This window comes from Pseudomonas sp. R15(2017) (genome assembly GCF_002112685.1).
GTDB lineage: Bacteria > Pseudomonadota > Gammaproteobacteria > Pseudomonadales > Pseudomonadaceae > Aquipseudomonas > Aquipseudomonas glycinae.
Genome location: NZ_NEII01000014.1, coordinates 56,861 through 114,531 on the forward strand (window position 1 = coordinate 56,861; position 57,671 = coordinate 114,531).

Sequence of the window (57,671 nt, forward strand, 5' to 3'; positions counted from 1 at the left end):
TGATCCAGTTGGTCGGCGACGGCCTGACGGATGCGCTGTTCGGTCAGGTCGCTCTTGATCCTTGGATCGTCGGGGCGGTATTGCAGGGCGGGGTCTTTCCAGCTCCAGCTGCGGTAAGCGGCAAAGTCGCGGCTGGCGTCGAAGTCATGGTTGACCTGGTTGGCGGCGCAGGCACTGAGCAGCGCGGCCACAGCCAGTAAAGCGAGACGGCGGAACATGATTTTTCTCCGGTGGAAGACATGAACCTGGAGGAGCTTCTCATTTTCCAGAAGCTAACCGGGAGGATACGCCGACATGGCCTTTTCGACAGCCTCCCGAATCGCGTCGGTGCGATCACTTTGCTTGCCTTGCGTGCCGGTTTCGGCGCTGGCGCTCCAGACCGGCTGACCACTGCCGGCGTCGAACAGATCGACCCGCACCACCACGACCTGCTCCTGATAGGTACGGACGATCGGCACCGTGTTGTACATCCCGTAACCGCGGCCGTAACGGTCATATCCGCCGTAGCCGCCGTAATAACCGTAATCGTCCTGCACCTGACGCAGGCGGGTTTCCAGGCTCAGGTTGGCGCTGACCAGCAGGTCGGCCGGGCGATTGTCATGCAGCGGGCGCAAGCCGCGCTGATCCAGCGCACTGCTGACGGCTTCGGCCACTTGCGCCGAATCCGCCCAGGCCGTGCCCGGCGGCAGCTGACCGTTGAGCCACGCCCAACTGCGATAGCGCCCGTAATCCCGTGGCGGCGCGGGATAAGCGCTGCGGTCGAAAGTGGTCGCTGCCTGCGGAGGGGCCGGCGGCAACGGTCGCGACTGCGCTACGTAGGGGTTGCTGCCCTGGCAAGCGGCCAACCCCAGACAGATCAGCAGTAACCCTGAATGACCTTTCATATCTCGCTCCGATCAGATCGGCCGGCAGATCCAGTGCAAGTAGCGCCCAAGCCCGGCGAAGCCTGGGTGACGACGGTGGGCGAGTTCCATCTCGAGCAAATCAATCAACTCGGCGCGGGCCTGGAATTCCACCGGCATGTAATCGTGGAAAACCCGCACCCCGCTCTGAGTTTCGACCTGCCACAACCCGGCGAGTTGCGTCGCCAGTTCCCGTGGATCGAGTGGCTGCTGCGGGGTCAGGCTCTGCTTTTCACCGGCCATGTCGTTCCTGCGCATTTTCTTGAAATGGCCTTTGAGCAGGTTCCGGTAAATCAGTGCATCGCGGTTGTAGAACGCCAGCGACAGCCAGCCGCCGGGCTTGGTCAACTGATGCAGCACCGGCAGGATCGCGTGGGGTTCGGCCAGCCACTCCAGCACCGCATGGCACAGCACCAGATCGTAAGGCTCGGTGAGCTGGCCGAGTAGTTCCTGCCAGGGTGCCTGAATGAACGTCGCGGTTTGCCCGGCTTCGGCAAAGCGCTGGCGTGCGCCTTCGAGCATCGGTTCGGCCGGCTCGGTGAACGTCACCTGGTGCCCGCGTTCAGCCAGCCACAACGACATGTGGCCCAGGCCGCCACCGATGTCGAGCACCCGCAACGGACGATCCGGCAAGGCTTCGGCGAGGTCGGCCTGCAGCACCGCGAGGCGGATCGCGCCCTTGGCGCCACCGTAGATTTTTTCGGCGAAGCGGGTCGCCAACTGATCGAAATGACGGTCGCTCATCAGCTGAACCGCCGTTCGCTGTCGGCGAGTTTGCTGCGCACCACTTCATTCATGTCCAGGCCCAGCTCGCTGCACAGCAGCAACAGATACAGAACGATGTCGCCGACTTCCTGCCCGGCGTGGGCGAGTTTGTCCGCCGGCAACTGGCGGGACTGGTCTTCGGTCAGCCACTGAAAGATTTCCACCAGTTCGGACATTTCCACGCTGGCGGCCATGGCCAGGTTTTTCGGGCTGTGAAATTGCCGCCAGTCATTGCGGTCGCGAATGGCGTGCAGGCGTTCGGTCAGTTCAACAAGGTTCATCGGGCTCTCCTGAAGGCGTATAGCTTCGGGGGGAAGCTGCGCGAAGGCAAGCGCCAGTCGCCCGTTAAAACCCTCTATGCTTGCAGGGAACTCGACCGCTCCCGCTGCGGCCCAAGGCTCAGCTCTTTCATCAGGAAACAGACATGCAGGTAGAAAGCTTTTTCGAATGGCTGGGCCAGGCGCTCGGCTCGATCATCCGCTTCATCGTCGACGGCCTCAGCGGCCTGTTCAATCTGCTGGGCAACGCCGGAGGCAACTTTGTCGACGGGCTGTCGAGAGCGCTGGGCATGGACACCTCGATCATCAGCATCATCGCGCTGATCGTCGGCCTGATGCTGCTGTGGTCGGCGATCCGCGCGTTCATGAATGCCTCGATCATTGCCGGGATCATCTGGTTGCTGCTGGGATTGTGGCTGCTGAGCTGGATCATTCACTGACGCCGCCCGCTACAATGCAGCTCCTCAAGGAGCCCGCATGTCCAACCTGATCACCGACTGGCGCGACCGCCCGACCCATCGTCGCGTCTGGGCGCTCGCCGCCCCCATGATCCTCTCCAACATTTCCGTGCCGCTGGTGGCGCTGGTCGACAGCACCGTCATCGGTCATCTGCCCCACGCTCATCAACTGGGCGCGGTGGCAGTGGGTGCCAGCCTGTATACCTTTCTGGCCTGGGCCATGGGTTTTCTGCGCATGGGCACCACCGGTTTTGCCGCCCAGGCCGCCGGGCGCAGCGACGGTGCGGCCTTGCGGCAGATTCTGCTTCAGGGCCTGTTGCTGGCGATGGGGCTAGCGCTGCTGCTCGGAGCGCTGGGCGTACCGCTGAGCGGGGTCGCGCTGCACTTCATGCAACCGTCGGCGGAGCTGGATCAGCTGACCCGCGACTTCTTCCACACGCGCCTGTTCGGGCTGCCCGCGGCGCTGGCCAGTTATGCATTGGTCGGCTGGTTCCTCGGCACCCAGAACGCACGGGCGCCGCTGGCTATTCTGCTGAGCACCAACCTGATCAACATCGTGCTCAACCTGTGGTTCGTGATCGGCCTGGACTGGGGCGTGGTCGGTTCGGCGCGGGCCTCGGTGATCGCCGAATGGAGCGGCGCACTGCTCGGCCTGTGGATGACCCGCAAGGCGCTTCGTGCCTATCCCGGCCACATCGCCTGGGCGGCACTGAAGGTCTGGCAGAGCTGGCGTCCGCTGCTGGCGGTCAACCGCGACATTTTCATTCGCAGCCTGGCCCTGCAATCGGTGTTTTTCCTGATCACCGTGCAGGGCGCGCGACTGGGCGATGCCACCGTCGCGGCGAACGCGCTGTTGCTCAACGGCCTGCTGTTGACCGCCCACGCGCTGGACGGACTGGCCCACGCCGTCGAAGCCTTGTGCGGCCACGCCATCGGCGCCCGGGATCGTCTGGCCCTGCGTCGCTCGCTGGTGGTTGCCGGCGGGTGGTCGCTGCTGGCCAGCCTGGGCTTTGCCGCGTTGTTCCTGCTGGCCGGCCACTTGTTCATCGAAATGCAGACCGACATCCAGAGCGTGCGCGACACCGCGTTCATCTACCTGCCCTACCTGGCTGTCCTGCCGTTGATCGCAGTCTGGAGCTACTTGCTCGACGGCCTGTTCATCGGTGCCACCCGTGCCCGGGAAATGCGCAACGGCATGCTGGCGACCGTGATCCTGCTGCTGCCGGTCGCCTGGGCGCTGCAAGGTCTGGGCAATCACGGCCTGTGGATTTCATTCCTGCTGTTCATGGTGCTGCGCAGCCTGACGCTCGGGGGACTGGCGTGGTGGCTGCGGCGCACCGATGGCTGGTTCAATGGTGCCGCTCACTGAAGCGGCGCTTCACGACGGATCGTTCAGCCAGCGCCGACGCAACAGTTCGAGCCGCTGCCGTGGGGTCAAACCTTGCGGCAGCGGTGTCAGCTCGGCACGCGGATGCTGCAAACGCAGCCACAACCAGTCGTCCAGCAGCGCCTGTTCGCTGAACCCCAGCGCCAGGCCTTGCTCCTGAAAGGAAGAGATCAGCCGATAGCCGTTCCCCGTCGACTGACTCCAGCGCCAGACATGCTGATCCAGCAGGCATCGGTGCAGGCGTTCGCGCTGTTGGCGGGTCAGGCTTTGTTCGACCCGCAGAGGTTCCACGGCCAGCCCCGGATTGCGCAGCTGCTGCCAGCCCTGACTGCCGCCGGCCAGATCGGCCCAGGTCCCGCCGAACCAGCGCAACCAGTCTATCGGCCCGAGCCAGCAGCTCAATTGCCGGGCGTCACAGGCATCGAAAAAGTAGCTGGCAGTCTGGCGATTGTAGTAATTGAGCAGCGCACGATGATCCAGTCCCACCGAGACGGTCAGCATCCGTTGCAAGTGCTCGCGCAACCGCTGCTCCGGAGCTGCGCAGCCCAGCAGCAGCCCTTGCCAGGTCTGCGGGTCGGCATGACAGAGCGACGAGAGTGCGGGGAAATCGCGCAGATCGATCAGCCATGGCCCCTGCTCATCGACCGGCTGGAACTCCGTACCGTGAAACAGTTTCATGCTGCGCACACCCGAGAATCCCTGACGCAGCGTGATCAACGCCTGCTGTGCCTGCGCGGTGTCCAGCAACAACCATTGCGCACGCTGTCCGGGTGCCGCGACGCTCATCGCCCTTCGCTCGTTTTGAGCCCGGCGGCCACTCGGCAACAGCACACCGATGCGGCGCAGTGCCGATAACTGCCACCTCCGGGTATCAGGCACAACAGTAACAACGGCTCGGCCGCCTTCAGCCATTGCGAGAGACCTTCGCTGGCCAGGCGGTCAGGCACCGGCAACGGCTCTTCTTGCTCAATGGATTTCGCAGGCGCCAAAGCCTGCAGGACGCCACTGATCACGGGCTGTTCGGGATCGCCTTCGAGAAAGCTCACCACAACCTCCAGACCTTCCAGCATCAGCGCCGACGGTGCATCGGCCAGCGCCGGGGCCAGTGGCAGCCAACAGTGACTCGGGCTCGCCCCTTCGCCCTGATACAGCCAGTCAAACTGGACGGCAATCGGGCGCCCGGGATCCGGTTGTGGCTCCGCAACCGACACGACCCACGCGCGTTGCGGACTGCGCATGCGGTTTCCCGAGCACTGCGCGGGCACCGGGGGCACGTGAAGATGATCGGCGGCAAAGATCCGATTGCTGTAGGGCGGGTCGAGCAACTGATCCGCATGGTGCTCGATCCGGGTCAATAACCAGCGCCTGTTGGCGTCTGCGATAGGGTGACCGGACAACGCCAGCCATTGACCGCTGCGCAGGGTTGCCTGACAGGAGTCCCCCTGTGCCGTGCGAACACGCTGCAATCCTTCGCCTTGCACGTCGACCTGCTCGCTCATCAGCCAACGCCGTATGGTCGACGACGGGGCACTGCTTTCGCTGTTGACTCGCAAGTCGTGCGCTGACGGCAGCCCGGCCGGATTATCGCCGAACACCAGGCAATGCCCCCTGTCGCCATGCTCGAAGCGATAGTGAATCCGCGCCTGCCTGCACAACCGCTGCACCAGTTGCAGATCCGACTCTCCGTACTGGGCGCAGAACGTCTGCGGGGAATGATCGGCCTGCAGTTCGAATCGGCGCCGGGCTCCGCTGATTCCATGCTCGCGCAGGACCTGATCCAGAATCTGCGGTGCCGTGCGGTCGCTGAAGATGCGCTGGCTATATCGCAGGCCGAGGCAGCTCAACCGTGGCCCCAGCCGCACCCGGCACAATCGCGCGCCCTGCCCAGGCTCATGCTGGACAAGACTGTGCAGTTGCCCGTGCACGCCGTTGCCCGAAGGCCCGAAACACAGGCGAGCCGGGCGATACATCAGGCTGGCGAGATCCAGGGAGGGATCATCGAGCAGCAAGTCGATCTCGAAGGCAAAAGGCTCACTGATGGCTTCGCTACCCGTGAATGCCAGGACTTCAAGCGGAGTGGACAGACCCGCTACATCGAGACGAAACAACGGCTCGCAGGCTGGATCGAACATGGGCGATTCTCTACAGGAGGGGCGGCCGGGGATTCTCGCCGAGAGGCATGGCCGAGTAGAGTGCCGAAGTACAAATTCGGAAATGACCTACGCGAAAAGCAGACGACATCACTTTGCTCGCCTGGATGAAGGCCATTTCACGAATTTAAAAAGAAGAATCTCACCAGATCATCTGAAATGCCCGCTGTGCGCGGAACAATTTCAGACAATCTGGTGGAGTCGGAACCTGAACGTCAGGAAGACAGGTAGGAGGAGCGAGTCAGGCCCAGGCGCAAGGCATCGAGGAACTGGGTGCGCTCGCTGGCGCTGATGCGGGCACTGGCGCACTTGTCGCGGTAGTGAGTCATCAGTTCTTCCGGCGACAGGTGCACATAACGCAGCATGTCTTCGATGGTGTCGTGGGTTTCAATACCGGCGTGGTACACGCTGCCATCGGCGTTCTGGTAGATGTTCACCGAGTCGGTGTCACCGAACAGGTTGTGCATGTCGCCCAGGATTTCCTGGTAGGCACCGACCAGGAACACGCCCAGCAGGTAGTCTTCACCTTCGTTCAGCGCGTGCACCGGCAGGCTGGTCTCGATGCTCTGCTCGTCGACGTACTGGTTGATCTTGCCGTCGGAGTCGCAGGTCAGGTCTTGCAGGACGGCGCGACGCAGCGGTTCTTCGTCGAGACGGTGCAGAGGGATGATCGGCAGGACCTGATCGATCGCCCAGGTGTCCGGCAGGCTCTGGAACACCGAGAAGTTGCAGATGTACTTGTCGGCCAGCTTGTCGTTGAGTTCGTCCAGCACCTGACGGTGCGAACGCTGACGTGCTTTCAACGAGTTGTGCAGGCGACGGCATACGGCGAAGTAGCACTGCTCGGCCAGGGCTTTCTCGGCCAGGGTCAGTTTGCCGTCGGCGTACTGGGCAGCTACATCGCTCATGTAGTGAGTGGCACGCCAGTAGGTTTCGGTGACCATTTCGATATCGGTCGGGCCGAGCAGATCGACCAGCCACTGCACGGTTTCCGGCAGGGCTTCCTTGTTCTCGATCAGCGGAATTTCGTCGTTGTGTTTCTCGACGTCGGTGACCTGCACCACCAGCATCGCGTGGTGCGCGGTCAGCGAACGGCCGCTTTCGGAGAAGATGTGCGGATGCGGCAAGGCCTGCGCGTCGCAGAATTCCTTGAGCATGCCGACCACGACACCGGCGTAGTCGTCCATGTCGTAGTTGATCGAGCTGGCGTTGCGCGAGTGGGTACCGTCGTAGTCCACACCCAGACCGCCGCCGACGTCGATGTGATCGACTGGCAGGCCCAGATTGCGCAGCTCGCCGTAGTAACGGATCGCCTCCTTGAAGCCGTGCTGGTAGTCAGCGAGGTTGGCGATCTGCGAACCCATGTGGAAGTGCAGCAGGCGGATGCCCTGATCCAGGCCCGCCGCGCGGAAGCGCTCGACCACCGACAACAGTTGCGCCGCCGACAGACCGAACTTGGATTTCTCGCCACCGGTATCCGCCCACTTCGACGACGCCAGGGACGACAGACGCACGCGCAGGCCGACCTGTGGCTTGACCTTCAGCGAAGCGGCTTCTTCGATCACCAGACCGACTTCGGATTCTTTCTCGATCACGATGAACACGTTGTGGCCGAGCTTCTGGCCCATCAGCGCCAGACGGATGAACTCGCGGTCCTTGTACCCGTTGCAGACGATGGTGCCGCCCTTCGGCGCCAGCGCCAGCACCGCCAGCAGCTCAGGCTTGGAGCCGGCTTCCAGACCGATGGAAACGTTCTGGGTGGCGATGATGTTCTCGATCACCGCTTCCTGCTGGTTGACCTTGATCGGGTACAGCGCGGTGTATTTGCTCTGGTATTCCAGACGCTCGATGTTCGCATCGAAAGCGCCGGTCAGCTGACGGACGCGGTCTTGCAGGATGTCGGGGAAACGTACCAGCAGCGGCAGGGACAAGCCGCTCTTGCGCAACTGGTCGACTTGTTCGAACAGATCGATAGGCGAGCTGCTCGGGCCGTTCGGACGAACTTCGACGCGACCGGCGTCATTGATCGCGAAATACCCGGCCCCCCAATGGCGAATCCCGTAAACACTGCGGCTGTCCGCAACTGTCCATTGGCTGCCATCGTCTTTGCGTGTGCGTCGTACGGACATCGAAGTCCCCTATAAAGAAGTCATAGTGCGTCGCCTGATCGCAGGCCGGCGCAGTCTAAAGAATGAAAATGACGGTTCGTCAGCGGGGCGGTAGACCGCGCTGACAGCGTTGAGTTTAGAAACCGTTCATGAACAGGCTCTGTGAAAACCATGGAAACGACGTCAGAACCAGAAACTCTGGAGCTGAATCAAGCCGTCGGTGGGTTTCACAGAGGCTGCTAGCCGCCGGACTTCTTTGCTTTGAAACCGTGCTTGACCAACTCGGCCAGGAGCAGCTCGACATGGTCGCCCTGAATCTCGATGACCCCGTCTTTCAACGCACCGCCGGTGCCGCAACGCTTCTTCAGCGTTGTCGCCAGCTCCTTGAGCGCGTCTTCGGCCAGGGGCACGCCAGTGATGGTGGTCACCGTCTTGCCGCCACGGCCCTTGCTCTCGCGGCGCACGCGGGCAATGCCGTCGCCGGCCGGGATCACGGTTTGCTTGCAGATACAGGCGTCCACCGGTTTGCTGCATTCCGGGCAATGACGACCTGCGTCGGTGGAAAATACCAGGCCGCCCAGGGCGGCGAAGGATGCGGCTTTTTTGGCCACCGGCAATCCTCTCGGGAGGACAAAGACTGATCGCAGCCTTGGGCAAGGCTATCGACCGCGAAGCCCCACTCAGGCAGGGGCAGCGCTACTGCACCGGTTCTTCAATAAAAGCGGGCCGGTGCAGCTTGAAAAGGTCGCGCAGTGTAACGGCAAAAACGCCGATTGCTAAGTGCCAATCGGCGCCAATTTATGTGTTCTTTGCGACGTTGCTTTGCTGAGCCTTCAGATAACGTTTCAAGGCTGCCAGAGAGTCCGGGCAATAAGGCTTTTGCCGGATTTCCTGCATGACCTGCTCGACCGGAATGAAGCGCGCTTCGAGCACTTCTTCAGGCTGCAGGATCAGCGGCCCGTCCCACACCGCCGAAAACGCCGAACACCACAGACGATTGCCGGTGTCTTCGAAGTAGAAATGGTCGTGGGCCGTCAGCTCTACGCCACTCACGCCCAGCTCTTCTTCCAGTTCACGGGCCGCCGACTCGGCGTAGGTCTCGTGCGCCTGCACCATGCCGCCTGCTGCCACGTCCCAGTAACCGGGATAGATGGCTTTGCTCAACGTGCGCCGATGCACGCAGAGTTCACCGGCGGAGTTGAACAGCATGATGTAGGTGCCACGGCCGATCAGCCCGCGCTCGCGCAGGTCGGAACGTACCAGGGCGCCGAGCAGGTTGTCCTGCTCGTCGACCCAGGCGATCTGTTCGGCATCCGAGGCGGCGCGGTGGGCCGCCTCTCTGGCGCTCTCGTCCATGACTCAGCCCTGATTGAGCAGTTGACGCAAATCGATCACGGCCGCGTTGGCCCGGGAAATGTAGTTGGCCATGACCAGCGAGTGGTTGGCCAACACGCCGAAGCCGCTGCCGTTGAGGATCATCGGGCTCCAGATCGGCTCCTGGGAAGCTTCCAGCTCACGGATGATCTGACGCACGCTGACGGTCGCGTTCTTCTTGGCCAGCACGTCGGCGAAATCGACCTCGATCGCGCGCAGCAGGTGCGACAGCGCCCACGCCTGGCCACGGGCTTCATAGAACACGTTGTCGATCTGCATCCACGGGGTTTCGACCACTTCCTCGTCGACCTGCGGAACTTCACCCACCGCCGGCACTTCGGTTTTCAGCGCGGTGTTGAGCTTGACCCGGCCAACGCTGGCCGACAGGCGTTGCGACAGCGAACCGAGACGGGTGCCGACATCGCCCAGCCAGTTGTTCAGGTTGTCGGCGCGGGCGTAGAACAGCGCGTTTTTCTGGGTCGGGTCGGACAGACGCGCCTGATAACGGCTCAGGGAATTGATGCCTTCCTGATATTCCGACTCGCTGGACGGCAGGACCCAGCTCTTGTTGTCGAAGTTGAAGCGCGGCTCGGCCTTGGCCAGGTCGGCGTCTTCAGCCGATTGCGACTGCGAACGGGCGAAGTCCTTGCGCAGGGCACGGGTCAGGTCGCGTACCTGCACCAGCACGCCGTACTCCCAGCTCGGCATGTTGTCCATCCACAGGCCCGGCGGGAAACGGTCGTTGGAAATGTAACCTCCCGGCTTGTCGAGCAAAGTGCCGGCAACGGTTTTCAGGGTTTCGACGGTGGTGTAGCCGACCACCATCTGCTTGCCTTCCTTCTCGGCGGCAACCTGAGCGTTCTGCGCCACGGGAAACAGCGCCGGTTCCTGACTCCAGTACCAGCCCAGGCCAATGGTCACCAACAGATAAATGGCAACCAGCGTGGCCAGCGCCCGGCTGAACAACAGCCCGCCGACATAGCTGCGGGCGGCCGACTTGGGCTCGGCGGCACGTTCAGGCGCGCTGCCCGCGCGGTTCTTCCAGTCCAGCATGGCGATATCCTTTCAATCTTGGGTTCAACGGTTCGACCACAACCATACAACAACGTGCCTCGCCCCGGCACCCGCGATCAGGGTCGCGAAGAAAAACAGGCGGAGTTCGTCAGTGAGCGAAAGGATAGACGCAGGCTTCAGACGTTGAAAATTCGCATTGAAATCTGCCGGGCATCGTCCGGCATGAACAGATGAGCAATGCCTTCGGCGTCAGTTCGGCGCTGGGTGGGGATCCCGTCAACTGTTGCAATGTAGGGCTGCTGCGGCAACGGTTCGCCGGTCATGCTCTCGACCAGACGATAAATGCGCGGCGTTCTGGTGGGCTGGGGCGGGGGGTTGTTCATCAAGTCGAGCACCGCCTGATCGAAGGCTGACTGGACGGTGGACCACTCGCCGTCATCGGCTTCGGCCCTGAGTAACAGCCACTCGCCACGTTCGATGTGCTCCAGCACTTCACTGTCCAGATCGAGCATCAGACCTGCCCGCAGTTGATCGAGACCTTCGAGGGATTGCCGCTCCAGCAGCACCTTGCAAACCCACTCCAGCGCCTGGTCCACCGGATAGACATGCAGGCGCTCGGTATCGGTCAGGTGCGAATGATGAACCAGCCTCATCCCAGGCTCTCGCTCTGCCACTCATCGGAGCCCATCGTCCGGCTGATCTCGTGCCGCCAGTAGATGCGGCGGTAGCTGAAGTGGACTTTTTCCCGCTGTGTCAGGTGTGACGTGGCGGGATCCTGACAGTCGGGCATAAAAACCTCGGTGCTGACGATCTGCGCGTCTTCCAGTTCAATCGTATAAAAGTGCTCCTGACTACCGTGGGCCGATGTTCGATAGAACTCCAGACAGCACTTGCTCAGCCGCTCACCGGAACACAGGGCGACCTGGATCAGCGGTGACGCTTTGTCGATGGTTTTGGTGATGACCAGCGGCTTGTGCATTCGCCGCCCGGCACCCGCGCCCTTGGGCAGGAGAATGCCGTGGCTGAAGGCCTGAACCATGATCTTGTCCTCACGTCCGTTCTGGTAGCTGTTGCCCACCGACGGTTCGGTGAAGGCACCGGCGCTGATCAGGCCCTGGCGGCTGCCAACAATGGTCATGAAGGCTGGGGTTGGCATGGTATTGCTCCTTTTTTGGGTTGGGGTGGGGGAAAGGGGTGGGGTTCTTCGTAGAGATCTTCAATTTCGTCAAAGGGTATCCAGGGCTCGGCGAGCTCGAGAGTAATGAGGTATCGCTCTTGGTCGGGATGCCGAGAGTCTCGGAACCGTCCAAGGATCAACATCGCCTGATACTTGTCGCCGGCCTGCCAAAATGAACGTCCGGCGACCACACTGTCTCTGAGATAGGCTCGCCACTCTGGTGTGTCCGCCATCGTCGGATCACTTCGCGTCCCGACTGGCCTCCAACCGTTTGCGCACCATTGGGCTTGCAGATCGAGAACGACCTTCAAGGCATCATCGATCAACAGGGGCTCGACCTGAGGAGACATGCGGATATCACCGACCAGGTGACCCTCGAACGTGAACGTGAAGAACCGCGCCGGCGGCGTTTCGAATCCGTACTGCGGATCGACAAATCGCAGGCGCGCATCTGTCCTGGAAGCGCCACCCCAGACGCGCCTGCCAACATGGCCCCATATAACGAGGGGGGCGGTCGAATGCTCACGCATGTATTCATAGGTTCCGCTTATGGACATGGCGATCACGGAGTCGCCCCACAAAGGCCGTGTCAACTGACGTGCGGCGGCCACGGCCAGAACACCACAAAGCATGAGCCATGCCCAGCAACGCCATCTGGGCAGACAGGATCGCAAGCGCATCAAGCATCCTCCATGGCAGCGATCTCACGAATGGATTGCGCCAGTGCGTCCCTGTTGCTGTCATTGAGCATCTGGTGGAAACGGGCGGCAGCCCGCAGGACAAACACCATCCGCTGATCGAGATCGGATAGGTCCGCCAGCGGGTTGCGGCCAAAATCGATGGTGCGGCCGTCATCGACTCGCTGACATTGACTGGTGAGGGTCAACTCGATGGCCTGCGCCACACCGGAAGGGAAGCCGGTCACGTAGGAAAAATGATTGCCACGCAACAACGTCACCAAATGGCGATTTTCGTAGATGCTCGGCTGGAGAATGTTTCGTTGTTCGTGCCAAGCCAGCTGATTCACACTTTCGGCAATATTCCCCGCATCTATCGCCTCGAATCCATTCAAGATTTCTTGAAACGCCTCACCGAAAGGAAGCGCTTTCCCCCCTATGGGCCAAAGCACCGGAAACCTTGCGTGCCCATAGATCGTTCTCCGTGTTTTCAGACACTTCTTCAACTCCGCCAACCCACGCACCGCATAAAACTGATGCAGCGGATAAACATCCAGAAACAGCGTGGTATTGCCCATCGCCATCATGTCGTACACATGCCGGAACTGTTGCTGCACCAATGACAGCTCTTCACCCGAAGTACGCAAATCCAGCGAAGGCAAAGGGTTGCGCGCCCTCGCCTCTTGGTAATCCCCCCAGTCCTCGGCCTGTCGGGGCATTTTGTCCGGAGTGAGCAGCCCGGACTCACGGCGCCCGTCCCGCATCCGCTGCCGCGCCTCATGCTCCTGGCGGATCAGCTCGATACTGTCCGCCGCATGCAGCAATCCACAACCGACCTGCTTGGACGCGAACGCCGCCAGCCCGGCCCACTGGAACCGCGAGTCATGCAGCCACAGTCGGGCATACGCGGCGTTGATCGCCCGGTTGCGCTGCACCGGATCGGCGATCAGCACGCCGTCAGGGGCGACGATGCTCTCCGCCTCCCGTTGATAGGCACGCCAAAGGCACTGGCACGTCAAAACCGGCACCTCGGTCACCCTCACCCGTTCGCCATACAACATCTCTTCATTGCACTCACAGTCGGCAACGGGCGTGATGTTGTGATTCAGGCGCTGGGCATCGCTGGAGTATTTGTTGAAACACTGAGTCATGTCCGGGCAAACATCCGGTAGGGGTTTCCCTGACCCTACCAGTGCAAAACCCTTGCGAAACCGATCTTGGGAAAAATCAGAAAGCCCTGACAGACGATGACCATCCAGTGCGGGGGAAGCGTCCTCAAAAGCCTTGGGAAACATCCTTTAAGGCCCGGTTCACGGGCACTTGAACGACGAGCCAGTCCCGGATGAAACCGACCAGTCAGAAACTGAATAGTGACGCACAGCAGATTATTGACGTACGACACTCATGTAAGGGAAAAGAGGTGCTAGCATAGAGCCACCAGTCGATCTCAGCATGCAGCCTAACTAGTAGTCAGGATATGACCGAGCCAGAAGACCCCAGCCGTGAGCGCCTCAAGCACCACTTTGCCCAGCGGGTAATTCATCAGGCACGTCAGATTCTTGAGATATGGCAGCGCCTGCAGCGCAGTGAGTGGTCCACTGCCGATCTCGCCGAACTGAGCGAGGCTAATCTGCGCCTGCTGCGTTTTGCCGAGCGCTTCGAACAGCCCGAACACACGCAACTGGCCCGCCACATCAGCCAGTCGCTGGAAGCGGTGGACGCCAATCGCGGACGCCTGAGCAGCGGCCTGATCACCGATCTCAACCGTTTGATGCAGCGCTTGTCGCGCACCGGCCTGCGCCATGGCGATCAGCTTGATCAAACCTTTTTGCCGCCGCTGCGCAAACCGATCTACGTGATGCTGCAGGATCACGACCGCGCCGAGCGGCTGGCCAAGCAGCTGGAGTTTTTCGGTCTGAGTGCCCAGGCGCTGGACAGCGTGTCGGCGTTTCGTTCGTCGATGGTCGAGCGCCTGCCGGCCGCGATTGTCATGGACGTGGATTTCAGCGGTGCCGGCGTCGGTCTGAAACTCGCCGCCGAAGCCCAGCAAGGTCTGGAAGAACCGCTGCCGCTGCTGTTCTTCAGCCTGCACGAAACCGACACCCCGACCCGCCTCGCGGCAGTGCGCGCCGGTGGCCAGGAATTTCTCACCGGTACCCTCGAAGCCTCGAGCCTGCTGGAGAAGATCGAAGTCCTGACCTGCGTCGCCCAGTACGAACCCTATAAAGTGCTGATCATCGACGACTCCCGCGCCCAGGCCCTGCACACCGAACGCCTGCTCAACAGCGCCGGGATCGTCACCCGCACCCTGATCGAACCGATTCAAGCGATGGCCGAGCTGGCGGACTTCCAGCCAGACCTGATCATCCTCGACATGTACATGCCGGCCTGCACCGGCACCGAGCTGGCCAAGGTCATCCGCCACAACGACCGCTACGTCAGCGTGCCGATCATTTACCTGTCGGCCGAAGACGATCTGGACAAGCAGCTCGACGCCATGAGCGAAGGTGGCGACGACTTCCTGACCAAGCCGATCAAGCCGCGCCACCTGATCACCACCGTGCGCAACCGCGCCGCCCGTGCGCGCAATCTCAAGGCACGGATGGTCCGCGACAGCCTCACTGGCCTCTACAACCACACGCACATTCTGCAATTGCTCGAAGACTGCTCGTTCCGCGCCCGCCGCGAGAACAAGCCGTTGAGCTTTGCCATGCTCGACATCGACCACTTCAAGCGGGTCAATGACAGCCACGGTCACCCCATGGGCGACCGGGTGATCAAGAGCCTGGCGCTGTTCCTCAAGCAGCGTCTGCGCAAGACCGATTTCATCGGCCGTTACGGCGGCGAAGAATTCGCCATCGTCATGCCGGACACCGATATAGAAGCGGCGCACAAAGTGCTCGACGAAATCCGCCAGCGCTTTGCCGAGATTCACTATCCGGCCCAGCCGCAGGATCTGTGGTGCACCTTCAGCGCCGGCGTGGTGGAGATGCACGACGACTCCGACAGCCTGATGATGGCCAGCCAGGCCGACGAGGCGCTGTACCGCGCCAAAGGCGAGGGACGCAATCGGGTGCAGACCGCTCGCGACTCAAAGCAAAGTGCCACTTTTTCATCGGATTCGACCCAAACGGTCATAACCGTGTAACAGAACCGCAATAAATTCAGGCGCTTACCATTCTGCCGTTGGTAGCCGTCATGCGCCTGAAGTTGCTCACCAATCTCAATACTCTGTTGCTGGTCGCCGTCTGCGTGGCCCTCGGCGCCACGCTGTGGTGGTCGCAAAAAGCCCTGGAGCGCCCGTATCTGTTGATGGAGCGTTACCTGGGACTGTCGCAGCGATTTCAGAATGACGTGGCACGCAACGTCGAGGATTACCTCGCCAGCGGCGACGCCCTGCGCCTGAGCAACGCCAGTCAGGCCATCGATGATTTGCAGAAAGAACTTGGTGAGCTGCCGCCCGCGCTGGCCGACACCTTGCGCCCCAGCCTCGCCGACCTCGATGGGTTCAGCAAGACCGACCTGCTGGCTGCCGGCAAACTGGCCGGCGATCCACAAGCCCTGTTGTTGCAGGCCGAGCGCGAATTGAGCGCCAGCCTCGATCAACTCAGCACCTACGCCGGCGGCAATGCGACTTACCTGACACCCCTGCTGGTTGCCTCTCAACATCTGGGCAAACTATCGCTGGCCCGAGACAAACTGGTCAGCAGCGGACGCAGTGAACTGGCCGCCGATGTCGAGCGCGAAGTCAGCAACATCCGCGCCCAGGCCCAGACAATCGACGCCCTGCCCTTGCTCGGCGTGGTCGCCAGCAGTGAATCCGGCAGCGACGATTTCGCCGCGATGATGGGCATCGAAAGCACAGCAAAAGCCGCCGCCGAAGACGCCGGTGTCGGCCTCAAACGCGAACTCAACAGTCTGCTCGGTCGTTACCCGGCGGAACTGGCGCGCACCCGCGAGCAGATCCAGAAACGCACCGACCTGAGCACCGCGACCCACCAGAAAATCGCCGCCGTGCAGCAAGCCATCGCCGGCCTCGAACCGGTGGTACGCGCCCAGCACGGGCAAATCCAGGGTGAAGTCCGCCTGATGCAAGGCGTGATGATCGGTCTGATTCTGCTGATCGCGCTGCTGATCGACACGCTGCAACGACGCCTCGCCCGCACCCTGACCAACCTCGCGCCGGCGCTGTCGACCTGGGCCGAAGGCGACTTCAGCCGCGACATTCATCTGGGCAAAACCAACCGCGAACTGCACGACATCGAAGCCTCGCTCAATCGCCTGCGCGCCTATCTGGTGGATCTGGTCGGGACCATTCGCGGCAATGCCGAGCAAGTGGCCGGCAGCAGCCGCACCCTCGCCGAACTGAGCAACGACTTGCACAGCGGCGCCGAACATCAGGCCGGTGACACCGCGCTGATCCGTGATTCCCTCGGCGAACTGGAAGCGACCATCCAGCAAGTGGCCGGCGATGCGCGCCAGGCCGCCGACGCCAGTCGCCATGCCGGGCTGGCGGTCGAACACGGGCAACAAGTGATCGGCCAGAGCCTCACCGGCCTGCACGCGCTGGTTGGCGAAGTGCAGGGCAATGCACAGATGATCGAACACCTGGCCGAAGAGTCGGCAACCATCGGCGGCGTGCTGACGGTGATCCGCTCGATTGCCGACCAGACCAACCTGCTGGCGCTCAACGCGGCGATCGAAGCCGCCCGCGCCGGGGAAATGGGCCGCGGGTTTGCCGTGGTGGCCGAGGAAGTGCGCTCGCTGGCGCAGCGCACCGCCGGCGCCACCGCCGAAATCCAGACCCTGATCGCCGGCCTGCAAACCGCCGCCCGGCAATCGGTCGAGGGCATGCGCGCGCAGGTCGAACACGCCGAGGCCACGGCCAGTCAGGCGCAATCGGCGGACGGTGCGCTGGACAAGATTGTCGGCGCGATCCAGACCATCTCCGACACCGCGATCCGCATCGCCGACATCACCGCGCAACAGAGCGGTGCGGTCAGCGAGATCCGCGATCACAGCGAACGGATTCACCAATTGGGCGGGGACAATCTGCTGCGCATCGGCCAAGGCCGCGAGCAGGGCGAGAACCTGCTGTTGCTGGGCGGTCAACTGCACACCGCCGTGCAGGCGTTCCGCGTCTGACACACAGCTCAGGGCCAAGTCCGCTATCATTCCCGCACCTTTGATTCGCGAGATTGTCATGCGCCGTCTGCTCTGCCTGCTGTTTTTCATCTTCGCCCTGCCGGCCGGCGCCGCCGGTCTGTTCGACAGCAAACCCAGCGCCACGCTGGGCTCGGTCAACAACAGCGCCGATTTCCTGCCGGTGCGCGAAGCCTTTCAACTGAGCCTGGTCGAGAGCACACCGCAATCGGTCAAACTGCGCTTCGTCGCCACCGAAGGCTATTACCTCTACCGCCATCGCTTCCAGTTCCGTGCCGAACCTGCCGAGGTAAAACCTGGCGCCGCACAAATGCCCCAAGGCGAGCAGAAACACGACGAGTATTTCGGCGACGTCGAGGTCTACCACGGCATTCTCGATGTGGAGCTGCCACGCAATGATGCCCGTGCCTTCACGCTGGCCGTCACCTATCAGGGCTGTGCCGACAAGGGCTTGTGCTATCCACCGGAAACCGAGCGCCTGAGCATCGAGGGCGATGCAGCGGCAAGTGACGCGTCCACTCCGGTGACCGGTTGGGACTGGCGTGATCTGGCGCTGTTCTTCCTGGCGGGCCTGGGCCTGACCTTCACACCTTGCGTATTGCCGATGCTGCCGATTCTGTCCGGCGTGGTGCTGCGCGGGCAGGTCGGCGGTTTGCGTGGCTTTAACCTTTCCCTGGCTTATGTGCTGCCGATGGCCGCGTGCTTCGCGCTGCTCGGCGCATTGATGGGGCTGTTCGGCGCGCAACTGAATTTGCAGGCGCGGCTGCAATCGGCGTGGGTGCTGGTGCCGTTCGCGATGTTCTTTGCGGTGTTCGCGCTGGCGATGTTCGGCGTATTCGAGCTGAAACTGCCGCACTTCATCAGCAGCCGCCTCGACCGGATCGCCGGGCGCACCGAAGGCGGCTCGCTGTGGGGCGCGGCGGTGTTGGGCGTGGTGTCGAGTCTGCTGGTCTCGCCGTGCGTTTCCGCACCGCTGGCCGGCGCACTGCTTTATATCAGCGCCAGCGGCGATGCGCTGGGCGGTGGCCTGAAGCTGTTCATGCTCGGCCTGGGCATGGGCGCGCCGCTGTTGCTGGTGGCCACTGGCGGCGCGGCGTGGCTGCCGAAAAGCGGGCCGTGGATGATGTACGTGAAGAACGGCATCGGCGTGTTGCTGCTCGGGCTGGCGATCGGTTTGCTCGGCCGGGTACTGCCGGGGCAGATCACGTTGCTGCTGATCGGCTTGCTGGCCGGTGGCGTCGGACTGTTTCTCGGCGCTCTGGAATTCGTCTACAAACCGCCGCGCAAACGCCTCGGCCAGTTGCTCGGCATGTTCCTGCTGTTTTATGCGCTGGCCTGCTGGTACGGCGCGTTCAGCGGGCAGACCGACCCGCTGAATCCAATAGCCCCGGCACGCCTTGCCGACAGTGGCTCGACCGCGCAGAACAGCGGTTCGTGGCAGACCGTCAGCACCCCGGCGGAACTGGATCGGGTGCTGCTCGAAGCGAAAACCGCCGGCACCCCGCTGCTGCTCGACTGGTATGCCGACTGGTGCATCAGCTGCAAAGTCATCGAACACGAAGTACTCAATGACGCCACGGTGGTGGAGCGGCTCAAGGGCTATCGGCTGATCCGCTTCGATATCACCGCCAGCAATGCCGAACAGCGCACCCTGCTCGACCGCTACAGCCTGTTCGGCCCACCGGCGCTGATGTTCTTCGGCAAGGACGGGGGCGAACGTCGCGATGTGCGGGTGATCGGCGAGATCAACGCCAGCGACTTCGCCGAACGTGTTGCCAAAGCGAATGACCGGATTTAATCAGTCAGTCACATATTTTGCGCAAACATCGGTCATCGTGCTGGCTATTGCAGAGAACTGGACAGTCACAAAGTCTTTGCGGCATAGTCGCCGGGTTCTGACGAAGGCTCACCCATAACAAGGAACACGCAGATGGCAACGCTACTGGTGCTGCACGGCCCCAACCTGAACCTGCTCGGCACCCGGGAACCGGGGACCTACGGGTCGACCACCCTGGCGCAGATCAATCAGGATCTGGAACGCCGCGCCCGTGAAGCCGGCCACCATCTGCTGTATCTGCAAAGCAATGCCGAGTACGAATTGATCGATCGCATCCACGCCGCACGCGGCGAGGGCGTGGACTTCATTCTGATCAACCCGGCAGCATTTACACACACAAGTGTCGCATTACGTGACGCGCTGCTGGGAGTGAGCATCCCATTCATCGAAGTGCATTTGTCCAACGTGCACAAACGCGAACCTTTCCGCCATCACTCCTACTTCTCCGATGTAGCGGTAGGAGTGATCTGCGGCCTTGGCGCCAGCGGTTACCGACTGGCCCTGGAGGCTGCACTAGAGCAGCTTGAACACCAAGCTAAACGCCCCTGACCGACCCTTGGGAGTTGATGATTCATGGATATCCGTAAAGTTAAGAAACTGATCGAATTGCTGGAAGAGTCCGGCATCGACGAGCTCGAGATCAAGGAAGGCGAAGAGTCCGTACGCATCAGCCGTCACAGCAAGACCCCGGCGCAGCAGTACTACGCACCGGCTCCGATGCAGGCTCCGGCCGCTGCACCTGCCGCCGCTGCCGCTCCGGTTGCTGCTGCAGCCGCCGCTCCAGCTGCCGCTGCTGCGCCAGCGCTGAACGGCACCGTTGCCCGTTCGCCGATGGTCGGCACCTTCTATCGCAAATCTTCGCCAACCTCGCCGTCCTTCGTTGAAGTCGGCCAGACCGTGAAGAAAGGCGACACCCTGTGCATCGTCGAAGCCATGAAGATGATGAACCACATCGAAGCTGAAACCAGCGGTGTGATCGAGTCCATCCTCGTCGAAGACGGCCAGCCGGTTGAGTACGACCAACCGCTGTTCACCATCGTTTGAACTGCGGAGAGCCTTTGATGACTGCGAAGTTGGAAAAAGTTCTGATCGCTAACCGCGGTGAGATCGCCCTGCGGATTCTGCGTGCCTGCAAAGAGATGGGCATCAAGACCGTCGCCGTTTACTCCAAGGCCGACAAAGAGCTGATGCACCTGGGTCTGGCAGACGAATCCGTCTGCATCGGCCCGGCTTCTGCCGCGCACTCCTACCTGCACATCCCGGCAATCATTGCGGCCGCTGAAGTGACTGGCGCTACCGCCATTCACCCAGGCTACGGTTTCCTCGCGGAAAACGCCGACTTTGCCGAGCAGGTCGAGAACTCCGGCTTCGCCTTCATCGGCCCGAAAGCCGAAACCATTCGCCTGATGGGCGACAAGGTATCGGCCAAGCACGCGATGATCGAAGCGGGCGTGCCAACCGTTCCAGGTTCCGACGGCCCGCTGCCGGAAGACGAGGAAACGGCGCTGCGCATCGGTCGTGAAGTCGGCTATCCGGTGATCATCAAGGCCGCCGGCGGCGGTGGTGGTCGCGGCATGCGTGTGGTGCACAAGGAAGAAGACCTGATCGCCTCGGCAAAGCTGACCCGCTCCGAAGCAGGCGCGGCGTTCGGCAACCCGATGGTCTATCTGGAAAAATTCCTGACCAATCCGCGTCACGTCGAAGTGCAGGTTCTGTCCGACGGCCAGGGCAACGCCATCCATCTGGGCGACCGCGATTGCTCGCTGCAACGCCGTCACCAGAAAGTTCTCGAAGAAGCACCGGCACCGGGCATCGACGAGAACGCGCGCAAGGAAGTCCTGGCCCGCTGCGTCAAGGCGTGCATCGACATCGGCTACCGTGGCGCCGGCACCTTCGAGTTCCTGTACGAGAACGGTCGTTTCTACTTCATCGAAATGAACACCCGTGTTCAGGTGGAGCACCCGGTTTCGGAAATGGTCACCGGTATCGACATCGTCAAGGAGATGCTCAGCATCGCCGCTGGCAACAAGCTGTCGTATACCCAGGATGATGTGGTCATCCGCGGTCACTCGCTGGAATGCCGGATCAACGCCGAAGACCCGAAAACCTTCATGCCGAGCCCGGGTACGGTCAAGCATTTCCACGCCCCAGGCGGCAATGGCGTTCGCGTCGATTCGCACCTGTACAGCGGTTATGCCGTTCCGCCGAACTACGACTCGCTGATCGGCAAGCTGATCACTTACGGCGCAACCCGCGACGAAGCCATGGCGCGCATGCGCAATGCCCTGGACGAAATCGTGGTCGACGGGATCAAGACCAACATCCCGCTGCACCGTGATCTGACCCGCGACGAAGGCTTCTGCAAAGGGGGCGTGAACATTCACTACCTCGAGCACAAGCTGGCTGGCGACAAGCACTAAGCTTCAGCCCGCACCTGACAAGGCCGCCTTCGGGCGGCCTTGTTGTTTCCGAAGGTTTCATCTGCTCACACATTCCCCGCTCCCACAAAACCGTCGCGCTCGCGTAAACTTGCGCGCTTCTCGCAGGCCGCTAGGCTGCAATCAATCTTTTTCACAGGTGCCCGCCATGCCTTGGCTGCAAGTCCGTCTCGCCATCAGCCCAGAACAAGCCGAAACCTACGAAGACGCTTTCCTTGAAGTGGGCGCCGTTTCGGTGACCTTCATGGACGCCGAAGACCAGCCGATCTTCGAGCCGGAACTCAACACCACCCCGCTGTGGGCACACACCCACCTGCTGGCCCTGTTCGAGGGCGGCACCGAAGCCGCCCCGGTACTGGCCCATCTGGAACTGCTGACCGGCAGCCCGCTGCCCGAGCACCACAGCGAAGTCATCGAAGACCAGGACTGGGAACGCAGCTGGATGGACGGTTTCCAGCCGATGCGTTTCGGCCAGCGCCTGTGGATCGTACCGAGCTGGCACGCCGCACCGGAGCCGGACGCGGTCAACCTGCTGCTGGATCCGGGCCTGGCGTTCGGTACCGGCACCCACCCGACCACCGCCCTGTGCCTGGAATGGCTGGACGGCCAGGACCTGAAAGACTGCAACGTGCTGGACTTCGGCTGCGGCTCGGGGATTCTGGCGATTGCCGCCCTGCTGCTCGGCGCGAAAGAAGCCGTGGGTACCGACATCGACGTGCAGGCACTCGAAGCCTCCCGCGACAACGCCGGCCGCAACAATATCGCTGACGAACTGTTCCCGCTGTACCTGCCGGAAGACCTGCCGCAGGTCAAAGCCGACGTGCTGGTGGCCAACATTCTGGCCGGTCCCCTGGTTTCCCTGGCGCCGCAACTGTCCGGCTTGGTCAAGTCCGGCGGGCGTCTGGCACTGTCCGGGATCCTCGCCGAACAAGGTGACGAAGTTGCCGCCGCCTACGCGCAGGACTTCGATCTCGATCCGATCGCCAATCGTGATGGCTGGGTGCGCATCACCGGCCGTCGGCGCTAGAATGACTGCCTGCTCAATCCGGATCGCCGCATGACCGACAGCTTCGTCACCCAGTGCCCGCATTGCCAAACCAGTTTCCGCGTCAGCCACGCTCAGTTGAGCGTGGCCCGCGGGGTGGTTCGTTGCGGCTCCTGCCTGCAAGTGTTCAATGCCGCCAAGCAATTGCTGGAGCAACACGCAGGCAAGGAAGCGGTCACGCCGGTGGCGCCGTCAATCAGCGAGCCACCGCCGATCAGCGAGCCTGCGCCTGTCGAGCCACCGGCCATCGTCGAAACGCCCGAGCCGCGCGCCATCAGCCAGAAGCAATGGAGCGCCGCCGAGCTGGATCTGGACAGTCTGGATCTGGACGAAGAACTGGCCCGCCTCGAGCAACGGGAAATCCAGCCGACCACCGAGTTCGGCCGCCCGCGCGAAGACGCCCTGAGCGCTCGCCGCGACAGCCACGAACCGGAAGACACGAAATGGCCGGACAGCCTGTTCAGCGAGCCGGCGGATGAGCGCGCACCCGAAGTCGAAGATGAACCAGAGGCCATCGAGCCCGAGCCGATTCGACCGGAGCGCACCGAACCGTCGCTCTCGCTGGAGCCGGTGGATCTCGATGACGAACCGCCGATCCCGCAACTGCGCCTGCACGATCCGATCGACCCGAATGCGCGCCGCGAACGCCTGTCGGCAAGTGACGAAGTCGACGACGAACTGCCATTGATCGAACCTGCGCGCAAAAAACGCGAACGTGCCGAAACCAGTGTTCGCGCCGAAGCCTTGCAGGATCTGACCGACGATCCGCTGCAACTGGACTGGCAAAAACGCCGCACCCCATGGGGCCGTCGCCTGCTCTGGCTGTTGCTGATCGTGCTGGCCGCCGCCGGCCTGGGCGGACAGTACATCGCCTATCACTTCGATGAACTGGCTCGCCAGGATCAATACCGACCCTGGTTCCAGCAACTGTGCCCGCAAATTGGCTGCACGGTGCCGTCCAAGGTGGATATCGCCAAGATCAAGAGCAGCAACCTGGTGGTGCGCAGCCACCCGGAATTCAGCGGTGCGCTGGTGGTGGACGCAATCATCTATAACCGCGCGCCGTTCTCGCAGCCGTTTCCGCTGCTGGAGCTTCGCTTCGCCGACCTCAACGGCCACCTGATCGCCAGTCGTCGCTTCAAACCCGGCGAATACCTCAACGGCGACCTCGAAGGCATGGCGGAAATGCCGCCGCAGACGCCGATCCACATCGCCCTCGACATTCTCGATCCAGGACCGAAAGCCGTGAACTACAGCCTGAGTTTCCACTCGCCCGAGTGAAACGCTGCGCCGCTCCCGGATTGACGGCAGTTTTCTGACTGCGCGCCGCGCGACCAAACCGGCGGTAATAACAGAATAACTGTTCAGATTTTGTTCAATTCAGCCTTTATCCAGTCATCGAGAGCGGGTATCATGCCAACCCTTTTTCGAACTCTCATGATCCGGCCCCACTTCAGGGAAGTCCTATGTCGGCGGTACGCATCGGCCCATATACATTGCAGAACGGCTTGATCCTCGCCCCGATGGCGGGCGTCACCGACCAGCCCTTTCGTCAGCTGTGCAAGCGTCTGGGCGCAGGGCTTGTAGTCTCGGAAATGGTCACCAGTGACATGAGCCTGTGGAACACCCGCAAGTCGCGCATGCGCATGATCCACGAAGGCGATCCCGAGCCACGCTCGGTGCAGATTGCCGGTGGCGATGCGCAGATGCTCGCGGATGCGGCCCGGGCCAACGTCGAACTGGGCGCACAGATTATTGATATCAACATGGGTTGCCCGGCGAAGAAGGTCTGTAACAAGGCCGCCGGCTCCGCGCTGTTGAAGGATGAGGCACTGGTCACCGAGATCCTGCACGCCGTCGTGGCGGCGGTTGATGTGCCGGTGACCCTGAAGATCCGCACCGGATGGGATCGCGACAACAAGAACGGCCTGACCGTGGCGAAGATCGCCGAGCAGGCCGGGATCACGGCGCTGGCGGTGCATGGCCGCACCCGCGCCGACCTGTACACCGGTGAAGCCGAGTACGACACCATTGCCGCGATCAAGCGGGCGGTGTCGATTCCGGTCTTTGCCAACGGCGACATCGTATCGCCGGAAAAGGCCCGCTACGTGCTCGACGCGACCGGCGCCGATGGCCTGTTGATCGGCCGGGCCGCCCAAGGGCGGCCATGGATTTTTCGCGAGATCGAACACTTCCTGCGTACCGGCGAAAAACTGCCGGCGCCGGAGCTGATCGAGGTGGAACGCATTCTGCTTGAGCATCTGGCCGCCCTCCACGCCTTCTATGGGGACGTGATGGGCGTGCGAATTGCCCGCAAGCATGTGGGCTGGTATCTCGCAACCTTGCCGGGCGCCAGGGAATTTCGCGCCCACTTCAATCGTTTGGATGGTACGGAAACACAATGCGCCAACGTTCGGGAGTTCTTCGCCGAACGTTACAAGAGCCTGACAGGGGACGAAGAAGGGGTGGCCGCATGACGATGATGACCGAGACTTTAGTGAGTGGAACAACACCCGTGAGCGACAACGTGAATTTGAAACAGCACCTCAATACGCCGAGCGAAGAAGGTCAGACCCTTCGCGGGAGTGTCGAGAAGGCGCTGCACAATTATTTCGCCCACCTTGAGGGCGCGTCCGTCACGGACGTGTACAACCTGGTGCTCTCCGAAGTCGAGGCTCCCCTGCTCGAAAGCGTGATGAACTACGTCAAGGGCAACCAGACCAAGGCCAGCGAGCTGCTCGGACTGAACCGCGGCACGCTGCGCAAGAAACTCAAGCAGTACGATCTGCTGTAAGCATTCAATCAAACCAGAAAGGCGCCCGCGTAAAACCGGTCGCCTTTTTTGCTGACTTCCCTTGCTTTTGATGGAAATTGAGATGACCGACCAGACTACCCGCCTGCCGATCCGCCGCGCCTTGATCAGTGTTTCCGACAAGACCGGGATCCTCGAATTCGCCAGGGAGCTGGAAGCCCTGGGCGTGGAAATCCTTTCCACCGGCGGGACCTTCAAACTGCTGCAGGACAACGGCGTGGCCGCAGTGGAAGTCGCGGATTACACCGGTTTCGCAGAGATGATGGACGGTCGGGTGAAAACCCTGCACCCGAAAATCCACGGCGGGATCCTCGGTCGTCGCGGTATCGACGACGCGATCATGAACGAGCACGGCATCAAGCCGATCGACCTGGTAGCCGTCAACCTGTATCCGTTTGAAGCCACCATCAGCAAGCCAGGCTGCGACCTGCCGACCGCCATCGAGAACATCGACATCGGCGGCCCGACCATGGTCCGTTCGGCGGCGAAAAACCACAAAGACGTGGCCATCGTGGTGAATGCCAGCGATTACGCCAACGTCCTGGAAAACCTCAAGGCCGGTGGCCTGACCTACGCTCAGCGTTTCGACCTGATGCTCAAGGCGTTCGAACACACCGCCGCCTACGACGGCATGATCGCCAACTACATGGGCACCGTGAACCAGGCCGCCGAAACCCTGAGCACCGAAGGTCGCAGCGAATTCCCGCGCACCTTCAACAGCCAGTTCATCAAGGCCCAGGAAATGCGCTACGGCGAGAACCCGCACCAGAGCGCGGCGTTCTACGTTGAAGCCAAGCCTGCCGAAGTCGGCATCGCCACCGCCACCCAGCTGCAAGGCAAGGAACTGTCGTACAACAACGTGGCCGACACCGACGCCGCGCTGGAATGCGTGAAGAGCTTCGTCAAACCGGCCTGCGTGATCGTCAAGCACGCCAACCCGTGCGGCGTGGCCGTCAGCCCGGACGCCGAAGGCGGCATCCGTCAGGCCTACGAACTGGCCTACGCCACTGACACTGAATCCGCGTTCGGCGGCATCATCGCCTTCAACCGTGAACTGGATGCCGAGACCGCCAAGGCGATCGTCGAGCGTCAGTTCGTTGAAGTGATCATCGCCCCAAGCGTCAGCGAAGAAGCCCGCGCCATTGTCGCCGCCAAGGCCAACGTGCGCCTGCTGGCCTGCGGCGAGTGGTCGGCCGATCGCGTTCCGGCCTGGGACTACAAGCGCGTCAATGGCGGTCTGCTGGTACAGAGCCGCGACATCGGCATGATCGGTGCCGACGACCTGAAAGTGGTGACCAAGCGCGCCCCGACCGAACAGGAAGTCCATGACCTGATCTTCGCCTGGAAAGTGGCCAAGTTCGTCAAATCCAACGCCATCGTCTACGCCAAGAACCGCCAGACCATCGGTGTCGGCGCCGGCCAGATGAGCCGCGTGAACTCGGCGCGTATCGCTGCGATCAAGGCTGAGCACGCGGGTCTGCAAGTGGCTGGTTCGGTGATGGCATCCGATGCATTCTTCCCGTTCCGCGACGGCCTGGACAATGCGGCCAAGGTCGGTATCACGGCGGTGATCCAGCCAGGTGGTTCGATGCGTGATGCCGAGGTGATTGCTGCTGCTGATGAAGCCGGCATCGCGATGGTCTTTACAGGTATGCGCCACTTCCGTCACTGATAAACCGATTCCCTGTGGGAGCGGGCTTGCCCGCGATGCAGACACCTCGGTTCTTCAGATAGACCGCAGTGATGCCATCGCCGGCAAGCCAGCTCCCACAGAAAAGCGCCCCAACGGCGCCCAACAGAATTAGCGTCATCCGAGGTTTTTGAAATGAATGTTTTGATCATTGGCAGCGGTGGCCGCGAACACGCCCTGGCCTGGAAAGTGGCTCAGGATCCACGTGTGCAGAAGGTTTTCGTCGCACCGGGCAACGCCGGCACCGCGATTGAAGCCAAGTGTGAAAACGTCGCCATCGACGTGCTGGCCCTCGAGCAGCTCGCTGACTTCGCCGAGAAAAACGTTTCCCTGACCATCGTCGGTCCGGAAGTGCCATTGGTGGCCGGCGTCGTTGACCTGTTCCGCTCCCGTGGCCTGGACTGCTTCGGTCCAACCGCCGGCGCCGCGCAGCTGGAAGGCTCGAAAGCCTTCACCAAGGATTTCCTGGCACGCCACAAGATCCCGACCGCCGACTACCAGAACTTCACCGAGATCGAGCCGGCCCTGGCTTATCTGCGTGAAAAAGGCGCACCGATCGTGATCAAGGCCGACGGCCTGGCCGCCGGTAAAGGCGTGATCGTCGCCATGACCCTGGCCGAAGCCGAAGACGCCGTGCGCGACATGCTCGCCGGCAATGCCTTTGGCGACGCCGGTTCGCGCGTCGTCATCGAAGAATTCCTCGACGGCGAAGAAGCCAGCTTCATCGTCATGGTCGACGGCAAGAACGTCCTGCCGATGGCCACCAGCCAGGACCACAAACGCGTCGGCGACGGCGACAGCGGCCCCAACACCGGCGGCATGGGTGCTTACTCCCCGGCTCCGGTAGTCACCGCCGACGTGCACCAGCGCGTGATGGACCAGGTGATCTGGCCGACCGTGCGCGGCATGGCCGACGAAGGCAACGTCTACACCGGTTTCCTGTACGCCGGTCTGATGATCGACAAGGCCGGCAATCCGAAGGTCATCGAGTTCAACTGCCGTTTCGGCGACCCGGAAACCCAACCGGTGATGCTGCGTCTGCAATCGAGCCTGGTGCTGCTGGTCGAAGCCGCACTGGCCCAGGCGCTGGACAAGGTTGAAGCACAGTGGGATCCACGTCCAAGCGTCGGCATCGTGCTGGCCGCCGGTGGCTACCCGGGTGACTACGCCAAGGGCGCGCCGATCAACGGTCTGGACGCCGCCGCCGCACTGGAAGGCAAAGTCTTTCACGCCGGCACCGCGCTCAAGGACGGCAACGTTGTGACGGCCGGTGGTCGGGTGCTGTGCGCCACCGCCATGGGCGCCAGCGTCGGCGCCGCCCAGGAGCAGGCCTACAAACTGGCCAAGGCCATCGACTGGGAAGGCTGCTTCTACCGCACCGACATTGGCTACCGCGCCATTGCCCGTGAACGCGGTGAATCTCAGTAATAAGCTACGCCGTGTTTCCGGCAGGGGCCCATCGCCCTTGCCGGACTGTTCCGACGCTGCGCATCGTTATATTCTGGCATCAACCTACGAAGGGATTTCGCCGTGCGCTGGCTCAGGATTGCCATAGGCTTCACCGTCACGCTGCTGACCTTGCTCTGCATGCTCCCGGCCCAGGCCGCGCAAGGCAGTGCCTGGTCGGTATTGCTTGACGATCAGGGCAACCTCCAACTGAGCGACATCCGCTCTGCCCGCTACACCAATCAATTCAGCCCTATCGAGCTTGACCGCCTCACCGCGGCCGAACCCGATGGTGCCCTGTGGCTGCGCTTCAGGCTGGCGCCCGGCAAGCACGAGCAAGTGCTGCGGATCTTCGCCCCTGACCTGTCGCACCTCAATCTGTATGTACTCGACGGTGATCGACTGATCGAACAACGCGACACCGGCACCGCTCAGCCCCAGGCGGAGCGACCGCTGCCCAGCAGCGATTTCATGCTGCCGTTGCCCCAGAGTGACAAGCCCCTCGATGTCTACCTGCGACTGGTCTCAGACCACCAGCTGCGCCCGTACATCACCCTGCAAGCGGCGGTGATGGCCGCGGCCAATCACAACCAGACGCTGATCTACGGCCTGCTGTTCGGCTGTCTGGCGATGCTGATCCTGCACAACCTGATCCGCTACGCCTACACCCGCTCACGCAGCAGCCTGTGGCTCGCGGTGTGTGAAGGCCTGTTGAGCCTGAGCCTGTTGCTGCTGCTCAACCTCGCAGGTCCGTGGCTGCCGAACTGGCACGCGATCCAGACCCCCGGCGCCTATCTGGCCCTGCTGCTGACCGCCCCGGCCGGCCTGATGTTCGCCTACCGCTTCTTCGCGCCGCTCGGCCCGCATCCATTGAACAAGCTGCTGATCGGCGACATCCTGTTCATCGTGATCTGCAGCTTGCTGCTGTTGTTCGTCAACACCCTGCCGCTGAACATCATCACCTACGCGCTGGTGGCCCTCGCCGGCCTGAGCATGCTGCTGGTGGGTTTCTACCACTGGCAGAAAGGCTACCGCCCTGCCCGGCTGTTCGTTGCCGCAATGGTGGTGTTCAACATCGGCACGCTGATCATCCTCCCGGCCTTGCTGGGGCTGACTTTGGTGGCGCCGCAAGGTCTGATCATGACCCTGATGGGTTTCATCTGCATCAGCGGCCTGCTGATGAGCATCGCCCTCGGCGAGCGTCAGCGCAGCATCACCGAAAGCCGTTTCAGCATCAGCCGCGACCTTGCCGCGAGCAACGCCGAGATCAACGCCAAGGCCGAGTTCCTGGCCAAGATCAGCCACGAGATCCGCACGCCGATGAACGGCGTACTGGGCATGACCGAACTGCTGCTCGGCACGCCGCTGTCGGTAAAACAGCGCGACTACGTGCAAACCATCCACAGCGCCGGCAATGAACTGCTGACCCTGATCAACGAGATCCTCGACATCTCCCGCCTCGAGTCCGGGCAGATCGAACTCGACGACGTGCAGTTCGACCTCAATGCGCTGATCGACGATTGCCTGAGCATCTACCGCGCCAAGGCCGAACAGCAGAACGTCGAGCTGATCAGCTTCATCCAGCCGCAAGTGCCACGGGTCATCAGTGGTGATCCGACGCGTCTGCGCCAGACGCTGCTGAGCCTGCTGGAAAACGCCCTGAAGAAAACCGAAGAAGGCGAAGTGCTGGTAGTCGTCGCCCTCGACGAACGCAGCGCCGGCCCACGCCTGCGCATTGCCGTGCAGGACAGCGGCCAGCCGATGGATCAGGAAGAGCGCGATGCGCTGATGCACGCCGAGTTGCACAGCAAGCACTTCCTGTCGGCCAACCGGCTGGGCGGCAACCTCGGTCTGGTGATCGCCCGCCAATTGATCCGCCTGATGCAGGGCGAGTTCGGCATCAAGAGCGGCGCCAGCCAGGGCAGCACGCTGTGGCTGACCCTGCCGCTGGATCCCGATCGCCTGGAGCATCCGACCTCGGATCTCGACAGCCCGCTGCAAGGCGCGCGCGTGCTGGTGGTCGACGACAACGACACCTGCCGCAAGGTGCTGGTGCAGCAATGCAGCGCCTGGGGCCTGAACGTCAGCGCCGTGCCGTCGGGCAAGGAAGCGCTGGCCCTGCTGCGCACCAAGGCGCATTTGCGCGACTATTTCGATGTGGTCCTGCTGGACCAGAACATGCCCGGCATGACCGGCATGCAACTGGCGGCCAAGATCAAGGAAGACCCGAGCCTGAACCACGACATCCTGCTGATCATGCTCACCGGCATCAGCAATGCGCCGAGCAAGATCATCGCGCGCAACTCGGGGATCAAGCGCATCCTGGCCAAACCGGTGGCCGGCTACACCCTCAAGACCACGCTCGCCGACGAACTGAACCAGCGCAACCGTGGCCAGGTGGTGTTCCAGCCGCAGCCAGCCAACCCTGCCACCCCCGTCAAAGTGCCCAGCGACTTCCGCATTCTGGTGGCCGAAGACAATACGATTTCCACCAAGGTGATCCGGGGCATGCTCGGCAAGCTCAACCTGCAGCCAGACACCGCCAGCAACGGCGAAGAAGCCTTGCAGGCGATGAAAGCCCAGCGCTACGACCTGGTACTGATGGACTGCGAAATGCCGATCCTCGACGGGTTCTCCGCCACCCAGCAACTGCGGGCCTGGGAAGTCGGCAACCAGCGCATCCGCACACCGATCGTGGCACTGACCGCGCACATCCTCGCCGAACACAAGGAACGCGCGCGTCAGGCCGGGATGGACGGGCACATGGCCAAACCGGTGGAGCTGTCGCAACTGCGCGAGCTGATCGAGCACTGGGTGGCCCAGCGTGATCAGCAGAACCGAGCGACGACGCAACCGTCGTGAGCCGACAGACACGATAGCGCCTGTTAGACTCCCCCGACTTTCCCCGCCAGCGAGCCCGCGCCATGCTCCACGTGTTATTCAGTGTTTACCTGAAGATGCTGGTGCTCTACAGCCCGTTCTTCGTGTTGTCCTGCTTCATCAGCCTGACCCGTGGTTATTCACGCAAGGAACAACGCCGCCTGGCCTGGAAGGTGGCGATCGCCACCCTGGTCTCGAGCGTTTTGCTCTATCTGTTCGGGCGAGTGATTTTCGATGTGTTCGGCATCACGGTGGATGCCTTCCGTATCGGCGCCGGCAGTGTGCTGTTCATTTCGGCACTGGGCATGGCACAGGGCAAATCGGCGGTGCAGGCTGACAACGTCCAGCAGGACGTGACCATCGTGCCACTGACCATTCCCCTGACCGTCGGCCCCGGAACGATCGGTGCGCTATTGGTGATGGGCGTCAGCCAACCGCACTGGGACGATAAACTCACAGCCATCATGAGCATCGCTCTGGCCAGTTTTACCGTGGGTGTCGTGCTTTATCTGTCGAACCGCATCGAACGGATCCTGGGCGATCAAGGCTTGCAGATTGTCAGCCGCCTGATGGGACTGTTCGTCTGTGCGTTGGCCGCGCAGATCATTTTCACCGGGGTGAAAGGTTATCTGGTGCCGTGATCCGCACGGCAAGGCCGCCGACGCAGAGATCGGCGGCCTCTTTTGGCCACAATCGAATCAGTCAGTGAACGATTCGCTCGTTGCGATCAACGCCTTCATGTCAACGTGGCCTTTGTCGACCTGATCAGTCATGACCTTGTGCAGCAGCTGTTCAAGGCTGAACCGGTGGTCACCCGTTGCGGTCCTGACAACGATCTCCATCGCAATGACCGGCCCGCCTTCCGAGGCATATACATCGCGCACTATCAGACTGTGAGCGTTGTCTGGATCGATCAACATTAGTTGCCCGTCCTTTACTGTCAGCAACAGCCGTTCGTTCGCCGACATCTCCAGAAACAGCCTGGGCGCCCCGGAACGCTGAACGTCCGGGGACGGCTGGCATTCAAGCACGATGCAGTCCATGCGCTGCCAGTCTTCGTCGGTCAGGCGACAGACCTGCTGCGGCGCGCCGAACGACAGCAACAGCTTTTCAACGCCAAGGGGCACAACCACCTGTGAACCTGGAAAATCACTGCGGGACGCAATGGACATGACCTCCTCCTGCCTCTGTGCCAGACAGTCCTGCATCCAGATCGAGACTGACGGAGTCGGCTCAGGGCGCGGCGTGAAGACAATGTTATCCACGGGGTCGTACACCAGCGGCAGCGATTCACTTTCAAGGCCCAAAAACACCGGCCATTGCCCGTCGGACGGTTTGATGACGTCGAACAGTTGATCGGACTCGGGGACATAGTATCGATAGAATCCATCCCTCTCTCCAACCGGCATGAAAGCAGCATGTGGACAGGTCGAGACCAGCGCTCGCAAGCGATCGCGAAGCCGGGCATCGGTTGGGCGATCGCGTTCGGACCAGCGAGTCTCGACACCGAGAACTTTGGCCGGCTGGCCATCAATCAATTGCAGGTTCACACCGTCCCGCGTCTGCACCAGCAACCCTTGACCCCGGACCTCGACCTCTGAAACCTGCCACTGATCCCATACCGGCTGTGCCTTCGGCAAATGCTCCGGATTCGACAGACGCGAGCCTTCGGCAAAGGCGGCCCCCAGCGCTTCGAAGTCGACGAGGCTTTGGCGATAGAGTCGGCCTGCCGTACGGTCGAACAACCAGGCCGCCTTCGCATCAGGTGTCGTCGCAAGCAAAGTCATTTCCCCGCCGTCGCCGACGTCTGCCAGTAGCATTTGCCCGGCGATGCACCACGCTGCCAGAAATGCAGGACGGTCCCGGCGCGTCAGACCGATCACGGCAAAGGGTGCGGCCTTATGCTTTTGAGCCAGTTCAGACATTGCGTCCGGCCAGTCGGGATTCAATTCGAACCAGCGCTGACCCACGCCGATGAACCGCAGCGCGCCGTCCCTGTCGACCTCGAACAGACGCCCGTCCTTTTTGGTGGCAACGTAACGACCTGCGGTAGAAGTCAGCTCGACGACATTGTCTTCGATAATGTCGTCAACCGTCTCTGCATCATCTATCCGGCCGAGCGCCACTCTAATCAGCGCTCCAGCTTCCTTGTCATAAATAATCGCGTCCTGATTGTCGACCCGGTCCCACATCAACATCGTCCGCTGCACAACATCGAAATAATTGAGAATGAATTGGTTGTCATGCAGCCGAAGCCATCCGGAGTAAGCAAACTCACCGTGGTCAAAACAGCGCAACTCGATAAACGGCGCGGCTTTCCAGGTGCTCAGCGACGTGGACATTTCGGCAGCGTCATCGGCATACGGCCGGGGTTGCGTTAACTGACTCAGAGGTTGCTTCCAGTAATCGAGCGTGCGTCGAAGCAAATCTTCGGAATGTCCCCGGGCGTTGAAGTGTGTGAATGTCAACGCCGCTCCATCAATCAGGTACTCCAACGAATAGTCGGCCTCACCCGAGCCAGAGACGTCCTGAACGACACGCAGCCCTCCGCTGACCGTGCTTTCGAAACCGGTGATTCTTGAACCTTGCGCAGGATTCATCAGGCGATAGCGATGATTGACCGTTCCAGAGAGGGTATCGACACGCCACAGGGTCGGATGATCCGGGTGATAGAACCACGCGTGCTCTGCAATGACGGCTCCCAGAACGATGCCTGTATTCACCGCGTCCGGCAGATCGCGCGGATACAGAATGCGATCCAGTCCGGCGTCGTAGTACCCGGTGGTCGAAACGGGTTTGTTGGAGGCAGTCATAGGCACCTGAAAACCAGACACCGGCGTGTGCGACGAGGTCAGCCGATTCGCGCGGCGCAGGCTCCTGAGTCTTGCCAGAACGGTATCGGAAATCCGGTCCACGTCCAGCAGCCCGGCGGTGATACCGACACCGGACTCACTTGTTTGCGAGATTCTGTTGCTGCTCAGATCGATGCGAACCAGCAACAACGCATTGTTTTTGCTGCGATCCACCTGAAACAGTTCGCCGCCCTTGAGCCGTATAAAACCTTCAAAGCCATCGATCCGGATGCCATCGACGATAAGTGCCGCGTCCTCGAACCGAACCTGCTCCTCACTCGCCCAAGGCGCGGCAATCACCCACTCGGCCGAGGCACGAGGCAAAAACGCCTCAGGGGAGGGGCCGTCAACGAGAGGTGGCGGATTGAGGACAACCGACACCACGCCCGGACTGAGCGTCAGCAGCACTTGTCCAGAATGGGCGGTGATTTCATAGGAAATCAGGTTTTTCCATTCGGCCGGCAATTGAGGTACGACCAGTTGTCGACAGTGCTCATCCAGGCGCACGCGGATAGCGGTCGGCGTGTTGAACGGATGCAATTTGTAGAGGACATGGGGGAACGGGGCCGTGGAAAAGAACTGCAACCGTTGCTCGCCCCGCTCATCGAACTCCAGTCGTTCCTTCCATCCGTCGATGATATTGGGATAAGACGTGCGCAGCCCGCTGCCGTCTTGCGCGACCGGCAGCGAATAATCCCCGTAATCCCAGAACCGCTGATAAGTTTTCAAGCGTTCGGAGATATCCTCGTCCGGGGAGAAACCCGACGAACCCAATTGGTATTCGTATCCGTAGTAACAGCCTGGCGTGCAGGGCAAGACGACAGCATTGACCTGTTTCTGCCGGTCGATTCTCAACGTCGATGGCAGACGCAGCGCTTCGCGAATATTGATCGCCCGGTGCCTTTCCTGCTCTCTTGCATCGAAGGAGGGAAGCCCCACAGTCTGAAAGATCGTCGCGAAGAACTTCTGGCTATCGAATGCCACGCTGCCCCGCCGCAGATCCAGCTCTGTGATGACGGCTTCGGGTTCGAAACGCAGGACACCCTCCTCGATCCTGTGTCCTGCCTCCGTATAGGCTTCATTGATCAGAAACAAGTGACGTCCGACCGCTCTGGCCTTGTCACTGATTTGTCCCAGGTTGCTGGCAATGGCCGCTGCACCGATACCGATGCCCAGCAACGGAATCGACAGCACAGCCGCCACCGATCCCACCGTACCGCCGACCGCCAGCGCCGCTATATCCAGACCCAGCGCCGCTCCATTGAATGCAAGCTGGGTGGCCAGTCGCGAGCGTTGCTCATCAGTGGTGGCCACGGTCAGGCCATGGATATCGAAACCGATGTTGACCGCCGAAAATCCCAGGCCCACTCCCGACGCGGCACGCCCCAGCAACCGCGAGGAAAGCGACGCATGACCTGCTGCGAGCGCCTGTTCACTGGCCGCCACTTGTCGCACCAGACTGACCATCTGCAGTGCGTCTGTCACGACACCAAAACTCAGTTGCGCATAACTCACATAAGCCTGGACCTGCAAAGCGGTGGTCAGTGCGGGAATCTGCCCCCCCTGACGTTGATACTCTCGACTGCGCATCTCATTGATGATGGCCTGGATAGCAAAGGCAAAACTCAAACGGCTGCCGCCGTCGGTCTCCACCGGGCCTCGCGCCGGCCCCGCCAGCGTGTTTGCCAGACGCCTGATGTGTCTTGCGAGTTTGATGAACCGTGAATCGACGGTACTGACCTCGACCGAGACCTGGGGGTGACGGGCGTCAACCATCGTCAGCGTGTAGTGCGACTTCGACGTTTCCCTCACCGTCTCGAGCAATGGCAGGTATTGCTCCCCAAGCTGGCTGTCACTGCGCAAGCGCCGGGTCGCCTCTTCGAACTCGCCTGCCTGGTGGCGTGCGTCAAGTTGCGCCAGGCCCTCTCCCATCCGCACGTTTTCCGAAAGCGAGCGCATGCGTGCCGATGCCTGTTCATCCCATACGGAAACCGTTCGGCCGGCGCTAACCCGTTCGCTCTTCAGAAGGTCGTTCACGGGCAGTTTCGAAGGCAATACCTTGTCGGCAATCGCCTTCGTATCCAGCTCGATCACCGTGAACACGGAGTCCGTCGAACCGGCCAGACCGTAGAGCGCTGCCAAATCACCGTCACTGGCGAGGTGACCCTGTATGGCTCGCTGGAGTTGATCCGCCCGAGAGAATCCGTAAATCGCATAATTCGGGTCGAAAAAGCGATAGGACGGTTTTCCGTCAACCTGAACCCTGGCCACCAGCAATGCATGCTTACCCGTATCGAGCAGGTAGACGGCGGATCCGGCTTTCGCCTCCAGATTGCGGACAATCACGTCAAGCCCAAGTGCTCCGTTCGAACGTCCGATCTCGGTCGTTGCAACAGCCGACAAGTCATCCAGTGCGGCAAACATGGTCCGGGACTCGGCATCAGCGGGATCGAGACTGGCATTGGCAATCCGGCCGATCAGCGCACGCTCGGCCTCGTCTCCGAGCCCCAGCGCAGCGGCCATCAGCAATGCCAAGGGATAGCAGCGGCGGCCGGGATCGCCGGTGCCCAGCCGCAACAGATCCTGAGGAACCTGCCGTGCCGAAGAGGCCCCGGCCTTGAAGAACTGCTCGCGGATCTGCACAGCGTTCCTGAGGATTTTCGTCTGATAGTCACGGCGCGCGGCGCCGTTGATTTGCGCGATGCGCTGTCCCCACTGGTACAAGGTCAGCGGTTCGGCCAGTGCGCGGACCTTCAACTCACCTGCGCTCTCTGCACCAGATGTGGCCCCTTGGGCAAAACCGGCCTGAAAAGCCGGAGCGCTGCGTTCGTAAAGGATCTTCTCGATAGCGTTATAGCGTTTGAAAAAACCTTCATCGATGGTATCCCGCGCCACTGCCCGGACTTTTTGCCACGCCTCGGAAAAGCCTTCCACATCCACACGCGATGCCGAGAACAAACCGCCGATAACAGCTCTCTGCAACGGGCTCAACTGATCGAGTTCAAGCGAACCCCGGGCAAGCCGTGTCAGAAAATCATTGAAATTGTCGGCAGCCTGCTCCCCATGCGAAGGCGGAACGAGGCTGTCAGGTTGCGCGAGGATTTGCTGTCGAACATCCAGACCCAGATCGATTCGCCTGCCGACATTGATTTCGCCACTCAGTTTGTCGCGCATTGCCTTGATGAAGGGGTCGCCCAGATCATTCATCAGTTTCTGCAAGACATCGGTCAAGAACACCGGTTTGCCTTCGATGACCGGCCAGCCCTGCTTGAATGTCATATGGTGCTCATTGAGCAACTCCGTCAGGTTGGCGCCGTAACGTGACAGGAGTTTTCCATCTTTCCACTTGTTGTGTTCTTTCGTCAGCCACTGTTCGGGATCATCATTGACGGTCCAGCCAGAGATCATTTCCTCTTCGGTATAGACGTTGTAGCTGTCCAGTAACTTGAGATGTTTACGCACATCATCGACATGATCGGGCAATAATTTGTCTTCTATATACTTTGTCACTCCTGTCGCCGCGCTGCCTGGCCCGGTCAGCGTGACAGTTCCTCGTGCGCCGATGCGAATGCCGTCTTGATAATACGTAGCAATGGCTTCAATCAGATTGGCCGATGAAAAGTGATTCTTTGAACCGGGAAATCTTCCCTCCGCCTGTTTTTCATTGACGACGTTCTGAATGACGCTGATAACACGGCTTTCATCCGACGCCGCGATACCCATTGCGTCCAGACGACGCTCGACCTCATACAGGCAGTCATAATTCAGACGGATCGCCTGCATGTAGGCCATGGTCATCCCGCTGCGCGGCTGGGCCAGAAAATGCGCGTTCATTTCCCCATTGCTCGCAAGACCTTTCGCGGTGCCCAGGCGAATGGCATCCTGCGGAACCGGGCTGTCCTGCGGGGCAATGAATATTCCGGACACGCCGGGCTTCTCACGGGCAAACGCTAGAAGTTTTTCTTTATCCTGCGCAGGAATTTTGTCGGTTCTGTCCTTGTAGCGAGACCGATCCCTGCCCGGCATCAACGAAGCATCCTCATTGAGCAGAAGCTGCAGCACGCCCACCTTCGCCTCTTCGCTGAACTGGCTGATGTCCACGCCGCCCAGCTTGTCGACAAACGGAGGCAGATAGTCCATGTCACTGTAGCGGCCGCCCTCCAGAAACCCGGCCTGCAACCTGACGACATCACTGGCTGCCGCGAAATTTCCGCGCAGGCCGATTTCCCGCTGATAGACATCCTGCAGGAAATGTCCGGCAAACTCGCGGCCAGCGTCACGCACTCGCAGATCATCACCGGCCATCGCCAGATGCGTATCCAGGCATTTCTGACGGAATGCCTCCAGCACCTTGCGGTCCTTGCCATATGCGCTGACCATTAACTGGATGCGGGCGTCATCCCTGCGTCCGGCCCACTGCGGCTGGCTGATGTAATCCGCCATCTGGAGCTTCAAGACGCGCGCGCGGTCTTCAATCATTTGTGCCAGCTGCGAAGGTTTGCTGACCTGATCTGCGCCGGACTCCATCGCATGCGCCCTGGCACTGTCGAGAATGACGCGGTTCATCTCGAAAGCCAGCAACGCATCGCTGTCGTACCAGAGATTGAATTGGTAATTCTCCGGGCCCAGCACGGCGCGCCAGATATTCATGTAGTCGCGCTGGATGTGACCGACTTCACTGCCGCCCACCCAGACGAAGTGCATGATTTTCGGAACGGTCCGAGCGACACCTGAAAATACTGAAACCGTTGCGCCAAGTCGCGACGCGTAGTTCTGAATACGCGCGTGCGCCCGCTCGATGACCGGTGATACCGGCCCCTTCATTCGCCCGGTCAACGATTCAAAGGTTTCGAGGAATAGTTTGACTGGCAACTGCTGTTCCACAGGCTGATTCGTTGCGGTGGCCAACTGATAATAGTGTTCGAGCGCCGCGTATTCGGCGCTCGCCGAATACGCGGCAAATGCATTCTTTATATGATTGAATTCGGTCTTCGAAGGCAAACCAATTAAACTTTCAACATCCATGATGACAGATTCCATTCGATCAAAAACATTCAAACAGGCACAAACACACCTCCCTGCTCATATTGATCAGGAGGGCACTCGATAATTAATAAACTTCCTTGAAGCCGGGCCAGACTAGGATAAAAAAACAACCACCACAAACATAAAAACCTTCAAACTGTTTCCATCACAACATTCAAAACAATATAAATCCCGACACTTTAAAAACAGTCAGTATTTCGAAACAGATTCTCAACTTAAAAAACAAGGCCGCGAATATCAAGTTCGCGGCCTTGTTTGCGTACGGCAGGTATGCGAGCGCAAGCGCCGGACGTCAGCCCATTGGCTTTTCACCGTACCAACGTGGGGTGTACACCCACTCGCCACCTTCGGCGCGAGCAAAGGTGCAGGTCGTGGACGAACCGATCAGCACCATCGTGCGCATGTCCACCTGCTCCGGCGTCACTGCGCCGAGCGTCGTCACCCGCAACGTCTGCCCCGGCCGACCGATATCGCGGCCCAGCACCACTGGCGTTTGCGGTGTGCGGTGTTGCGCGACGATTTCCAGCGCTCGCCCCAGTTGCCACGGACGGGCGCGGGAGATCGGGTTGTAGAACGCCAGCGCCAGATCCGCTTCGGCGGCCAGATCCAGCCGTTTCTCAATGATCGACCACGGCTTGAGGTTGTCCGACAGCGACATCACGCAAAAGTCGTGACCCAACGGTGCACCGGCCTGAGCGGCGGTGGCGAGCGAGGCGGACACGCCCGGCAGAATTTCCAGATCGACGCTGTGCCACGCCGGGTCCGTCGACTCGTGCAACGCTTCGAGCACTGCCGCCGCCATGGCGAACACGCCCGGATCACCGGACGAAACCACAATCACCGAACGGCCCAGAGCGGCCAGCCTGAAAGCGTGACGGGCACGCTGCATCTCTTCTCGGTTGTCGGTGCAATGCTGCACCTGATCGGCGCGAAACGGGCCGGCCATGCGCACGTAGGTTTCGTAACCCAGCACGTCGGTGGCCCGGGCCAGTTCGGCTTTTACCGCCGGCACCATCAGCTCGGCTGCACCTGGCCCGAGACCGATGACGGCCAGACGTCCGCGTGGACGGCCAACCTGCGAAACATCCAGCGGTTGTTCGGCCACGGCGATGGCGAGGTCATGGGATGTGGTGATGATCCGGGCATCAGGGACTGCATTGCGAGACAGTTCAGCGATGTCACTCGCCGGCGCGACAAAGCGCAGCGGCACTCCCAGCTCAAGCGCGGCTTCTCGCAATGCCGGGCTGGCCATCTGAATGTCCGCCGCCACCAGACAGGCCAGCGATTGAATTGCCACACCAGACTGCTGCAGCGCTTTGCGAATCGCATCCGGCAGATCGGCCACATCGGCACCGACCGCCACCGCCACACTGCGTGGATAAATCAGCAACTCACTGGCGCTCGCTTCTCGGGCTGCGCTGCTGACATGAATCGAGCGCTGCGCCAGTGGATCTTCCGGCAGTTGCGCCTGCTCAAGCCACGGCGCAGCGCCGTCGATGCGCACGCTGTGGCCGGCGAGCAGGTCGGAGACAAAACGCTTGCCCTGCTCGAGATCGCCGAGGGCATAACCGCCGGGCGGGTTGAGCAGGCAGGTGCCGAAGCGCAACTCGCCGCTGGTGGTGATCGCCGCTGCCACTTCAAGCGCAGCCGCGATCTCGCGGGCCATGACATTCACCCCGCCGAGGCCACCGAGCAGCGGCACCACGGCACTGCCGTCCTCAGCCACGGCGAGCACCGGTGGCTCGTTGCCTTTCTCCAGTAGCAGCGGCGCCAGGGTGCGGATGACGATGCCGGCCGCGCACAGGGCAATGATCGGCGTGTCCTGTTGATACAGCGCGCGCAGGGTCGCGCCGAATTCGCTGTAAGTCAGGTCCGCGCCTTCGACGCGTCCATTGAGCCCGTGAATCTTTGCGCCCGGATAGACCTGCTGAAGGCGACGGGCCGTAGCGAGCGCGCCCTGGCCGAGAATGACGATGGCCGGTGTGGAATGGTTCATCAGCCTTGCCACCGTTCGCCAGGAACAATGATCAGCGAGAAGTATGGCGACGACATCGGCTCGACCTCATCCAGCGGCACGATCTTCTGATTGGCCATGGTCGCGCGCTCGACATACAGCGCACGCTCGGCGAGGCCCAGTTCCGCCAACACCTCGCGCACCTTCGGGAAGTTGCGCCCCAGCTTCATGATCACCGCCGCGTCGGCATCGGCCAGACGACGCTTGAGCTCGTCATGAGGCAGCACGCCGGACAGCACCGACAGGCTCTGATTGCGATACACCAGCGGCGCGCCCAGCACCGAGGCGCCGCCGAGCATCGAGCAGACGCCCGGCACCACTTCGGCTTCGTAACGGCTGGCCAGGCGATCGTGCAGGTACATGTAGGAGCCGTAGAAGAACGGATCACCTTCGCAGATCACCGCCACGTCGCGACCGGCATCCAGATGCGCGGCCACTTCCTCTGCCGCTTCATCGTAGAAGTCGCTGATCACTTGCTCGTAGGACAGCGGCGCCGGCAGCACTTCGGTGGTCACCGGGTACACCAGCGGCAGCAGGTTCTGCGCGTCCTGCAGATGCGCTTCGATGATGCCGAACGCGTTGCCCTTCTTGCCCTTGGCCACGAAGTACGCTACCACCGGCGATTCGCGCAGCAGGCGCAGGGCCTTGATGGTAATCAGTTCCGGATCACCGGGGCCGACGCCCAGGCCAATCAAACGTCCTTGAGCCTGCATCATTCGATCTCCGTGGCGAGGGCATTGACCGCAGCGGCGGCCATGGCGCTGCCGCCGAGGCGGCCCTGCATGATCACGAACGGCACGCCACGGCTGTTGGCAGCCAGCTCGGCCTTGGACTCGGCAGCGCCGACGAAGCCCACCGGGAAGCCGAGGATCAATGCCGGTTTCGGGGCGCCGGCATCGAGCATTTCCAGCAGATAGAACAGCGCGGTCGGCGCGTTGCCGATCACCACCACGCTGCCTTCCAGATGCGGGCGCCAAAGCTCCAGAGCGGCTGCCGAGCGGGTGTTGCCCAGCTCGCGCGCCAGCCCCGGCACGCTGTCATCGCGCAAGGTGCAGATCACTTCGTTGTTGGCTGGCAGGCGCGCACGGGTCACGCCCTCGGAAACCATCCGCGCATCGCACAGGATCGGCGCACCGGCAGCCAGCGCATCGCGCCCGGCCTTGCCCGCGCCTTCGGAAAACTGAAGCCCGTCAATCGCCTCGACCATGCCGCAGGCGTGGATCACCCGCACCGCGAGTTTTTCCAGGTCGGCCGGAATGCGCGCGAGGTTGGCCTCGCTGCGAATGATCGCGAAGGAGTTGCGATAGATCTCCTGACCGTCGCGGATGTAATCAAGCATCAAGGGGGCTCCGTGAGCGGGCGGCGAGCAGGGTCGCGACCGCTTCGATAGTAAGGTTGTGAGCGTGCAGTGCGCCGAAACCCGGCAGCGCTGCATCGCGAAAATAGAGATCGTAGTGACCGGGGCCGACCGCCAGCAGCGTCACCCCAGCCCGATGCGCGGCGGCGCAAGAGCGAGGGCAGCCGGACAGGTGCACATCCACGGCGTGGGGCAACAGCGCAGCCAGCAGGCGGGCATCGTGTTTGGTGTCGGCCAGGCCTTTGCCGCAACCGTTGGCACCGGTGCAGGCGATCAGGCGCGCCAAAGGATCTTCGACACGGGTCAGCAGGTTCAGCGTATCCAATTCGTCGAGCACTTGAACCGCATCGGTTTCCCGCACATTAGGCAGCAACAGACTCTGCCAAGGGGTGAAACGCAGGCTGCCGTCGCCGAAGGTTCTGGCCAATTGCGCAACACCACGCAGCGTATCCGGGTCGAGGCGACCGAGCGCCGGTGCGGCACCGACATAGACCTGACCGGGCAACTGCTGAGCGTGGATGCCGAGGTGCAAACCCACTGATCCGGCTTCGCGCTGCCAATCTCTGGCAGCCTGGAGGTTGATCCGCTGACCGAGCACTTCCAGAAACTTCGGCGCCGGGCATTCTTCCAGCAGATGGCGCATCCGGGCCTGATCCGGCCGGGCCAGCTCGAGGAACAACTCCAACACCGCCACCACCAGCGCATGGCCGTCGGCAAGCGCTACGGCAGCCAGCGGTCGATCCGTCGGGCAACCCGCCAGGCCGAACGCCAACAGCGTGTCGTCGCACTCCTGGTACGCCGACAACCACAGATCATGGGGGTGTTCGAGCATCGCCAGCGCTTCTCCGCCATCCAGTTGCACGGCGAACTTGGCGCTCAGCTCATGGAAACGCGGATGGCTTTGCAGGGTCTCGAGGATCTGCCCGGACAATGGCCGAGTATCGAAGCGCATCTGCCGGTCAATACCGGCAGCCGGGCTGAGCATCAGGTTGCGCACATCATCGCCGGCTGCGGTTCGCGGCCCGAGACCGGCGGCCAGCAGGCTGTCGATCAGCGCGGCGGATTGCTCGCCGATCCCGCGTATCTGCAGATTGCCCCGGTTGGTCGCCTCGATCGCCCCGCCGGCAAAGCGCTCGGCAGCGTTGGCCAGCGCATCGGCCTGACCGGCCGTGATCGAACCACCGTCAAGCTTGATCCGGCAGATCCCGCCATCCAGCGCCTGGACGATACGCAGCAACCCCGGACAGGCCGAGGGGCGTATGGCGTTGGACATCGGGCGTTCGTTCAAGGGCTGACCGGCTGACAGGCAGTGCTGTGATGGGCGAAAGGTCGCCATTATGCCTGCTTTGCCTGACTGCATGAAAAGTCTGCCCGTCGGACAGCCGATCATGTTGCATCTTCTACCGCCACCGCTGGAGCTTGTCGCCAACTCTCAGGCTAACGCGATGATCTGCTCCTGGCGCCGCTCCCCCAATAACTCAATCACTTTGGCCCGGGAAAAGACGTAATCTTCGGGATCGATCAGTGCGCTGTAACCATCGATGGATACGTTACCCCGCACGTTTGCGGTATTGAATCGATGGCACCAGAGATTGCCTTCAATGACTTCATCAACTTCGAACGCGATGAAGACTGTCGACACCCCCAGCCCCCGAGTCAGAAGACTGAGTCCGAACCGCACCCACCGGCCCTCATGCAACGCGTTCTCGAACAGAACGCCCGTTGCCGGCGTCGGCGATGCCTCGCTCAACAGCGAATCCAGGCTGAGATCCACGACTTCATCGGTCGCGGCGGGAACCCACTGATAAAGGATCCGCCGGGTCAACTCGGCGAGAGTAAAACTGCGCGGCATCGGCACAGGCAGGCTGGCTTGCGGGTTATCCAGCAACATTGCACCGGTGACTCTCAGTGCGATCCTGTTGGCCTGATTCCATGCATCGACCTGGGCAAAGTCAGGACATTTGCGAGAAGCGACCAGTTGAGCATAAAGCAGTGCATCCAGACCATCGCACCGGTCCGACGCCAACAACTCATCCGCGACCAACACCACCGTACCGGCGCATACGAAGGTCTTGAAACCAACACCTGCATTCATCGAAAACTCCTTTTAAGAAAGCCAGAGGACCGGGCCTCTGGCTTCAATGAACATCAGGCCTGGCCAAACTCGTAGCTGAGCGCTTTTTCACGCTGCTCGGTCAATGCCCTGACAATCAATGGCTCGACCAGCAAGTAGTCCTCTTCGTCCATGGTCATGGTGGCGGAGCCGTTGTAGATGCTGACGCTGGATGTCGCCCACTCGACAAACAGCACCTTGGTCGGTTGCGCCGCGGCAAAATACTGAACCGCAGCGATGGCCATCGTGATGGTGCCGTCTTTGTTTTCCAGGGCACTCGACATACAGAAGTTGCCGCCCTCGGCTTTTTTAACGTTGCGTTCAAAAAGTCCCAGCGCTTCAGGGACATCTTTCAGCGCTTCAATCGTGGAGTCCGCCACATCCTTGAGCACCTTCAAGGCCGCCGCCCCCTGCCCCACCGCCGAAGACACCGCGGTATGGAGGATGTTGAGTGCAACATTGTCCATGGTCAGTTTCTGGGAAGTTGCATTGTAGCGATTGTAAGGCTGGTTGAAGGCAAACCAGCCCCCTACTTTCATGAGCTTCATGAATTCATCGTAGCGTTTCTCCTTCTGGCTGGCGGAAGGGTATTTGGTCAAGGCAACCAGATCAGCGTACATATAGGTATTTTTCACAATGCGTTTGCTGCGTCTGGACATACTTTCATCGAAACCGGCGATGCCTGTGCCCATGATGGCGGCGTTAAGTTCATCCTTGTCGATTGGCAAACTGGCATTCAGCGACAACTTCGCAGAGCGAGGAACGGGCTGTGCGGCGATCAGCTGGTTACACTCTTCGATCAAAGCAATACGTTGAGCTGCGGACAAGGTCTCACCAACCACTTCGTCATTCTTAGCAATTACTTCATTCATTATGCACATTCCTTTAAATTAAAAACGCCTCCGTGGCGCACACTCAAACTAACTTCCACTCCACCAACACGCAACTTTCACTGCATTCAATTTATTTCAACACAGACAAAAAAAACCGAACTCACTGACTCAGTGCAAACTCATTACGCCGCATATCGCGGACCAGTTCAGTCAACTCTGCTCGCCGGGCATTCATGTTTTTCGGCGTATTCATGAACCGCCGCGCATAGACTTCCAGTTGCGACCTGGAATATTCGACATCCCAGAACAAATACCTCTTCGTCCACTGGGCGTCGAGCAACCCGACATGACTGATCACTATTTCAAGATGTTTATAGTAATTGTAATAGGCCGGTGAAAATACAAAGTCATTCCATTCCCGGACACTGTCCGCAAACAAATCAAAACCCGCCGGATTGTGTTCCAGCAACTGGAAGGTTTTTTTCATCTGCTGTCGCCTTCCACTACTCAGCAGCCGTTCCATCGATTTTGACCAGGCATCCAGAAAGTCGCCCTCAAACTCCCGACCGGCAACCCGCACCGGTTCACCCAGCTCCCAGCCAAGCTGCTGAAGCGATGCGGAGTAATATTCGAACCAGAAGCCCGGAGCCTGTCTTCTGTTCACGCGCTGGACGGCCTGATACTCGGCCCAGCGCATGCTGTCTTTGATAAAACGTTCATCTTCACGGCTCACTCCGGAAAAAAAAGTGAGCAAGCTATTTCCCGCGACAACCGAGCTGCTTTCTTCGGCAATGTCAGCGACTTGTGGCAAAACATTATCAAGCATTTCCATGCGTCATTAATTCCCTTATAAAAATCACTATCCAGAACAACAAGTCATCTCTAACAAACCCATACCAACTACAAACAAAACTTATCAACAAAAAAACAACCTGAGAAAAAACAACATAAACATTAGATGTCTTCCAGGCTGTTCAAAATGCGCAGCAGTCATTTCGCGGGAGTCGCGTTATCATGTCGCCCACTGACGATGGACAAGTAATGAGGAATGGCATGACCCCTTGGCTGACGGTTGTAGGCATTGCCGAAGACGGCTTCAAAGGTCTTGGCAAAAATGCCCGGCGCGCCTTGATGAGCGCCTCGCGGATCATCGGCGGTCAGCGTCAGCTGGATCTGTTGCCGGTGTGCATCCGTGGCGAGCGCCAGTTGTGGCCGAGCCCGTTTTCCCTGGCCCCGGTGCTCGAGCGTCGCGGCGAAGCGGTGTGTGTGCTGGCCAGCGGTGATCCGATGTTCTACGGCGTTGGCGCGAGTCTGGCGCGTCAGGTTCCGGAGGCCGAGATGCTGGTCCTGCCTGCCCCGTCGTCCTGCTCGCTGGCGGCGGCCCGACTGGGCTGGCCGTTGCAGGACGTCACCGTGCTGTCGCTGGTGGCTCGCCCGCTGGCGGCTCTCAATGCACAACTGTTTGGCGGCGTGCGCCTGTTGTTGCTGAGCAATGACGGCCAGAGCCCGGCCGCCGTTGCGGCATTGCTGCGCGAGCGCGGATTCGGCGCCAGTCGCCTGAGCGTCCTGGAGCATCTGGGCGGCAGCGCCGAACGCCGGATCGACGGCACCGCCAACGACTGGAACGATCCGCGCATTGCCGACCTCAATGTGATCGCCCTCGAGTGCCTCGCCGATCCGCAGACACCGCGCCTGTCGCGCCTCGCCGGGCTGCCGGACTCGGCCTTCCAGCACGACGGCCAACTGACCAAGCGCGACGTGCGCGCCATCACCCTCGCCCGCCTCGCCCCGACACCGGGCGAACTGCTGTGGGACGTCGGCGCCGGCAGCGGCTCGATCGGCATCGAGTGGATGCGCGCGCACCCGAGCTGTCGCGCACTGGCCATCGAGGCTGACGATGGTCGCCAGCAGCTGATCGAACACAACCGCGATGCGCTGGGTGTTCCCGGCCTGCAATTGATTCGCGGCAGTGCGCCGCAGGCGCTCATCGGGCTGGAACGTCCGGACGCGATTTTCATCGGCGGCGGCGTGACCCGCGAAGGCGTGCTCGACACTTGCTGGGAACAACTAAAGCCCGGTGGCCGACTGGTCGCCAACGCCGTGACCCTGCAAAGCGAAATGACCTTGATGAGCTGGCGCGAACAGCACGGCGGCGAGCTGACCCGCATCCACATCGCCCAGGCACAGCCGCTGGGCGAGTTCGATACCTGGCGCCAGGCGCTGCCGATCACCCTGCTCGATCTGGTCAAACCCCTCGATGCGTGACGAAACTGCCGAACAACCCGCGCCCCTGCGCAGCGGCCTGACCACCGGCAGCTGCGCCACAGCCACCAGCCTCGCCGCGGCTCGCCTGCTGCTCGGCGGAGTGGTGGCGGACGCCGTGCAGATCGTGTTGCCCAAGGGCAAGCAGGTGCAGATGCGTCTGGAGTTCTGCCGACTGACCGAAGACGGCGCGGAAGCCGGGACGATCAAAGATGCGGGCGATGATCCGGACGTGACTCACGGCGCCCTGCTCTACTCCCGTGTGCAACTGATCGACGAGCCGGGAATCCGCTTCATCGCCGGCAAAGGCGTCGGCACAGTGACTCGACCGGGACTGGTGCTGGCCGTCGGCGAACCGGCGATCAACCCGGTTCCGCGCAAGATGATCAGCGATCACCTGACGCTGCTCGCCGAAGAAACCGGCTATCGCGGCGGTTTCGAAGTGACGGTCAATGTCGAGGGCGGCGAAGCTTTGGCATTGAAAACCATGAATCCGCGCCTGGGGATTCTCGGCGGGCTGTCGATCCTCGGCACCAGCGGCATCGTCCGGCCGTTTTCCTGCGCGGCGTACATCGCTTCGATCCACCAAGGCATCGACGTGGCGAAAACCAACGGCTTCCTGCACATCGCCGCCTGCACCGGCAACGCCAGCGAAGACACCATGCGCCGGGTCTACAACCTGCCTGAAATTGCCCTGATCGAAATGGGCGACTTCGTCGGCGCGGTGCTCAAGCACCTGCGCAAAGTACCTGTGGATAAACTCAGCCTGTGCGGCGGCTTCGGCAAGATCAGCAAACTCGCAGCCGGGCACATGGACCTGCACTCGCGTCATTCGAGCATCGACCTGCCGCAACTGGCCGAATGGGCGGCGGCGATTGGCGCCGACGATGCGCTGCAGCAAGCCATACGCGGGGCGAACACAAGTCAGCAGGCGTTGGCGATGGCCAGTGCGGCGGGTGTTGCCCTAGGTGATGAAGTTTGCCGCCATGCTCTGGAATTCGCCCGCAGCGTGGTGCCGGCTCAGGTGCAGGTCGAGGTGTTTGCGATTGATCGTCAGGGCGGCATCGTCGGCCATGCGGGAGCTTTTGTATGAAGCGAATCTTGTTGCTCGGCGGCGTGACTGAAGCGCTGGCCATCGCGCGCACTCTGGGGCCAGAACACATTTACAGCCTGGCTGGCGTCGGCCGGGTGCCGACCGATCTGACGTGTCAGGTGCGCGTCGGCGGCTACGGTGGCGCCGAAGGTCTGGCGCAGTTCATTCTCGACGAAGGCATCACACTTTTGCTCGACGCGACCCATCCCTACGCCGCACAGATCAGCCACAACGCCGCCACTGCTGCGCAACTCACCGGCATCCCCTGCTGGGCCCTGCGCCGCCCGGCGTGGCAACCGCAACCGGGCGATGACTGGCGCGAAGTCGCCGACTGGGCCGAACTGATCACCGCCCTCGAACCCTTCCGCCGCCCACTGTTCACCCTTGGCCGCGAACCGCTGCAACACCTCGATGAAATCCCCGCGCACCAGTTCTGGACCCTGCGCGCCCTCGACGTCTACCCCGGCAACGAACGCTGCGAAGTCATCGGCGCCCGTGGACCATTTCTGCTGGAGGATGAACGGGCGCTGTTCGAACGCCGGCAGATCGACGTGCTGATCAGCAAGAACAGCGGCAGCACCGCAACCGAGCCGAAGCTGGACGTGGCGCGGGAGCTTGGGGTGCCGGTAATGGTGTTGAAGCGGCCGGTGTTGGCGGGGGTTGATCGGGAGTTTTGGACGGTTGCTGAAGTCATCTCGGCTCTTGAAAAACCTTGATCGGGACGGAGCTTTTTCCTCTCGCGATAGCTTCAGTTGTTGATGCAAGTCCCATGCAATGCAAATTCGAGCCGCTACACTCTCTTGAAAGATCGCTGCGACACCAAACCGCACGACGCTTTTTTACTTATCGGCCCTGATCAGGCTAAATAGCCGCGCCTGATCGCCCACCCTACGGATCTGTCCCATGAACCGACACCGGCTCGCATTTGCCTGGATCGCCTGCTTTGCAGTGCTGTTCAACATGCTCGCCATGCCGTTGACGGGATCAATGGCGCAGGCGGCGCAGACGCCGGCCGAGCAGTTGCTGTGGAGCAGTTTCTGCACCGGCAGCGGGACGAAGATGGTGGCGATCGACATCGGCAGCCTCGATCAGAAAGCGCCGCAAAGCGGTGACCATCATTCGACCATGCAGCATTGCTGGTGCTGCTCCGGATCGGCGCCGGTGGTGGCGTTGCCGGGGCATTCGCCGCAGCTGTATTTCGCTCAATACGAAAGCAATCGCAGCGTGGCGCCCGCCGTGCTGCAGACTCCGACACCGCGCCAGCAATGGCCGAGCCTCAATCCCCGCGCCTCTCCTCTGGTTTGATTTGTTCCCGCATTTGACCTGCGTTTCAAATCGTTCTGGAGAACTGCCATGTTGAACAAACTCATCGTCATCGCTGCGCTGTTGCTGCCTGCGTGCTTCGCCCATGCCCACGAATACAAGGCCGGCGAGCTGGAGATCGCCCACCCGTGGTCGCAGGAACTGCCGCCGAACGCGCCGACCGTTGCCGCGTATTTCATCATTCACAACGGTGGCAAAACCGCTGACCGTCTGCTCAGCGTCGACTCGCCCATCGCCCCGACGGCCGAATTGCACGAGCACGTGATGCAGGGCGATCTGATGAAGATGCAACAGGTGTCGAACGTGGCCATCCCGGCCGGTGGAAACGTGACCTTCGCGCCGATGGCCTATCACGTGATGCTGATGAATCCGACCGACCGCAGTCTGTTGACCGATGGCAAGCGCTTCCCGCTGACCCTGCACTTTGAAAAGGCCGGTGACGTGACCGTCGAAGTCGCCGTGCAGAAGAAGCCGCCGGAAGCCACGCAAGCCCACGCGCACGCCCAGTAACCGTTCCGGCAGACTCCGCCCATGCGCCCCCTGAGCGCCAGGCCCTCCCTGCAACGCCGTCAGACTGAACACCTGACCCGCGGCAGCTGGATCGCCCTGTTCGCCATGTTGATGATCTTCATCGGCCCGCTGATTTCCCAGTCGATGCCGATGGATCAGCACGCCTCGACCTCCATACCGATGAGCATGGACATGTCGATGGACATGCCGGGCATGGATCATTCCGGGCACGGTGCACAGCCCTCGGCGCAACACTGTCCGCCGCAATCCTCGCACCACGTGCTGTGGGAAAAGTGCGGTTATTGCAGCCTGCTGTTCAATTGCCCGGCGCTGACCGGCGGCGGCAGCTTCGCCACCTTCAGCATTCCACTGGTCAACACCTTCACCCCACCCTCCCCGCGTCTGGGCCATGCCCGGCAGACCTTCTTCCCCGGCGCCCGTACCCGCGCGCCGCCCGTCGCAGCGTAAACACCCACCGCTGATTGCACACGGTTGAGAAGACAGCTTCAGGCTGCCGGCCGTGTCGTTTACGACTGTTTGATGGAAATTGTCATGTCCAGGTTTTCTGCTGTCCCACGCCCGGGCTCTGCCCCGGCGTCCTTTGCCCTGAACGAATCCCGCGTTCGTTTCAGGCACGCTACCGCCGTCCTTTGCGGCGTCCTGCTGTCCCCGCTGGTCCACGCCGATGAACACGCCGGCCACGGTGACGAACTGAGCCCGACGGTGATCACCGCCATCGCCCCGAGCTCGCCGCTGACCATCGTCACCAACCCGAAAGACCCGCGCCAACCAGTGCCGGCCAGCGACGGCGGCGACTACCTGAAGACCATTCCCGGCTTCGCCCTGGTGCGCAACGGCGGCACCAACGGTGATCCGGTATTGCGCGGCATGTTCGGTTCGCGCCTGAACATCCTCACCAACGGCAGCATGATGCTCGGCGCCTGCCCCGGCCGGATGGACGCGCCGACCTCGTACATCTCGCCCGAGACCTACGACAAACTCACGGTGATCAAAGGCCCGCAAACCGTGCTCTACGGACCGGGCGCCTCGGCCGGCACGATCCTGTTCGACCGCGAGCCGGAAAGCTTCGGCGAACTCGGCACCCGGGTGAACGCCAGCGTGCTGGCCGGCTCCCACGGGCGCTTCGACAAGGTCGTCGATGCGGCGGCCGGCGGACCGCTGGGCTACGTGCGGGTGATCGGCAACACCGCGCATTCCGACGACTACCGCGACGGCAACAACGACATCGTTGCCTCGCGCTATGACAAGTGGAACGGCGACGTGGCGCTGGGCTGGACCCCGGACGCCGACACCCTGATCGAACTCACCGCCGGCAAGGGCGACGGCGAAGCGCGCTACGCCGGACGCGGCATGGACGGCTCGCAATTCCTGCGCGAAAGCCTCGGCCTGCGCGTCGAGAAGTCCAACATCACCGATGTGCTGGAGAAGCTCGAAGCGCAGGTCTACTACAACTACGCCGACCACGTGATGGACAACTACACGCTGCGCACGCCATCCGGCACCGGAATGATGGCCGGGCCCATGGCGTCCAACGTCGACCGCCGCACCCTCGGCGCCCGGATCAAGGCCACCTGGCGCTGGGCCGAAATCCAGCTGATCACCGGCCTCGATGCGCAGACCAACGAACACCGGCAGCGCAGCGGCATGGGCATCGATACCTACAAGGATCAGCCGTTCACCAAGGATGCCGACTTCCACAACTACGGGGTGTTCAGCGAAATGACCTGGTACGCCGCCGACCGCGACCGGCTGATTACCGGCGCCCGGGTCGACCGCGCCTCGGCCAGGGATTTCCGGCAGACCACCGGCTCGGGAATGATGTCCCGGCCCAATCCAACTGCCGGCGATACCCGTGCCGACACCCTGCCGAGCGGCTTCATCCGTTACGAGCATGACCTGGCCGACAGCCCGACCACGCTCTACGCCGGCCTCGGCCACGCGCAACGTTTTCCGGATTACTGGGAGCTGTTTTCGCCCAAATCCGGCCCCGCGGGTTCGGTCAACGCGTTCGATTCGATCAAACCGGAAAAGACCACCCAGCTCGACTTCGGCGTGAACTACAAGGACGCCGACCTCGAAGCCTGGGCCTCGGGCTACATCGGCGTGGTGCGCGACTACATCCTGTTCGATTACACCCCGACGATGATGGGCATGAGCACCTCCCGCGCCGAGAACATCGACGCGCGGATCATGGGCGGTGAACTCGGTGCCGCCTACAAACTCACCGACAACTGGAAAGCCGATGCGACCCTGGCCTACGCCTGGGGCAAGAACAGCAGCGACGGTAAGGCACTGCCGCAGATGCCGCCGCTGGATGCCCGCTTCGGCCTGACCTACAGCGAAGACAACTGGAGCGCCGGCGCACTGTGGAGGGTGGTCGCCGCGCAAAACCGTATCGACCAGAACAAGGGCAACGTGGTCGGCAAGGATTACGACAAGAGTTCAGGCTTCGGCGTGTTCTCGCTCAACGGTGCCTACCGGATCAACAAAAACTGGAAGGTCAGTACCGGCGTCGACAACCTGTTCGGCAAGGCTTACGCCGAACACCTGAACCTGGCGGGCAACGCCGGGTTCGGCTACCCGGCGAACGACCCGCAAGCGATCAATGAACCGGGGCGCACGCTCTGGACCAAGGTGGACATGAGTTTCTAACCCTGAAGGGCGCTCGCTCCCTTCAGGGAGCGGGCGACAACAGACAACTAGAAGATCCAAGCCAAGCGGAGCACACGTGATGAAACAGCCCAAACCGAATTTCTACAACCTGGCCTGGCGTTGGCATTTTTATGCCGGATTGTTCGTCGCCCCATTCATGGTAATGCTGGCCCTGACCGGCATCATTTACCTGTTCAAGCCGCAGCTCGATTCGCTGATGTACAGCAGCCTGCTGAACGTCCCCGCCGGGCATCACACGGTGCCGGCCGATGACTTGCTGCAAAAGGTCAAAAGCGCTTATCCACAGGGCCAGGTCACGCAGTACCTGCCGCCGGTGAATGCCGAGCGCAGCGCGCAGTTTGTCGTGGCCAATGCCGGCCATGAGCTGAACGTGTTCGTCGATCCGTACCACGGCGACATCCTTGGCGAGCAGGATGCCAGGCAGAACCTGCAAGCCATCGCCCGGGCGATTCACGGCGAACTGATGATCGGCACCGTCGGTGACCGACTGATCGAAATGGCCGCAGGCTGGGGAGTGGTGCTGGTGGTGTCCGGAGTTTTCCTGTGGTGGCCGCGAGGTCAGGCAGCGGGAATTCTGTGGCCTCGCCTGAGCAGTCGCGGCCGCGTGCTGTGGCGTGATTTGCATGCCGTGACCGGATTCTGGGGCGCGGCACTGCTGCTGGTGATGCTGCTCAGCGGCATGACCTGGACCGGCTTCTGGGGCAAGCAGTACGCCCAGGTGTGGAACGTGTTCCCGGCGGCGATGTGGAACAACGTGCCGACCTCCGACGTCGAGGCTGGCAGCCTGAACAACGCCACGCGTCAGACTGTGCCGTGGGCGATGGAAAACACGCCGATGCCGATGTCCGGTGACCACGCCGAACACATGGCCCACGGCGGCATGCAACACGGTCCCGCTGCACCGACCATCCGCCTGCAGGATGTGCAGAACATCGCCATCGAGCGCAAGGTCGAGCCGGGCTACAGCATCACAATGCCGACCACCGCCACCGGCGTGTTCACCATCGCCGTGTTCGCCGACGACCCACGCAACGACGCGACACTGCACATCGATCAGTACACCGGCAAGGTTCTCGCCGATGTGCGCTTCGAGCAGTACGGCGCTGTTGCCCGCGCTACCGAGATCGGCGTGATGCTCCACGAAGGCAAGATGTTCGGCACTTTCAATCAGATCGTCGTGTTGCTGATCTGCCTGATGATCCTCCTCAGCGCTGTCAGCGGCGTGGTGATCTGGTGGAAGCGCCGCCCGCAAGGAAAATTCGGCGTGCCGCCGCTGCGCCACGATCTGCCGAAGTGGAAAACCGGGGTGGCGATCATGCTCGTGCTGGCGGTGGTGTTTCCGCTGGTGGGGGCTTCGCTGGTAGTGGTGTGGTTGCTGGATCGGCTGCTGGTGTCGCGTCTGGGCCGGCAAACTGAATCTGCCTCAACTTCATCGTGAATCTCGCGAGATGCGCGATCCAGACAGATCTTTAAACTGCCGGGGCTTAAACTCCGGCAATTTTTAGTGTTACTGTATAACGCAAATTTGCTGCTCTGCCCGCAGCCATGCACTGTCATGAGGCTGTGGGCTTTTCTTTTGAAGAAGTGATTCACCGTCCCGATGAACAAGTACCTCTTGTCCAGCCTCTGTCTGTTCGCCTTGAACAACAGCGCCCACGCCGACAACGCCCCGCTGACGCTGCCCACCGGCACCATCACCGCCCTGGCCAATGACGACCAGACCGTCAGCCTGAGCACGCCAACCAGCGCCGGCTCGCGTCTGAACCTCAGCGCCATGGAAACCCCGGCCAGTGTCGAAAGCCTGAGCGGCGAACAAGTCCGCGCCCGTGGCGACCGCAGCGTGCAGGACGCGGTGTCGCGCAGCACCGGCATCAGCCACACCGGCACGCCGGGCGATGGCGGCACCTCGTTGCAGGCCCGGGGTTTTACCGGGCAGAGTTCGGTGATGCAGCTGTATGACGGCAACCGCATGTACACCGGCATGGGCACCGTGACGTTTCCGGTCGACACCTGGTCGGTGGAGCGCGTCGACGTGCTGCGCGGCCCGGCCTCGGTGCTGTATGGCGAAGGCGCGACCGGCGCGGTGGTCAATGTGATCCCGAAAAAGCCGTTCGAAGGCGAAATCGAAAACCATGTGCGGGTCGGTTATGGCTCGTTTGATAGTCAGCAGCAGGCGTTCGACAGCGGCGGTTCGCTGACCGACACCCTGAGCTATCGCCTCAACCTCAACCGCCTGCGCAGCAACGGCTGGGTCGATCGCGGTGATTCGTCCAGCGACTTCATCAGTGCCGCCCTGCGCTGGCAGGCCACCGATGATCTGACTTTCACCCTCGCTCACGATTACGGCGATCAGCGCCCGCAGAACTACTTCGGCACGCCGTTGATCAACGGCCAGTTGAAGGACAGCCTGCGCAACAAGAACTACAACGTGCGCGACGACCAGCAGCACTACAACGATCAATGGACGCGCCTGACCACTGACTGGCAGATCAACGATGCGGTCAGCGCCAGCAATGAGCTGTACTACCTGAAAGCCCAGCGCCGCTGGCAGAACGCCGAGAACTACAACTTCGATATCGCTAGCCAACAGCTCAGCCGCAGCGGCTATTTTGGCATCGGCCATAAGCAGGAACAGGTCGGCGACCGCCAGACCTTCACCTTCAAGCATTCGCTGTTCGGCCTCGACAGCCAGACCGTGACCGGTGTCGACTACAACCGTATTCGCTTTCAGCTCGACAGCAACTCGCCATTCAACGACGTATTGCCGAACGGCCAGCCGCTGGATCGGTATCACCCGCAGACCGGTTATTTCGAGAGCGCCGATCCGTATCGCGATCAGTTCGACAGCACCACCAGACAGATGTCGGTGTTCGCCGAAAACCGCACGCAACTGAGCGAACGCTGGTCGCTGGTGACCGGTGTGCGCCGCGACTACGTGCACGTGGATCGCAACAACCTGGTCGATGGCAGCCAGAGCGACAAGACCTTGACCGGCAACAACTGGAAGGCCGGCCTGGTGTTCGCGCTGACCCAGGACACCTCGTTCTACGGCCAGGTCGCCACCAGCACCGATGGCATCGGCGGTTTGATTTCCCTGAGCCCGAGTCAGCAGCAATATGACCTGTCCACCGCGCGGCAAACCGAGATCGGCCTGAAGCAGCTGTTCTGGGATCAGCGCGGCGAGTTCACGCTGGCGGCGTATCGCATCGTCAAGAAGAAGCTGCTGACCGACGACCCGGGCAACCCGACGCTCAAGCAGCAGGTCGGCCAGCAATCGTCGAACGGCCTGGAAGCGAGCCTCGATCTGCAATTGCCACACGCCTGGCAACTGCAGGCCAACGCCGCCATCGTCAAAGCCAAGTACGACGATTTCGAAGAAGTGGTCGGCGGTGTGCCGGTGTCGCGCAACGGCAATCGCCCGGTGGACGTGCCACGGCGCACCGCCAATCTGTGGTTGAGCAAGGCGCTGACCGATGACCTGAAAGCCGGCGCCGGTGTGCGTTATGTCGATGCGCGCTACGCCGACATGGCCAACCGCAACGAGCTGCCGAGCTACACCGTGGTCGATGCGACGCTGTCGTGGAAAGCCCTGCGCAACACCACGCTGGGCTTGCAGGTGAACAATCTGTTTGACCGGACGTACGCGCAAAGCCAATACAATGAGGGGCAGCAGTGGATTCTGGGTGAGCCTCGTTCGTTCTTTGTCACCGCTGACTACACCTTCTAGAACAGGAACGAAATGAGCTCACTGTCCCTCACCGATCTCGCCTGGACACCTCTGGGCCACGGCCATTGCCATCACCAGTTCCAGCTGCGTGACGCCTCGTTGCAAGTGGCCGCCGGGGAGTTCGTCGGGCTGATCGGTCCCAATGGCAGCGGCAAGACCAGCCTGTTGCGCTGCGCCTATCGCTTCAGCCAGCCGGAACACGGTGAGGTCAGGCTCGATCACCACAACGTGTGGAAACAATCCTCG

General features: G+C 61.6%; 47 protein-coding genes and 1 pseudogene (2 of these 48 running past the window's edge). 26 read left to right on the plus strand and 22 right to left on the minus strand.

The window, feature by feature from the left end; all coding sequences use genetic code 11:
- The 4 genes in view from CAF77_RS24990 to CAF77_RS25005 are tightly spaced (at most 54 nt apart) and all read right to left on the minus strand, a layout consistent with a single transcriptional unit that may run on beyond the window.
- A protein-coding gene (locus CAF77_RS24990) for a DUF4136 domain-containing protein (RefSeq protein ID WP_007951006.1) crosses the window boundary here: on the minus strand, nucleotides 1-218 show its 5' portion. 340 nt of this gene lie to the left of the window's left edge; 218 of the gene's 558 nt are visible here — the first part of the coding sequence; its start codon is at nucleotides 216-218; the stop codon falls past the left edge of the window.
- A gap of 54 nt (nucleotides 219-272) precedes the next feature.
- A complete protein-coding gene (locus CAF77_RS24995) occupies nucleotides 273-884 on the minus strand; it encodes a DUF4136 domain-containing protein (RefSeq protein ID WP_064379241.1) in 612 nt (203 codons plus the stop codon).
- A 12-nt stretch (nucleotides 885-896) separates the two neighbouring features.
- Complete coding sequence (locus CAF77_RS25000; RefSeq protein WP_064379239.1) at nucleotides 897-1,646, minus strand: methyltransferase; 750 nt, start codon at nucleotides 1,644-1,646, stop codon at nucleotides 897-899.
- Entirely contained in the window at nucleotides 1,646-1,948 is a 303-nt protein-coding gene (locus CAF77_RS25005; protein WP_007951009.1) for a MazG-like family protein, read from the minus strand. Before CAF77_RS25005 ends, CAF77_RS25000 begins: the two co-directional genes overlap by 1 nt.
- Nucleotides 1,949-2,091: 143 nt before the next feature.
- Here CAF77_RS25005 and CAF77_RS25010 point away from each other — a divergent pair, with 143 nt between their 5' ends.
- Complete coding sequence (locus CAF77_RS25010) at nucleotides 2,092-2,385, plus strand: hypothetical protein (RefSeq protein ID WP_064379237.1); 294 nt, start codon at nucleotides 2,092-2,094, stop codon at nucleotides 2,383-2,385.
- A gap of 37 nt (nucleotides 2,386-2,422) precedes the next feature.
- A complete protein-coding gene (locus tag CAF77_RS25015; RefSeq protein ID WP_064379236.1) occupies nucleotides 2,423-3,772 on the plus strand; it encodes an MATE family efflux transporter in 1,350 nt (449 codons plus the stop codon).
- 9 nt (nucleotides 3,773-3,781) lie between these two features.
- On the opposite strand, the gene CAF77_RS25020 is transcribed toward CAF77_RS25015, so the two are convergent.
- The 10 genes from CAF77_RS25020 to CAF77_RS25065 form a co-directional block, all read right to left on the minus strand.
- Nucleotides 3,782-4,576, minus strand: coding sequence for a DUF4123 domain-containing protein (locus CAF77_RS25020; protein ID WP_064379234.1), 795 nt, complete (start codon nucleotides 4,574-4,576; stop codon nucleotides 3,782-3,784).
- Complete coding sequence (locus CAF77_RS25025; protein ID WP_064379232.1) at nucleotides 4,573-5,922, minus strand: type VI secretion system Vgr family protein; 1,350 nt, start codon at nucleotides 5,920-5,922, stop codon at nucleotides 4,573-4,575. Before CAF77_RS25025 ends, CAF77_RS25020 begins: the two co-directional genes overlap by 4 nt.
- Nucleotides 5,923-6,155: 233 nt before the next feature.
- Complete coding sequence (gene speA, locus CAF77_RS25030) at nucleotides 6,156-8,069, minus strand: arginine decarboxylase (RefSeq protein WP_039772053.1); 1,914 nt, start codon at nucleotides 8,067-8,069, stop codon at nucleotides 6,156-6,158.
- A gap of 218 nt (nucleotides 8,070-8,287) precedes the next feature.
- The gene (locus CAF77_RS25035; RefSeq protein WP_064379228.1) at nucleotides 8,288-8,659 is read right to left on the minus strand and encodes a translation initiation factor Sui1; all 372 of its coding nucleotides are present in this window, start codon (nucleotides 8,657-8,659) and stop codon (nucleotides 8,288-8,290) included.
- Between the two features lie 187 nt (nucleotides 8,660-8,846).
- Complete coding sequence (locus CAF77_RS25040) at nucleotides 8,847-9,404, minus strand: NUDIX hydrolase (RefSeq protein ID WP_064379226.1); 558 nt, start codon at nucleotides 9,402-9,404, stop codon at nucleotides 8,847-8,849.
- 3 nt (nucleotides 9,405-9,407) lie between these two features.
- Complete coding sequence (locus tag CAF77_RS25045) at nucleotides 9,408-10,475, minus strand: DUF2333 family protein (protein WP_064379224.1); 1,068 nt, start codon at nucleotides 10,473-10,475, stop codon at nucleotides 9,408-9,410.
- Between the two features lie 137 nt (nucleotides 10,476-10,612).
- Nucleotides 10,613-11,089, minus strand: a complete 477-nt coding sequence (locus CAF77_RS25050) for a hypothetical protein (RefSeq protein ID WP_064379222.1) — start codon at nucleotides 11,087-11,089, stop codon at nucleotides 10,613-10,615.
- A complete protein-coding gene (locus CAF77_RS25055) occupies nucleotides 11,086-11,592 on the minus strand; it encodes an Hcp family type VI secretion system effector (protein WP_064379220.1) in 507 nt (168 codons plus the stop codon). The genes CAF77_RS25050 and CAF77_RS25055 overlap by 4 nt, the downstream gene beginning before the upstream one ends.
- Nucleotides 11,571-12,224: a hypothetical protein gene (locus CAF77_RS25060; protein WP_335743212.1), complete on the minus strand. Its 654-nt coding sequence runs from the start codon at nucleotides 12,222-12,224 to the stop codon at nucleotides 11,571-11,573. The genes CAF77_RS25055 and CAF77_RS25060 overlap by 22 nt, the downstream gene beginning before the upstream one ends.
- 68 nt (nucleotides 12,225-12,292) lie before the next feature.
- Nucleotides 12,293-13,441, minus strand: coding sequence for a DUF2515 family protein (locus CAF77_RS25065; protein WP_085655566.1), 1,149 nt, complete (start codon nucleotides 13,439-13,441; stop codon nucleotides 12,293-12,295).
- 326 nt (nucleotides 13,442-13,767) lie between these two features.
- On the opposite strand from CAF77_RS25065, the gene gcbA reads away from it, so the two are divergent.
- The 14 genes and pseudogenes from gcbA to CAF77_RS25135 all read left to right on the plus strand — a co-directional run bounded on the left by gcbA (nucleotide 13,768) and on the right by CAF77_RS25135 (nucleotide 32,242).
- Nucleotides 13,768-15,438, plus strand: a complete 1,671-nt coding sequence (gcbA, locus tag CAF77_RS25070) for a diguanylate cyclase GcbA (protein ID WP_064379216.1) — start codon at nucleotides 13,768-13,770, stop codon at nucleotides 15,436-15,438.
- A gap of 1,490 nt (nucleotides 15,439-16,928) precedes the next feature.
- Nucleotides 16,929-17,435 (plus strand): annotated as a pseudogene (locus CAF77_RS29815) (methyl-accepting chemotaxis protein); the annotation flags it as partial.
- Nucleotides 17,436-17,493: 58 nt separating this feature from the next.
- Nucleotides 17,494-19,251 (plus strand): protein-disulfide reductase DsbD, encoded by a 1,758-nt coding sequence (locus CAF77_RS25080; protein ID WP_085655568.1) that lies wholly within the window; start codon nucleotides 17,494-17,496, stop codon nucleotides 19,249-19,251.
- 132 nt (nucleotides 19,252-19,383) lie between these two features.
- Complete coding sequence (gene aroQ, locus CAF77_RS25085; RefSeq protein WP_011332265.1) at nucleotides 19,384-19,839, plus strand: type II 3-dehydroquinate dehydratase; 456 nt, start codon at nucleotides 19,384-19,386, stop codon at nucleotides 19,837-19,839.
- A gap of 24 nt (nucleotides 19,840-19,863) precedes the next feature.
- Nucleotides 19,864-20,334 (plus strand): acetyl-CoA carboxylase biotin carboxyl carrier protein, encoded by a 471-nt coding sequence (gene accB, locus CAF77_RS25090; protein ID WP_064379210.1) that lies wholly within the window; start codon nucleotides 19,864-19,866, stop codon nucleotides 20,332-20,334.
- A 17-nt stretch (nucleotides 20,335-20,351) separates the two neighbouring features.
- Entirely contained in the window at nucleotides 20,352-21,710 is a 1,359-nt protein-coding gene (gene accC, locus CAF77_RS25095) for an acetyl-CoA carboxylase biotin carboxylase subunit (protein ID WP_085655569.1), read from the plus strand.
- Nucleotides 21,711-21,876: 166 nt separating this feature from the next.
- Nucleotides 21,877-22,755 carry a 50S ribosomal protein L11 methyltransferase gene (gene prmA / locus CAF77_RS25100; RefSeq protein ID WP_007951025.1) on the plus strand — a complete coding sequence of 293 codons (879 nt, stop codon included), beginning with the start codon at nucleotides 21,877-21,879 and terminating at the stop codon, nucleotides 22,753-22,755.
- A 30-nt stretch (nucleotides 22,756-22,785) separates the two neighbouring features.
- On the plus strand, nucleotides 22,786-24,054 hold the full coding sequence (locus CAF77_RS25105) for a DUF3426 domain-containing protein (protein ID WP_085655570.1): 1,269 nt from the start codon (nucleotides 22,786-22,788) through the stop codon (nucleotides 24,052-24,054).
- A gap of 185 nt (nucleotides 24,055-24,239) precedes the next feature.
- Nucleotides 24,240-25,250 carry a tRNA dihydrouridine synthase DusB gene (gene dusB / locus CAF77_RS25110; protein ID WP_085655571.1) on the plus strand — a complete coding sequence of 337 codons (1,011 nt, stop codon included), beginning with the start codon at nucleotides 24,240-24,242 and terminating at the stop codon, nucleotides 25,248-25,250.
- Nucleotides 25,247-25,567 carry a DNA-binding transcriptional regulator Fis gene (gene fis / locus CAF77_RS25115; RefSeq protein WP_002555375.1) on the plus strand — a complete coding sequence of 107 codons (321 nt, stop codon included), beginning with the start codon at nucleotides 25,247-25,249 and terminating at the stop codon, nucleotides 25,565-25,567. Before dusB ends, fis begins: the two co-directional genes overlap by 4 nt.
- 82 nt (nucleotides 25,568-25,649) lie before the next feature.
- Nucleotides 25,650-27,257, plus strand: a complete 1,608-nt coding sequence (gene purH, locus CAF77_RS25120) for a bifunctional phosphoribosylaminoimidazolecarboxamide formyltransferase/IMP cyclohydrolase (RefSeq protein WP_039772035.1) — start codon at nucleotides 25,650-25,652, stop codon at nucleotides 27,255-27,257.
- Between the two features lie 153 nt (nucleotides 27,258-27,410).
- The gene (purD, locus tag CAF77_RS25125; RefSeq protein WP_064379203.1) at nucleotides 27,411-28,703 is read left to right on the plus strand and encodes a phosphoribosylamine--glycine ligase; all 1,293 of its coding nucleotides are present in this window, start codon (nucleotides 27,411-27,413) and stop codon (nucleotides 28,701-28,703) included.
- A gap of 102 nt (nucleotides 28,704-28,805) precedes the next feature.
- Entirely contained in the window at nucleotides 28,806-31,583 is a 2,778-nt protein-coding gene (locus CAF77_RS25130; RefSeq protein ID WP_085655572.1) for a hybrid sensor histidine kinase/response regulator, read from the plus strand.
- A 62-nt stretch (nucleotides 31,584-31,645) separates the two neighbouring features.
- Entirely contained in the window at nucleotides 31,646-32,242 is a 597-nt protein-coding gene (locus CAF77_RS25135; protein ID WP_064379199.1) for a MarC family protein, read from the plus strand.
- Nucleotides 32,243-32,299: 57 nt separating this feature from the next.
- On the opposite strand, the gene CAF77_RS25140 is transcribed toward CAF77_RS25135, so the two are convergent.
- The 8 genes from CAF77_RS25140 to CAF77_RS25175 all read right to left on the minus strand — a co-directional run bounded on the left by CAF77_RS25140 (nucleotide 32,300) and on the right by CAF77_RS25175 (nucleotide 46,648).
- Nucleotides 32,300-39,478, minus strand: coding sequence for a TcdA/TcdB pore-forming domain-containing protein (locus CAF77_RS25140; protein ID WP_170928998.1), 7,179 nt, complete (start codon nucleotides 39,476-39,478; stop codon nucleotides 32,300-32,302).
- A gap of 313 nt (nucleotides 39,479-39,791) precedes the next feature.
- The gene (cobJ, locus tag CAF77_RS25145) at nucleotides 39,792-41,495 is read right to left on the minus strand and encodes a precorrin-3B C(17)-methyltransferase (RefSeq protein WP_085655574.1); all 1,704 of its coding nucleotides are present in this window, start codon (nucleotides 41,493-41,495) and stop codon (nucleotides 39,792-39,794) included.
- A complete protein-coding gene (locus tag CAF77_RS25150) occupies nucleotides 41,495-42,229 on the minus strand; it encodes a precorrin-2 C(20)-methyltransferase (RefSeq protein WP_371915550.1) in 735 nt (244 codons plus the stop codon). The genes cobJ and CAF77_RS25150 overlap by 1 nt, the downstream gene beginning before the upstream one ends.
- Nucleotides 42,226-42,852, minus strand: a complete 627-nt coding sequence (locus tag CAF77_RS25155) for a precorrin-8X methylmutase (RefSeq protein WP_085655575.1) — start codon at nucleotides 42,850-42,852, stop codon at nucleotides 42,226-42,228. The genes CAF77_RS25150 and CAF77_RS25155 overlap by 4 nt, the downstream gene beginning before the upstream one ends.
- On the minus strand, nucleotides 42,845-44,143 hold the full coding sequence (gene cobG / locus CAF77_RS25160; RefSeq protein WP_064379190.1) for a precorrin-3B synthase: 1,299 nt from the start codon (nucleotides 44,141-44,143) through the stop codon (nucleotides 42,845-42,847). Before cobG ends, CAF77_RS25155 begins: the two co-directional genes overlap by 8 nt.
- Nucleotides 44,144-44,302: 159 nt before the next feature.
- Nucleotides 44,303-44,965 (minus strand): hypothetical protein, encoded by a 663-nt coding sequence (locus CAF77_RS25165; protein ID WP_085655576.1) that lies wholly within the window; start codon nucleotides 44,963-44,965, stop codon nucleotides 44,303-44,305.
- A 53-nt stretch (nucleotides 44,966-45,018) separates the two neighbouring features.
- Nucleotides 45,019-45,855: a hypothetical protein gene (locus CAF77_RS25170; RefSeq protein ID WP_064379186.1), complete on the minus strand. Its 837-nt coding sequence runs from the start codon at nucleotides 45,853-45,855 to the stop codon at nucleotides 45,019-45,021.
- A gap of 121 nt (nucleotides 45,856-45,976) precedes the next feature.
- Nucleotides 45,977-46,648: a hypothetical protein gene (locus CAF77_RS25175; RefSeq protein ID WP_085655577.1), complete on the minus strand. Its 672-nt coding sequence runs from the start codon at nucleotides 46,646-46,648 to the stop codon at nucleotides 45,977-45,979.
- Nucleotides 46,649-46,869: 221 nt separating this feature from the next.
- Between CAF77_RS25175 and cbiE the strand changes: the two genes are divergently transcribed.
- From cbiE to CAF77_RS25225, 10 genes are all read left to right on the plus strand, one after another.
- Nucleotides 46,870-48,081, plus strand: a complete 1,212-nt coding sequence (gene cbiE, locus CAF77_RS25180; protein ID WP_085655578.1) for a precorrin-6y C5,15-methyltransferase (decarboxylating) subunit CbiE — start codon at nucleotides 46,870-46,872, stop codon at nucleotides 48,079-48,081.
- The gene (locus CAF77_RS25185) at nucleotides 48,074-49,171 is read left to right on the plus strand and encodes a cobalt-precorrin-5B (C(1))-methyltransferase (protein ID WP_064379181.1); all 1,098 of its coding nucleotides are present in this window, start codon (nucleotides 48,074-48,076) and stop codon (nucleotides 49,169-49,171) included. Before cbiE ends, CAF77_RS25185 begins: the two co-directional genes overlap by 8 nt.
- Nucleotides 49,168-49,887 carry a cobalt-precorrin-6A reductase gene (locus CAF77_RS25190; protein ID WP_085655579.1) on the plus strand — a complete coding sequence of 240 codons (720 nt, stop codon included), beginning with the start codon at nucleotides 49,168-49,170 and terminating at the stop codon, nucleotides 49,885-49,887. The genes CAF77_RS25185 and CAF77_RS25190 overlap by 4 nt, the downstream gene beginning before the upstream one ends.
- A 187-nt stretch (nucleotides 49,888-50,074) precedes the next feature.
- Nucleotides 50,075-50,476 carry a DUF2946 domain-containing protein gene (locus tag CAF77_RS25195; protein WP_085655580.1) on the plus strand — a complete coding sequence of 134 codons (402 nt, stop codon included), beginning with the start codon at nucleotides 50,075-50,077 and terminating at the stop codon, nucleotides 50,474-50,476.
- 48 nt (nucleotides 50,477-50,524) lie between these two features.
- Complete coding sequence (locus CAF77_RS25200) at nucleotides 50,525-51,004, plus strand: copper chaperone PCu(A)C (protein WP_085655581.1); 480 nt, start codon at nucleotides 50,525-50,527, stop codon at nucleotides 51,002-51,004.
- 21 nt (nucleotides 51,005-51,025) lie between these two features.
- Nucleotides 51,026-51,472: a DUF2946 domain-containing protein gene (locus tag CAF77_RS25205; RefSeq protein WP_085655582.1), complete on the plus strand. Its 447-nt coding sequence runs from the start codon at nucleotides 51,026-51,028 to the stop codon at nucleotides 51,470-51,472.
- Nucleotides 51,473-51,556: 84 nt separating this feature from the next.
- Nucleotides 51,557-53,677 (plus strand): TonB-dependent copper receptor, encoded by a 2,121-nt coding sequence (locus CAF77_RS25210; RefSeq protein WP_085655583.1) that lies wholly within the window; start codon nucleotides 51,557-51,559, stop codon nucleotides 53,675-53,677.
- Nucleotides 53,678-53,756: 79 nt separating this feature from the next.
- Nucleotides 53,757-55,136: a PepSY domain-containing protein gene (locus tag CAF77_RS25215; protein WP_085655584.1), complete on the plus strand. Its 1,380-nt coding sequence runs from the start codon at nucleotides 53,757-53,759 to the stop codon at nucleotides 55,134-55,136.
- 162 nt (nucleotides 55,137-55,298) lie between these two features.
- Nucleotides 55,299-57,425, plus strand: coding sequence for a TonB-dependent siderophore receptor (locus tag CAF77_RS25220; RefSeq protein WP_085655585.1), 2,127 nt, complete (start codon nucleotides 55,299-55,301; stop codon nucleotides 57,423-57,425).
- Nucleotides 57,426-57,437: 12 nt separating this feature from the next.
- Nucleotides 57,438-57,671 carry the 5' end (the start) of an ABC transporter ATP-binding protein gene (locus CAF77_RS25225; protein WP_085655586.1) on the plus strand. 555 nt of this gene lie beyond the right edge of the window, so only the first 234 of its 789 coding nucleotides appear in the window; it begins with the start codon at nucleotides 57,438-57,440; its stop codon lies beyond the right edge, outside the window.

What these genes read in the sequence shown, in the direction of transcription:
- CAF77_RS24995 (WP_064379241.1), bottom strand. Translation starts at nt 884, where the DNA reads ATGAAAGGTCATTCAGGGTTACTGCTGATCTGTCTGGGGTTGGCCGCT.
- CAF77_RS25000 (WP_064379239.1), bottom strand. Translation starts at nt 1,646, where the DNA reads ATGAGCGACCGTCATTTCGATCAGTTGGCGACCCGCTTCGCCGAAAAA.
- CAF77_RS25005 (WP_007951009.1), bottom strand. Translation starts at nt 1,948, where the DNA reads ATGAACCTTGTTGAACTGACCGAACGCCTGCACGCCATTCGCGACCGC.
- CAF77_RS25010 (WP_064379237.1), top strand. Translation starts at nt 2,092, where the DNA reads ATGCAGGTAGAAAGCTTTTTCGAATGGCTGGGCCAGGCGCTCGGCTCG.
- CAF77_RS25015 (WP_064379236.1), top strand. Translation starts at nt 2,423, where the DNA reads ATGTCCAACCTGATCACCGACTGGCGCGACCGCCCGACCCATCGTCGC.
- CAF77_RS25020 (WP_064379234.1), bottom strand. Translation starts at nt 4,576, where the DNA reads ATGAGCGTCGCGGCACCCGGACAGCGTGCGCAATGGTTGTTGCTGGAC.
- CAF77_RS25025 (WP_064379232.1), bottom strand. Translation starts at nt 5,922, where the DNA reads ATGTTCGATCCAGCCTGCGAGCCGTTGTTTCGTCTCGATGTAGCGGGT.
- speA (WP_039772053.1), bottom strand. Translation starts at nt 8,069, where the DNA reads ATGTCCGTACGACGCACACGCAAAGACGATGGCAGCCAATGGACAGTT.
- CAF77_RS25040 (WP_064379226.1), bottom strand. Translation starts at nt 9,404, where the DNA reads ATGGACGAGAGCGCCAGAGAGGCGGCCCACCGCGCCGCCTCGGATGCC.
- CAF77_RS25045 (WP_064379224.1), bottom strand. Translation starts at nt 10,475, where the DNA reads ATGCTGGACTGGAAGAACCGCGCGGGCAGCGCGCCTGAACGTGCCGCC.
- CAF77_RS25050 (WP_064379222.1), bottom strand. Translation starts at nt 11,089, where the DNA reads ATGAGGCTGGTTCATCATTCGCACCTGACCGATACCGAGCGCCTGCAT.
- CAF77_RS25055 (WP_064379220.1), bottom strand. Translation starts at nt 11,592, where the DNA reads ATGCCAACCCCAGCCTTCATGACCATTGTTGGCAGCCGCCAGGGCCTG.
- CAF77_RS25065 (WP_085655566.1), bottom strand. Translation starts at nt 13,441, where the DNA reads ATGACTCAGTGTTTCAACAAATACTCCAGCGATGCCCAGCGCCTGAAT.
- gcbA (WP_064379216.1), top strand. Translation starts at nt 13,768, where the DNA reads ATGACCGAGCCAGAAGACCCCAGCCGTGAGCGCCTCAAGCACCACTTT.
- CAF77_RS25080 (WP_085655568.1), top strand. Translation starts at nt 17,494, where the DNA reads ATGCGCCGTCTGCTCTGCCTGCTGTTTTTCATCTTCGCCCTGCCGGCC.
- aroQ (WP_011332265.1), top strand. Translation starts at nt 19,384, where the DNA reads ATGGCAACGCTACTGGTGCTGCACGGCCCCAACCTGAACCTGCTCGGC.
- accB (WP_064379210.1), top strand. Translation starts at nt 19,864, where the DNA reads ATGGATATCCGTAAAGTTAAGAAACTGATCGAATTGCTGGAAGAGTCC.
- accC (WP_085655569.1), top strand. Translation starts at nt 20,352, where the DNA reads ATGACTGCGAAGTTGGAAAAAGTTCTGATCGCTAACCGCGGTGAGATC.
- prmA (WP_007951025.1), top strand. Translation starts at nt 21,877, where the DNA reads ATGCCTTGGCTGCAAGTCCGTCTCGCCATCAGCCCAGAACAAGCCGAA.
- CAF77_RS25105 (WP_085655570.1), top strand. Translation starts at nt 22,786, where the DNA reads ATGACCGACAGCTTCGTCACCCAGTGCCCGCATTGCCAAACCAGTTTC.
- dusB (WP_085655571.1), top strand. Translation starts at nt 24,240, where the DNA reads ATGTCGGCGGTACGCATCGGCCCATATACATTGCAGAACGGCTTGATC.
- fis (WP_002555375.1), top strand. Translation starts at nt 25,247, where the DNA reads ATGACGATGATGACCGAGACTTTAGTGAGTGGAACAACACCCGTGAGC.
- purH (WP_039772035.1), top strand. Translation starts at nt 25,650, where the DNA reads ATGACCGACCAGACTACCCGCCTGCCGATCCGCCGCGCCTTGATCAGT.
- purD (WP_064379203.1), top strand. Translation starts at nt 27,411, where the DNA reads ATGAATGTTTTGATCATTGGCAGCGGTGGCCGCGAACACGCCCTGGCC.
- CAF77_RS25135 (WP_064379199.1), top strand. Translation starts at nt 31,646, where the DNA reads ATGCTCCACGTGTTATTCAGTGTTTACCTGAAGATGCTGGTGCTCTAC.
- CAF77_RS25140 (WP_170928998.1), bottom strand. Translation starts at nt 39,478, where the DNA reads ATGGATGTTGAAAGTTTAATTGGTTTGCCTTCGAAGACCGAATTCAAT.
- cobJ (WP_085655574.1), bottom strand. Translation starts at nt 41,495, where the DNA reads ATGAACCATTCCACACCGGCCATCGTCATTCTCGGCCAGGGCGCGCTC.
- CAF77_RS25150 (WP_371915550.1), bottom strand. Translation starts at nt 42,229, where the DNA reads ATGATGCAGGCTCAAGGACGTTTGATTGGCCTGGGCGTCGGCCCCGGT.
- CAF77_RS25155 (WP_085655575.1), bottom strand. Translation starts at nt 42,852, where the DNA reads ATGCTTGATTACATCCGCGACGGTCAGGAGATCTATCGCAACTCCTTC.
- cobG (WP_064379190.1), bottom strand. Translation starts at nt 44,143, where the DNA reads ATGTCCAACGCCATACGCCCCTCGGCCTGTCCGGGGTTGCTGCGTATC.
- CAF77_RS25165 (WP_085655576.1), bottom strand. Translation starts at nt 44,965, where the DNA reads ATGAATGCAGGTGTTGGTTTCAAGACCTTCGTATGCGCCGGTACGGTG.
- CAF77_RS25170 (WP_064379186.1), bottom strand. Translation starts at nt 45,855, where the DNA reads ATGAATGAAGTAATTGCTAAGAATGACGAAGTGGTTGGTGAGACCTTG.
- CAF77_RS25175 (WP_085655577.1), bottom strand. Translation starts at nt 46,648, where the DNA reads ATGGAAATGCTTGATAATGTTTTGCCACAAGTCGCTGACATTGCCGAA.
- cbiE (WP_085655578.1), top strand. Translation starts at nt 46,870, where the DNA reads ATGACCCCTTGGCTGACGGTTGTAGGCATTGCCGAAGACGGCTTCAAA.
- CAF77_RS25185 (WP_064379181.1), top strand. Translation starts at nt 48,074, where the DNA reads ATGCGTGACGAAACTGCCGAACAACCCGCGCCCCTGCGCAGCGGCCTG.
- CAF77_RS25190 (WP_085655579.1), top strand. Translation starts at nt 49,168, where the DNA reads ATGAAGCGAATCTTGTTGCTCGGCGGCGTGACTGAAGCGCTGGCCATC.
- CAF77_RS25195 (WP_085655580.1), top strand. Translation starts at nt 50,075, where the DNA reads ATGAACCGACACCGGCTCGCATTTGCCTGGATCGCCTGCTTTGCAGTG.
- CAF77_RS25200 (WP_085655581.1), top strand. Translation starts at nt 50,525, where the DNA reads ATGTTGAACAAACTCATCGTCATCGCTGCGCTGTTGCTGCCTGCGTGC.
- CAF77_RS25205 (WP_085655582.1), top strand. Translation starts at nt 51,026, where the DNA reads ATGCGCCCCCTGAGCGCCAGGCCCTCCCTGCAACGCCGTCAGACTGAA.
- CAF77_RS25210 (WP_085655583.1), top strand. Translation starts at nt 51,557, where the DNA reads ATGTCCAGGTTTTCTGCTGTCCCACGCCCGGGCTCTGCCCCGGCGTCC.
- CAF77_RS25215 (WP_085655584.1), top strand. Translation starts at nt 53,757, where the DNA reads ATGAAACAGCCCAAACCGAATTTCTACAACCTGGCCTGGCGTTGGCAT.
- CAF77_RS25220 (WP_085655585.1), top strand. Translation starts at nt 55,299, where the DNA reads ATGAACAAGTACCTCTTGTCCAGCCTCTGTCTGTTCGCCTTGAACAAC.